The sequence below is a fragment of the Uliginosibacterium gangwonense DSM 18521 genome (assembly GCF_000373965.1).
In the GTDB taxonomy this organism is placed as follows: Bacteria; Pseudomonadota; Gammaproteobacteria; order Burkholderiales; family Rhodocyclaceae; genus Uliginosibacterium; species Uliginosibacterium gangwonense.
Genome location: NZ_KB892865.1, coordinates 57361 through 113335, shown reverse-complemented (window position 1 = coordinate 113335; position 55975 = coordinate 57361). Strand labels below are relative to the sequence as shown.

General features: G+C 54.1%; 64 protein-coding genes and 1 tRNA gene (2 of these 65 running past the window's edge). 24 read left to right on the top strand and 41 right to left on the bottom strand.

Features of this window, described 5'->3' with window-relative positions:
- Both B145_RS27755 and B145_RS0119335 read left to right on the top strand, forming a co-directional pair.
- Positions 1 to 621: the 3' portion of a nucleotidyltransferase domain-containing protein gene (locus B145_RS27755; RefSeq protein ID WP_157288528.1), read on the top strand. The gene continues 117 nt to the left of window position 1, outside the view; the window shows 621 of its 738 coding nt (coding positions 118-738); the start codon falls outside the window, past its left edge; the stop codon is at positions 619 to 621.
- Positions 618 to 1490, top strand: coding sequence for a TIGR04222 domain-containing membrane protein (locus B145_RS0119335; protein WP_018609587.1), 873 nt, complete (start codon positions 618 to 620; stop codon positions 1488 to 1490). Before B145_RS27755 ends, B145_RS0119335 begins: the two co-directional genes overlap by 4 nt.
- Before the next feature lie 20 nt (positions 1491 to 1510).
- On the opposite strand, the gene B145_RS0119330 is transcribed toward B145_RS0119335, so the two are convergent.
- The 3 genes from B145_RS0119330 to B145_RS0119320 form a co-directional block, all read right to left on the bottom strand.
- On the bottom strand, positions 1511 to 2569 hold the full coding sequence (locus B145_RS0119330; RefSeq protein WP_018609586.1) for a radical SAM/SPASM domain-containing protein: 1059 nt from the start codon (positions 2567 to 2569) through the stop codon (positions 1511 to 1513).
- Positions 2570 to 2580: 11 nt separating this feature from the next.
- On the bottom strand, positions 2581 to 2967 hold the full coding sequence (locus B145_RS0119325; RefSeq protein ID WP_026259303.1) for a thioredoxin family protein: 387 nt from the start codon (positions 2965 to 2967) through the stop codon (positions 2581 to 2583).
- A 111-nt stretch (positions 2968 to 3078) separates the two neighbouring features.
- Complete coding sequence (locus B145_RS0119320) at positions 3079 to 4281, bottom strand: AsmA family protein (protein WP_083917821.1); 1203 nt, start codon at positions 4279 to 4281, stop codon at positions 3079 to 3081.
- Positions 4282 to 4416: 135 nt separating this feature from the next.
- Here B145_RS0119320 and B145_RS0119315 point away from each other — a divergent pair.
- Positions 4417 to 4492, top strand: a tRNA-Asn gene (locus tag B145_RS0119315).
- Between the two features lie 368 nt (positions 4493 to 4860).
- Here the strand turns inward: B145_RS0119315 and B145_RS29680 are convergent.
- Complete coding sequence (locus B145_RS29680; protein WP_018609583.1) at positions 4861 to 5022, bottom strand: ATP-binding protein; 162 nt, start codon at positions 5020 to 5022, stop codon at positions 4861 to 4863.
- On the opposite strand from B145_RS29680, the gene B145_RS28830 reads away from it, so the two are divergent.
- A complete protein-coding gene (locus tag B145_RS28830; protein ID WP_157288527.1) occupies positions 4961 to 5170 on the top strand; it encodes a hypothetical protein in 210 nt (69 codons plus the stop codon). The genes B145_RS29680 and B145_RS28830 overlap by 62 nt on opposite strands.
- A gap of 394 nt (positions 5171 to 5564) precedes the next feature.
- Here B145_RS28830 and B145_RS0119300 read toward each other — a convergent pair whose 3' ends face one another.
- From B145_RS0119300 to B145_RS0119295, 4 genes are all read right to left on the bottom strand, one after another.
- Positions 5565 to 5846, bottom strand: coding sequence for a hypothetical protein (locus tag B145_RS0119300; protein WP_245541891.1), 282 nt, complete (start codon positions 5844 to 5846; stop codon positions 5565 to 5567).
- 105 nt (positions 5847 to 5951) lie between these two features.
- Entirely contained in the window at positions 5952 to 6128 is a 177-nt protein-coding gene (locus B145_RS28825) for a hypothetical protein (protein WP_157288526.1), read from the bottom strand.
- Between the two features lie 295 nt (positions 6129 to 6423).
- Positions 6424 to 6681 (bottom strand): translation initiation factor IF-1, encoded by a 258-nt coding sequence (gene infA / locus B145_RS28250; protein WP_083917820.1) that lies wholly within the window; start codon positions 6679 to 6681, stop codon positions 6424 to 6426.
- 228 nt (positions 6682 to 6909) lie between these two features.
- Positions 6910 to 7113 (bottom strand): cold-shock protein, encoded by a 204-nt coding sequence (locus B145_RS0119295; RefSeq protein WP_018609580.1) that lies wholly within the window; start codon positions 7111 to 7113, stop codon positions 6910 to 6912.
- Positions 7114 to 8327: 1214 nt separating this feature from the next.
- On the opposite strand from B145_RS0119295, the gene B145_RS0119290 reads away from it, so the two are divergent.
- From B145_RS0119290 to B145_RS0119260, 7 genes are all read left to right on the top strand, one after another.
- The gene (locus B145_RS0119290) at positions 8328 to 9875 is read left to right on the top strand and encodes a class I SAM-dependent DNA methyltransferase (protein WP_018609579.1); all 1548 of its coding nucleotides are present in this window, start codon (positions 8328 to 8330) and stop codon (positions 9873 to 9875) included.
- Positions 9865 to 10956, top strand: a complete 1092-nt coding sequence (locus B145_RS0119285) for a PDDEXK nuclease domain-containing protein (protein WP_018609578.1) — start codon at positions 9865 to 9867, stop codon at positions 10954 to 10956. Before B145_RS0119290 ends, B145_RS0119285 begins: the two co-directional genes overlap by 11 nt.
- Entirely contained in the window at positions 10953 to 12287 is a 1335-nt protein-coding gene (locus tag B145_RS0119280) for a restriction endonuclease subunit S (protein ID WP_018609577.1), read from the top strand. Before B145_RS0119285 ends, B145_RS0119280 begins: the two co-directional genes overlap by 4 nt.
- A gap of 9 nt (positions 12288 to 12296) precedes the next feature.
- The gene (locus tag B145_RS0119275; RefSeq protein ID WP_033407711.1) at positions 12297 to 13235 is read left to right on the top strand and encodes a COG2958 family protein; all 939 of its coding nucleotides are present in this window, start codon (positions 12297 to 12299) and stop codon (positions 13233 to 13235) included.
- Positions 13236 to 13247: 12 nt separating this feature from the next.
- Positions 13248 to 13475, top strand: coding sequence for a hypothetical protein (locus B145_RS0119270; RefSeq protein WP_018609571.1), 228 nt, complete (start codon positions 13248 to 13250; stop codon positions 13473 to 13475).
- Positions 13476 to 13630: 155 nt separating this feature from the next.
- Entirely contained in the window at positions 13631 to 14704 is a 1074-nt protein-coding gene (locus tag B145_RS0119265; RefSeq protein WP_018609569.1) for a Fic family protein, read from the top strand.
- Positions 14701 to 17811 (top strand): type I restriction endonuclease subunit R, encoded by a 3111-nt coding sequence (locus B145_RS0119260; RefSeq protein ID WP_018609568.1) that lies wholly within the window; start codon positions 14701 to 14703, stop codon positions 17809 to 17811. Before B145_RS0119265 ends, B145_RS0119260 begins: the two co-directional genes overlap by 4 nt.
- A 13-nt stretch (positions 17812 to 17824) precedes the next feature.
- Here B145_RS0119260 and B145_RS0119255 read toward each other — a convergent pair whose 3' ends face one another.
- The 26 genes from B145_RS0119255 to B145_RS0119125 form a co-directional block, all read right to left on the bottom strand.
- Complete coding sequence (locus B145_RS0119255; protein ID WP_157288525.1) at positions 17825 to 19273, bottom strand: hypothetical protein; 1449 nt, start codon at positions 19271 to 19273, stop codon at positions 17825 to 17827.
- A 132-nt stretch (positions 19274 to 19405) separates the two neighbouring features.
- On the bottom strand, positions 19406 to 20581 hold the full coding sequence (locus B145_RS0119250; RefSeq protein ID WP_026259302.1) for a site-specific integrase: 1176 nt from the start codon (positions 20579 to 20581) through the stop codon (positions 19406 to 19408).
- A gap of 186 nt (positions 20582 to 20767) precedes the next feature.
- The gene (locus B145_RS0119240; protein WP_018609561.1) at positions 20768 to 20977 is read right to left on the bottom strand and encodes a hypothetical protein; all 210 of its coding nucleotides are present in this window, start codon (positions 20975 to 20977) and stop codon (positions 20768 to 20770) included.
- Between the two features lies 1 nt (position 20978).
- Positions 20979 to 21848, bottom strand: coding sequence for an ATP-dependent DNA ligase (locus tag B145_RS0119235; RefSeq protein ID WP_018609559.1), 870 nt, complete (start codon positions 21846 to 21848; stop codon positions 20979 to 20981).
- Between the two features lie 41 nt (positions 21849 to 21889).
- Complete coding sequence (locus B145_RS0119230) at positions 21890 to 22801, bottom strand: DUF8033 domain-containing protein (protein ID WP_018609558.1); 912 nt, start codon at positions 22799 to 22801, stop codon at positions 21890 to 21892.
- A gap of 1 nt (position 22802) precedes the next feature.
- The gene (locus B145_RS0119225; protein ID WP_018609556.1) at positions 22803 to 23165 is read right to left on the bottom strand and encodes a hypothetical protein; all 363 of its coding nucleotides are present in this window, start codon (positions 23163 to 23165) and stop codon (positions 22803 to 22805) included.
- 2 nt (positions 23166 to 23167) lie between these two features.
- Positions 23168 to 23533, bottom strand: a complete 366-nt coding sequence (locus B145_RS0119220) for a DUF6876 family protein (RefSeq protein ID WP_018609554.1) — start codon at positions 23531 to 23533, stop codon at positions 23168 to 23170.
- A complete protein-coding gene (locus B145_RS0119215) occupies positions 23530 to 24255 on the bottom strand; it encodes a hypothetical protein (protein ID WP_018609552.1) in 726 nt (241 codons plus the stop codon). The genes B145_RS0119220 and B145_RS0119215 overlap by 4 nt, the downstream gene beginning before the upstream one ends.
- A gap of 1 nt (position 24256) precedes the next feature.
- Positions 24257 to 24454: a hypothetical protein gene (locus tag B145_RS0119210; RefSeq protein ID WP_018609550.1), complete on the bottom strand. Its 198-nt coding sequence runs from the start codon at positions 24452 to 24454 to the stop codon at positions 24257 to 24259.
- Between the two features lie 14 nt (positions 24455 to 24468).
- The gene (locus B145_RS27750) at positions 24469 to 25182 is read right to left on the bottom strand and encodes a hypothetical protein (protein WP_157288524.1); all 714 of its coding nucleotides are present in this window, start codon (positions 25180 to 25182) and stop codon (positions 24469 to 24471) included.
- 13 nt (positions 25183 to 25195) lie between these two features.
- Positions 25196 to 25858, bottom strand: coding sequence for a hypothetical protein (locus tag B145_RS0119200; protein WP_018609546.1), 663 nt, complete (start codon positions 25856 to 25858; stop codon positions 25196 to 25198).
- 130 nt (positions 25859 to 25988) lie between these two features.
- Positions 25989 to 26396: a hypothetical protein gene (locus B145_RS0119195; protein WP_018609544.1), complete on the bottom strand. Its 408-nt coding sequence runs from the start codon at positions 26394 to 26396 to the stop codon at positions 25989 to 25991.
- Between the two features lie 154 nt (positions 26397 to 26550).
- Positions 26551 to 26952, bottom strand: a complete 402-nt coding sequence (locus B145_RS26355; protein ID WP_018609542.1) for a hypothetical protein — start codon at positions 26950 to 26952, stop codon at positions 26551 to 26553.
- Positions 26933 to 27412, bottom strand: coding sequence for a 3'-5' exoribonuclease domain-containing protein (locus B145_RS0119185; RefSeq protein ID WP_018609540.1), 480 nt, complete (start codon positions 27410 to 27412; stop codon positions 26933 to 26935). Before B145_RS0119185 ends, B145_RS26355 begins: the two co-directional genes overlap by 20 nt.
- Before the next feature lie 117 nt (positions 27413 to 27529).
- Entirely contained in the window at positions 27530 to 27778 is a 249-nt protein-coding gene (locus tag B145_RS0119180; protein WP_018609539.1) for a hypothetical protein, read from the bottom strand.
- Between the two features lie 4 nt (positions 27779 to 27782).
- The gene (locus B145_RS0119175) at positions 27783 to 27992 is read right to left on the bottom strand and encodes a hypothetical protein (RefSeq protein ID WP_018609537.1); all 210 of its coding nucleotides are present in this window, start codon (positions 27990 to 27992) and stop codon (positions 27783 to 27785) included.
- Positions 27993 to 28814 (bottom strand): hypothetical protein, encoded by an 822-nt coding sequence (locus B145_RS0119170; RefSeq protein WP_018609536.1) that lies wholly within the window; start codon positions 28812 to 28814, stop codon positions 27993 to 27995.
- A gap of 38 nt (positions 28815 to 28852) precedes the next feature.
- Positions 28853 to 29236 carry a hypothetical protein gene (locus B145_RS0119165; protein ID WP_018609534.1) on the bottom strand — a complete coding sequence of 128 codons (384 nt, stop codon included), beginning with the start codon at positions 29234 to 29236 and terminating at the stop codon, positions 28853 to 28855.
- Between the two features lie 79 nt (positions 29237 to 29315).
- On the bottom strand, positions 29316 to 29525 hold the full coding sequence (locus B145_RS0119160; RefSeq protein ID WP_018609532.1) for a hypothetical protein: 210 nt from the start codon (positions 29523 to 29525) through the stop codon (positions 29316 to 29318).
- Positions 29522 to 31417, bottom strand: a complete 1896-nt coding sequence (locus B145_RS0119155) for a DNA polymerase (protein WP_018609530.1) — start codon at positions 31415 to 31417, stop codon at positions 29522 to 29524. Before B145_RS0119155 ends, B145_RS0119160 begins: the two co-directional genes overlap by 4 nt.
- A gap of 41 nt (positions 31418 to 31458) precedes the next feature.
- Complete coding sequence (locus B145_RS0119150; protein ID WP_018609529.1) at positions 31459 to 31638, bottom strand: hypothetical protein; 180 nt, start codon at positions 31636 to 31638, stop codon at positions 31459 to 31461.
- Entirely contained in the window at positions 31635 to 31808 is a 174-nt protein-coding gene (locus B145_RS28820; RefSeq protein ID WP_018609527.1) for a DUF1382 family protein, read from the bottom strand. Before B145_RS28820 ends, B145_RS0119150 begins: the two co-directional genes overlap by 4 nt.
- A gap of 20 nt (positions 31809 to 31828) precedes the next feature.
- Entirely contained in the window at positions 31829 to 33241 is a 1413-nt protein-coding gene (locus tag B145_RS0119140) for an SNF2-related protein (RefSeq protein WP_018609526.1), read from the bottom strand.
- Positions 33242 to 33298: 57 nt separating this feature from the next.
- Positions 33299 to 33427: a hypothetical protein gene (locus tag B145_RS29545; protein ID WP_018609525.1), complete on the bottom strand. Its 129-nt coding sequence runs from the start codon at positions 33425 to 33427 to the stop codon at positions 33299 to 33301.
- 1 nt (position 33428) lies between these two features.
- Positions 33429 to 34115 (bottom strand): RecB family exonuclease, encoded by a 687-nt coding sequence (locus B145_RS26350; RefSeq protein WP_018609524.1) that lies wholly within the window; start codon positions 34113 to 34115, stop codon positions 33429 to 33431.
- Positions 34116 to 34140: 25 nt separating this feature from the next.
- On the bottom strand, positions 34141 to 36543 hold the full coding sequence (locus tag B145_RS0119125; RefSeq protein ID WP_157288523.1) for a primase-helicase family protein: 2403 nt from the start codon (positions 36541 to 36543) through the stop codon (positions 34141 to 34143).
- A 349-nt stretch (positions 36544 to 36892) separates the two neighbouring features.
- Between B145_RS0119125 and B145_RS0119120 the strand changes: the two genes are divergently transcribed.
- Complete coding sequence (locus B145_RS0119120; RefSeq protein WP_157288522.1) at positions 36893 to 37900, top strand: hypothetical protein; 1008 nt, start codon at positions 36893 to 36895, stop codon at positions 37898 to 37900.
- A gap of 141 nt (positions 37901 to 38041) precedes the next feature.
- On the opposite strand, the gene B145_RS0119115 is transcribed toward B145_RS0119120, so the two are convergent.
- From B145_RS0119115 to B145_RS0119095, 5 genes are all read right to left on the bottom strand, one after another.
- On the bottom strand, positions 38042 to 39238 hold the full coding sequence (locus B145_RS0119115; RefSeq protein ID WP_018609521.1) for a hypothetical protein: 1197 nt from the start codon (positions 39236 to 39238) through the stop codon (positions 38042 to 38044).
- Between the two features lie 802 nt (positions 39239 to 40040).
- On the bottom strand, positions 40041 to 40940 hold the full coding sequence (locus B145_RS0119110) for a hypothetical protein (protein WP_018609520.1): 900 nt from the start codon (positions 40938 to 40940) through the stop codon (positions 40041 to 40043).
- 76 nt (positions 40941 to 41016) lie between these two features.
- Entirely contained in the window at positions 41017 to 41208 is a 192-nt protein-coding gene (locus B145_RS0119105; RefSeq protein ID WP_018609519.1) for a hypothetical protein, read from the bottom strand.
- Complete coding sequence (locus tag B145_RS0119100; RefSeq protein ID WP_018609518.1) at positions 41205 to 41450, bottom strand: hypothetical protein; 246 nt, start codon at positions 41448 to 41450, stop codon at positions 41205 to 41207. Before B145_RS0119100 ends, B145_RS0119105 begins: the two co-directional genes overlap by 4 nt.
- A gap of 48 nt (positions 41451 to 41498) precedes the next feature.
- Entirely contained in the window at positions 41499 to 41723 is a 225-nt protein-coding gene (locus tag B145_RS0119095) for a hypothetical protein (RefSeq protein WP_018609517.1), read from the bottom strand.
- A 297-nt stretch (positions 41724 to 42020) separates the two neighbouring features.
- Between B145_RS0119095 and B145_RS0119085 the strand changes: the two genes are divergently transcribed.
- From B145_RS0119085 to B145_RS0119040, 9 genes are all read left to right on the top strand, one after another.
- Entirely contained in the window at positions 42021 to 42503 is a 483-nt protein-coding gene (locus B145_RS0119085) for a terminase small subunit (RefSeq protein WP_018609515.1), read from the top strand.
- Positions 42504 to 42771: 268 nt separating this feature from the next.
- Complete coding sequence (gene terL / locus B145_RS0119080) at positions 42772 to 44322, top strand: phage terminase large subunit (protein WP_018609514.1); 1551 nt, start codon at positions 42772 to 42774, stop codon at positions 44320 to 44322.
- Between the two features lies 1 nt (position 44323).
- Entirely contained in the window at positions 44324 to 44524 is a 201-nt protein-coding gene (locus B145_RS0119075; protein ID WP_018609513.1) for a hypothetical protein, read from the top strand.
- The gene (locus B145_RS28815) at positions 44521 to 46755 is read left to right on the top strand and encodes a hypothetical protein (protein WP_157288521.1); all 2235 of its coding nucleotides are present in this window, start codon (positions 44521 to 44523) and stop codon (positions 46753 to 46755) included. Before B145_RS0119075 ends, B145_RS28815 begins: the two co-directional genes overlap by 4 nt.
- 715 nt (positions 46756 to 47470) lie before the next feature.
- On the top strand, positions 47471 to 49588 hold the full coding sequence (locus B145_RS26340) for a portal protein (RefSeq protein ID WP_018609509.1): 2118 nt from the start codon (positions 47471 to 47473) through the stop codon (positions 49586 to 49588).
- A gap of 3 nt (positions 49589 to 49591) precedes the next feature.
- Positions 49592 to 50539 carry a hypothetical protein gene (locus tag B145_RS0119055; RefSeq protein WP_018609507.1) on the top strand — a complete coding sequence of 316 codons (948 nt, stop codon included), beginning with the start codon at positions 49592 to 49594 and terminating at the stop codon, positions 50537 to 50539.
- 19 nt (positions 50540 to 50558) lie between these two features.
- Positions 50559 to 50846: a hypothetical protein gene (locus B145_RS0119050; protein ID WP_157288520.1), complete on the top strand. Its 288-nt coding sequence runs from the start codon at positions 50559 to 50561 to the stop codon at positions 50844 to 50846.
- Between the two features lie 2 nt (positions 50847 to 50848).
- Positions 50849 to 51361, top strand: coding sequence for a lysozyme (locus tag B145_RS0119045; protein ID WP_018609503.1), 513 nt, complete (start codon positions 50849 to 50851; stop codon positions 51359 to 51361).
- A gap of 2 nt (positions 51362 to 51363) precedes the next feature.
- Positions 51364 to 51951 carry a hypothetical protein gene (locus B145_RS0119040; protein WP_033407708.1) on the top strand — a complete coding sequence of 196 codons (588 nt, stop codon included), beginning with the start codon at positions 51364 to 51366 and terminating at the stop codon, positions 51949 to 51951.
- A 180-nt stretch (positions 51952 to 52131) separates the two neighbouring features.
- On the opposite strand, the gene B145_RS0119035 is transcribed toward B145_RS0119040, so the two are convergent.
- Positions 52132 to 52923 (bottom strand): DUF726 domain-containing protein, encoded by a 792-nt coding sequence (locus tag B145_RS0119035; RefSeq protein ID WP_018609501.1) that lies wholly within the window; start codon positions 52921 to 52923, stop codon positions 52132 to 52134.
- A 93-nt stretch (positions 52924 to 53016) separates the two neighbouring features.
- Positions 53017 to 53610, bottom strand: a complete 594-nt coding sequence (locus B145_RS0119030) for a hypothetical protein (RefSeq protein ID WP_018609499.1) — start codon at positions 53608 to 53610, stop codon at positions 53017 to 53019.
- Between the two features lie 387 nt (positions 53611 to 53997).
- Between B145_RS0119030 and B145_RS0119025 the strand changes: the two genes are divergently transcribed.
- From B145_RS0119025 to B145_RS0119015, 3 genes are all read left to right on the top strand, one after another.
- Complete coding sequence (locus tag B145_RS0119025) at positions 53998 to 55110, top strand: N4-gp56 family major capsid protein (RefSeq protein WP_018609497.1); 1113 nt, start codon at positions 53998 to 54000, stop codon at positions 55108 to 55110.
- 9 nt (positions 55111 to 55119) lie between these two features.
- Entirely contained in the window at positions 55120 to 55560 is a 441-nt protein-coding gene (locus B145_RS26335) for a hypothetical protein (protein ID WP_018609496.1), read from the top strand.
- A 63-nt stretch (positions 55561 to 55623) separates the two neighbouring features.
- Positions 55624 to 55975 carry the 5' portion of a hypothetical protein gene (locus tag B145_RS0119015; RefSeq protein WP_018609494.1) on the top strand. Its footprint extends 29 nt past the window's final position, so only the first 352 of its 381 coding nucleotides appear in the window; it begins with the start codon at positions 55624 to 55626; its stop codon lies off the right edge, out of view.

Below are 55975 nucleotides of genomic sequence, written 5' to 3'. Positions count from 1 at the left end.
GGCCGCATGCGCCAGCAGTCGGATGTTAACCTGATCGTGTATCTGGCCGATTTCGAGCAAGCCCGCGTGGATGAATTCCGTTCCGCGTTGCGGGTATGCCACTCCGCGATCCGCGCTTCAGTCATGTTCCTGTTGCGCGATGAACTGCCTGAAGCAGCGCGTCTGTTTGCGGTGAAATTCAATGACATCAAGGCTCGCCACCGTATGCTGTGGGGCAATGATCCTTTTGCTTCCCTGGTGATCGACAAGGCCGAGCTGCGCCGCCGTACCCGTGAGGTGCTGCTCAACCTGAGTATCCGGCTACGCGAGCGGTATGCCATGCTCAGCCTGCGTGAAGAGCAACTGGGGCCCGTGATTTCGGAAGCCGCCTCGCCTCTGCGCTCTGCCGCCTTGGCCTTGCTGGATCTGCAGGGTGAGACTGTGGACATGAGCCCCCGCGATGCCTTGATCAAGGTGGCTCAAGCCTCGCAAAACCCCGGGTTTGTGAGCGCAGTGGAGGTTCTTTCGCAAGTACGTGAGCAGCAATCGTTGGAAGTGGGGCAAGGCAGCCGTGTGCTGCTGCAACTTTCAGCCTTGGCTGCCTATCTGTTGGCAAGCCTGAATGCTGCGGAGGCGTTATGAGTGGGCCGGTTTTTCTCCTGCTCTACGCGGTCATTGGGTTCTTGGCCAACAAATGGGCCGCTTTCCAGATTCGCGCGGCTGAGCAAAAACCTATCCGCTCCGTGCGTTTTGCCGAAGACCCGTATCGGGTTGCTGCCTTGCGTGCGGGTGCAGAGGAAGCCATTCGCGTTGCCGTGTTTTCCCTGGTCGACCGTAGTCTGCTCAGCGAGAATGCAGGCACGGTCAAAACCAATCTCAAACTGGCTGCCAATGCCCGCCGTGCCTTGGAGCAGGCGATTTTGGCCGCATGCAGTTCGGATTGGAAAAATTTGGCGCAGCTTCAGCAGGATTCCCAGGTCATGGCGGCGGCCCATGTCTATGAGCGCGAGCTTGAAACGCTTGGCATGATTTGTAGTGACGATGTGCGTAGCGTGCGTCGGCGTATCATCCGTCCGCTGTTCTGGGGGCTGTTGATCCTGGCGGGTGCGCGGATTTACTACGCTTGGAACCACGGGCACCACAACATCTGGTTCCTGGTGATCCTGGCCGTGATCTCCGTGCTGTTTCTGTGCGGCAAAGTCTCTCCGCGCTTAACTGCGCACGGTAGCGCCACGCTCGAACAGCTCACGCGCAATCTGCGTTCGCTGCGTGACCATGCTCACCGCCTGCAATTTGGCGGCGCCAATACCGACGCCGTGCTGCTGGCGGCACTGTTCGGCCTGGAGCTGTTGCCCGGCAATGCATTCGCGTTCCGGGATCGCCTGTTTCCACGCTATGTGGGTTCTGGTAGCGATGGAGGTGGCGGCGGGGGGGATTCCGGTGGAGGTGACTCTGGCGGCGGCGGGTGCGGCGGGGGATGTGGTGGCGGTTGCGGAGGCTGTGGCGGCTGATTTCAATACGCTTGGTGGGGTTATACCGCTTTGATTGGAACCCACGCTTTGCCTGCGGTGCCCGGCTGAGCCAGCGTGCAGCCTGGGTCAGCCTGATCCAGTCGCCCCGTTGCAGCCCAGCTTAAACACCTGAGCCCACCTTGGCAACGTTGGGCAAAGCCACATTGTTCGCAGCCTTCGTATTGCCTTGGTGTACGGATGTCTTGTAGGGGAGCGCCGTAATACAGCTCGTGGAGGCGGTGCTGGTACACGTTCCCCACTGGTATGGGCAGGCGGCGGCAGGGGTAAAGGGTGCCATCAGGCATGACGGTGATGAGAGATTCGCCTGCCGTGCAGCGGTAGATGCTATCGCCCCCTTCCAGAAACTGCAGGGCACGATGCAGTGGAATCTGGGTTGTGCTTTTGGCGGGCAAGGCTGCACGCGCCTGGGCCATGAGCAGCAGATATTCTTCTGTTTGCGCCGGTGTGAGCATCAGGGCTGTGGCACCCGGGCCAGAAGGGGGGATGACCCGGTCTGACCAGACCTTGTGGACGCCTAATTCATGCCCAAGGCGCGCAACGGCAGGGAACTCCTGGTAATTGTCCGGTTGTGCAGTGAAGGAGATCAATACACGAACGCCCTCGGCGCAGAGTGCCCGGATACCAGCAACGGCCTTGGCGTGGCTGCCTTCACCACGAATCCTGTCGTGGGTGGCGGGGATGCCATCCAGGCTGATCTGCACAAAGCTGGGGTTCCAGTGGCGCAATTGCCGCGCCATGGCACGATAAATCAGGGTACCATTGCTCAGAATCCCAAAGCTCAGGGACTTGCGATGCCGGGCAAATGTGTCGAGCAGGGCAGGGAAGTCCCGCAGGGCAAAGGGTTCGCCCCCTGTAACGTTGATATGCCCAGGGATGCGTGGCGCCTGCCTATCTCCGCCAAGAAAATCCAGGTAGTCGTCCAGGAGCTGCAGCCAGTGTTCGAGACCGGGTTCCTGTGCCTCAAACGATTCCTGATAGCAATGGGTACAGCGGAGATTGCAGGCATCCGAAAGGTGCCATTGCAAGAGCAGGTTTGAAGGGCGGTAGCGTTGGTCCACACGCCTGCCTGCTATCTGGCCAGACGGCTACGCACATCCGCCACACCCTGCAAGGCACGGCGATCCGCATTGGCTTGGGCGTAGGCGGCCGCCTCCTCCGTGCTTTGTTCCGCGTAGGTGGAGATCAGGCGTTCCAGCAAGGGCAGTTGCGGCAACATCGGGCCGTAGAAAAGCACACTGGTGCCATGTTGAATGACCAGGGTGGGGAAATTTTCGACATCCAGGTCTTCAACCACCTCGGATTCATCCTCCACATCCACCCAGGCGAATTCCACTGCGGGGAAGCGTGTCTTCAGAGCCTCAAATCCCGGCCGGTATTCACGACATGTACCGCACCACTGGGCACACAGACAGGCTACGAACAGACCACGCAATGCAACTTCCCCCGCAAACTGAATATTTAATCGCTCATCTTACTGCGAAGCCTCTGTGCGGGGGAAGTACACCTCAAGATCAAGATATACGCCACCGGCCGCAAGGCAATATGCTTGGGCCGGTGACAGACGGGTTTAGCGCCGCATTACAGGAGCAGAAGCTCTTCCACTGAGCGCGAAGCGGTTGGACAGGGTTTGCCCATCAGGCAGGCTGAGTGTGCCGGCGATGATCCCCGCCAGCACCCCATCCGGGGCGACTGTGAAATTGCCCGAACCTGTCAAAGCCCCATTGTGCAGCCCACCAAAACTCACACTGGCCTTGGCTCCTGTGCCGCCGGAGAATTTACCGGTGATCGATTCAAAGCGCGACATGCCGCTGCCGACAACACCTGGAGAGGCTTGGCGGATGCCTTCAAGCAGGCCGAAGTGGTCGATGCTTCCGCGCTTAAGGGTGTAGTTGCCTTCAATCTGAATGGGGGCACTCTTGAGCGCCGCCAGTGAATTTGCCTTGGCCTGGAGCTTGACGTTGGCGTTGAGTTCGCCGTCAATCACATGCCGTGGGTATAGGCGATCCAGAATGTCCTTGGCACGCAGGCTGCTGAATGCCAAATCCCCCGAGAGAACCGCTGAATCGGCTTCCGCCAGATTGATATTCAGGCTGCCGCTGATCGAGCCCCCATCGCCATTGGCGCCCAGTTTGGTGAGGTTGATACCCAGGTCGTCAATAGTGCCCTCGGCCACTACGCTATCAAATATAAATGCGGGCAAATTGGGCAGGGTCGTGCGCTCTGTTTGAATCGCCAGATGCAGGTTGCCCTTGTCAGGCGACAGGGTAACCAGAATCTTACCTTCAAGCTCGACCCGTACCTGGGTGAGCGTACCATCACCGCCAAAATCCATTTTGCCTTCAGGCAGCTCCAGTGTGGTGGCACCTACCTTGATCTTCATGCGGGAAAAATTCACATGGGTGATCTTGCGTGTAGAAGGCCCGTCTGAGGTTCCCATGCGGGCCAGGGCAGAAGGCGTCAGCACAACTTCATCCACATCGGCGCGCAAGCGGTTGGTCTTGAATTCTGTCAGCCAGGCATTCCAGTCTGGCTTGAGCCATACATGTGGAATATCCATAGGTTGGGTCGTCTGCAATTGCACCTTACGCAATTCGAGTGCAGGCCAGGGATTGAATACATATTCCTTGGCCTGGAAGCTGACGGGCAAACCCAGCCAGGAATAGGACTCCACTGCAGCGATTGCCAGCAGTGAGGCACAACACAAGGTGCTCGCCACTCCAAAGCGCAGCCCACGCGAGCTAGACATCCGGGCAAACAAGGCTATCGACATCGATTCATTCTCCAAGGCCTAGAAATAATCAGAGGCAGTCAGCCTGCCTGACAGAAGAAATGTACCCGAGTTTAAGTTTTCAGCAAAAAGCAGTTGACAGTCGGTCGGTCCTTATCTAGAATTCTTCTTCTCGATTCCCCGATAGCTCAGTCGGTAGAGCGCCGGACTGTTAATCCGTAGGTCCCTGGTTCGAGCCCAGGTCGGGGAGCCAAATTCCGAAGGCCCTGCAAGAAATTGCAGGGCCTTTTCGTTTGTCTGAAGGACTCTCTCAGTCCAATATATTCTCCACTGCGTAGCTGCGACTCCCCGCTGATTCGCGGCATCTGAATCTTCAGCTTGGCATGCACCGGGTGCATCTGCGTGCTCAAAACCCCTTCGTCCGGTCTCCGGGCTGTGCATCCTCGGCGGAGTCATCAGAGGCTACCGCATTCCTGCCCGCATTATCTGCGCTTGGACAGCGAAGGGCCATGCCTTCTATCAGGGCGAGGTTTTCTGCGCGAAGACCTGTTTCTTTGTCTCAGAACTGTCAATCAGCGTCCAATAGTTTCTAGGTAAAGCGCCCCAATTCTTTCTAGTTTTTCAGCCGCTCTTCGAGCCTTTCTTGCGCCGTTTGAGGAGGTCGGAATTATTCCCCGTTTCGAGGATGTCACAGTGATGAGTGATCTGGTCGAGCAAAGCGGTGGCCACGGTATCTGCCTGGGCCAAGAGCTGGAACGACAACTTCTTCCGCTGGAATGGCATGGAGGCGTACAACAAAGCCACCCACGAAGTGCTGCTCAAGCGTGTGGTGCATGAAGTCAAGCATGGCAATTTCTGGGGGATAACCGCGATCAACGATCCCATCTACATTGGAGCCTGCTCTGGCTATCAGAATGCTACCGGGTGTTGAAACCCGGCGCGCCGGTTTGCCTCTTCACCGACTGGTGCCAGTTGCCGACCACGACCGACGCCCTACAAGGCGCAGGGTTCATGTGGCGGGGGGGCTGTGTGGGACAAGACCGAAGGGGTATCAGTGGCTGGGCTGTGAGCTATCCGCAGAGTATGCCCAGGTGGCGCGGCAGCGGTTGGCGGCGTAGCGGGGGAGGGATGTAGATATGACAAAGCCGTCTGTGGGCCAATGCCAGTCAGTTAAGCTGAGTTGAAATGGGTTAAAAGGGAACGTGTTCAACGCGTTCCCTTTTTCTTTTGGCGAAACTCTCTGCGAGAAACCTTGAATGAGACGCTTGCGATCTGGGGCGTCTTGATCGCCCGCCCTCCGCCCCTCATTTGACCGCAGTAACGACTTATTCGGTAGGCGCAAATCCGTAGTACGAACCATAGGCCGAGGGATATGGAGCGTAAGCAGCAACCTTGATCGCATCCGCGAGCGTGACCTGGTTGGTTAGGCCATCCACTCCGCCTTTCTCGCCCAACCATCTTTCCTCAACCTCTTTGTCACTCAGACCTGTGAGATTTAGGTTTTCGTCAAGACACACCGAACGGTACTCAAAAGCCGTGTCATGGGCGATGAACAGGGTGTGAGGACAAGCCGTAATGCGAGTCTCGTCCTCCGGATCTGCACCCATGACCCGAGTACCGCAGAAGGGACAATGCACCGGAGTGTAATAAAAGGTCCTGAGTTCGGTTCGCTGGATAGCGTTGGTCATGAAATGCTCCTTTTTACTTGAGAGTTAGCGTGGACTAGGTTGATAGCGGCGAAGGTCGCCTAGGGACAAACCAGCCAATTCGCCTACCACGCGATTGATGTTCTGACCCAGCAGCCACCAGGCATTGCCGTAGGGAAGCACGGCTATGCCTGCTTCGATGCAAAGCTGATGAGCTCTTGCTCTTTGTAGTTCTATATTCATGTGATCTTTTAAGTATGTTGCCCGCCAATCGGTAATGTCCGATTCGGGCACCTCAGGGTCGGCGATACACGCCAGCCCAGAGGAAGGACAGGAACCGCACAGATGAGACGGCCGGAGAGAACGCCGAACAATCAGGCGATCTGTGTGTTGATTGCTTTTGCAAGCCGATAGGGGCGTAGCGAAGGATAAATGCACTTCCTAGCGCTCGGTCGATGCGTTGGCACGACGGGTGAGAATTCCGGCCATCACCGCTGGAGAGCATCTCCATTACAACCGGGCGGGATGAAGCCAGTAATTACGGTCGGCGATTGCGTGGCACAAAGGGAGTTCGTCCTTCGATGTGCCGAAAATTAATCCGACCCTTGCTCAGATCGTAAGGAGAAAGTTCCAACTGCACTTTGTCACCAGCGAGGATACGAATATGGTGCTTTCGCATCTTTCCAGCTGTATAGGCTACCAAACTGTGCCCATTTTCCAGTGTTACCCGAAACCGACTATCGGGCAGCACTTCCATCACAACACCATTCATTTCAAGTAATTCTTCTTTTGCCAATTTTATAAGCTCGGTAGATAGGAGCGCAGTCTCGCTGGATGACCGAAAAGATACGCGTCACGACGCAGGGACAGCTTTGCTGCGGCTCGATAGGGACACGAATGGAGATGCTGAAACGGGGCAGACATCAGCGACCCCGCTCAATTTTGAGTGCGTTCGTTAGCCCCATGGGATCTGCTTCAGACGATCAGACTATGGAACGCAATTGATAATGCAGCGAAGAAGCAATTACACCAAGCGAATGTTGGAAGCTTGCTGCCCCTTGGGACCGCGAGTGACTTCGAACTCTACTTGAGCACCCTCAGGCAGGGTTTTGAAACCATTGCTCTGAATCGCAGAAAAATGGGCGAAAAGATCATCAGAACCATCATCGGGAGTAATGAAACCGAAGCCTTTGCTATCGTTAAACCACTTCACTTTACCTGTTGCCATATATTCAAATCCTAAAAGTAAACGAGGAACCAGTCCCTCAAAGTTGGGACGAAAATCAAGGCGGCGGGAGAATCGGGAAAGGAAGATCGCTTAAGAAAGCGGCAGCAAGACCAGAAAAAACGGCAGAGACTTGAAAATCGCCTACTTACTATGCACGCAAACGGAGGGGGTGGCAAGAACTATCGCAAACACAGACCAACCAGACACGATGTACAAAGACGATAACATGGAAGTGGATTACCGTTTGCCCTATGGTCTTCAACCCATTTTAACGCGGACTTCGAATTTGTTTCAGTACGAAGGTTGGCCTAGAGTCGATCTCTGCCTTTCAGCGCGTCATCATCAAAAAGCCACCCACAGGCCAATGCCAGTAAGTTAATCCACTGACTGGCATTTTCTTGACGGGTACTTGCTGCGGGATGATCGTTTGACCTCACGTGGGAACCATCCCATATGCGGCAGCCTGTCTGCGCATAGCGCGCTCTGCGGGACTTCCCTGAATTAACTGTGCAATCTCATCAAGGGATTTACAACCGATAGCCTTGCCGAAAACTACAGTTGAGTAGGAATGGTTCATAGCTGACAAGAAAAAAGGCCTAGCGAGGGTGTAGAAAATTGATGCTCATACCCGGAATAGCTTTGACTAGCCGCTTTCGGCTCTCCGCGTGAATGCCCGCTTCTGGCCGAACTCTGTCTTGCCATCCTGCATCAATGTTCGGCGGGGCGTCAAGGCTTACTACGGCCAGTAGAGGGCGCTGTAGCAATAGTGTTCTGAATTCCCCATGCACTATCGGCTGGCCCGAAAATTAAACGGAATTGGGTCAAAAAATGTTGACCAAAATGTTGACCAAACAGCCTCAAAAAGCCCAAAAAAATGGCCATCTTTCGATAGCTGTTTTTGTCTAACCTGTTGATTTTGCTGCATATTGGTGGGGCGGCGGGAATCGAATATGCGTAAACCCGCACCGGAGCAGGGAGGGCAGAGGCGCCTGTACTGAAGCTGCAAGCTAGGCTTCTTGCATAACAGGGGGCGAACAGGTGACACTCGGACCTTGTAGGCAGAAAAGTGTGATTTTCATCACACCGTCATTATATTTCCTTGAGGCGAGTTTCGCCACGCGTAGTTGCCAAAGCTGCAGTCGTATAATCTGGGTCAGTTCAAACAAATTGTCACCCAAGGCCCGGCCAGGGTGGCGTCAACACTGGTTTCACCCATGATTGAAGACATCCGCAAGACCCTCTGGGCCGCTGCTGACAAACTGCGCGCCAATATGGACGCCGCCGAATACAAGCACATCGTCCTTGGCCTCATCTTCCTCAAATACGTTTCAGACACTTTTCAGGCCCGGTACGACGAACTTGGCCGCCGTTTCGCCGACGAAGACGACGAATACTACCTCGGCGAGGCAGACGAAGCCCTCATCGCCGAGGAACTCGAAGACCGCGACTACTACCGCGAGGTCAACGTCTTCTGGGTGCCGGAAGCCGCCCGCTGGGAAGCCTTGCGCAACGCTGCCAAGCAGGCCAACATCGGCAAGCGCATTGACGACGCCCTGAGCCTGATTGAAGGCGAAAACCCCAAGCTCAAGGGCATTCTGGATAAACGCTACGCCCGCGCCCAGCTCCCGCAGGGCAAGCTGGGTGAGCTGGTCGACCTCGTCTCCACCATCGGCTTCGGGCAAGACCTCAGCATTGCGCGAGACATCCTCGGGCAGGTCTATGAATACTTCCTCGGCCAGTTCGCCAGCGCCGAGGGCAAAAAGGGCGGGCAGTTCTACACCCCCGCCAGCATCGTGCAAACGCTGGTCGCGGTACTCGCCCCGCACCACGGGCAGGTGTATGACCCCTGCTGCGGCTCGGGTGGCATGTTCGTCCAGTCCGAGAAGTTCATCGAATCCCACGGCGGCAAGCTCGGTGATGTCTCCATCTACGGGCAGGAATCCAACCCCACCACATGGCGGCTGGCGGCCATGAACCTTGCCATCCGGGGCATAGATTTCAACCTGGGCAAGGAACCCAACGACACCTTCACCCGCAACCAGCACCCCGACTTGCGTGCTGACTTCGTACTCGCCAATCCGCCGTTCAACATCAGCGACTGGTGGCACGGCAGCCTGGAAGGTGACCCCCGCTGGGTGTATGGCACCCCGCCCGCAGGCAATGCCAACTACGCATGGCTGCAGCACATGCTCTACCACCTCAAGCCCACGGGCCGCGCAGGCATCGTGCTTGCCAACGGCTCGATGAGTTCCAGCCAGAATAGCGAAGGCGACATCCGCCGCGCCATGGTCGAAGCGGACGTGGTCGAAGTCATGGTCGCACTGCCCGGCCAGCTCTTCTTCAACACCCAGATTCCCGCCTGCCTGTGGTTCCTCGCCAAGCAGAAAACCAAGCGCAAAGGCGAAGTGCTGTTCATCGACGCCCGCAAGCTCGGCAGCATGATCAGCCGCGTGCAATGCGAACTGACCGACGAAACTATCGAGCGCATTGCCGACACCGTCGCCAAGTGGCGCAAGGGCGGCAAAGCCTATACGGATATCCCCGGCTACTGCCGCTCGGTCAAGCTCGCCGAGATTGCTGAACACGGCCATGTGCTCACCCCCGGTCGCTACGTCGGGGCCGAAGAGGTCGAAGACGACGATGAAGCCTTTGCGGAGAAAATGCAGGCGCTCACCGAAAAGCTCGCCGAGCAGATGCGCAAGGGCGCAGAACTCGATGAACTGATCCGCCAGAAGCTGGGAGGGCTGGGGTATGAGTTCTGATTCCCTCGGCCAGCCAGCCGACTACCGAAACTGGCTCACCAGTCTCAAAAGCCGCTTCCGTCAGGTGCAGCTCAAGGCGGCCGTGACGGTGAATACGGCCTTGCTCCAGTTCTACTGGGAACTGGGGGCCGACATCGTGACGCGTCAGGCGGGCAGCCAGTGGGGCGAGGGCTTCCTCAAACAGCTCAGCGCCGATCTGATGCAGGAGTTCCCTGAGGTAAAGGGGTTCTCGCGGCGCAATCTGGAACTCATCCGCCAGTGGCACCGGTTCTACACCGAAGCGCCAGAAATTGCGAAACAGCCTGTTTCGCAAATCACACAGCAGCTTGCGGCCGGATTCTTCGGTATCCCCTGGGGCCACCACCTCGCCATCATCGCCAAGTGCAAGCAGCACGACGAGGCCCTTTACTACGTGCAGGCATCCCAGGCCCACGGCTGGAGCCGTAGCGTGCTCACGCACCAGATTGAAAGTGGCCTGTGGCAGCGCGAAGGGCGCGCCCTCACCAACTTCCGCCACACGTTGTCGGCGGCACAGTCCGATTTGGCCGTACAGACCCTCAAAGACCCCTACCTCTTCGATTTTCTTTCGCTTACCCGTGAGCACACCGAGCGCGAACTGGAGCTGGGTCTCATCCAACACATCAGCCAGTTCCTGCTGGAACTGGGCGCTGGCTTTGCCTACATCGGCCGCCAAGTGCCACTACAGGTAGGCGAGCGTGAGTTTTTCCTCGACCTGCTCTTCTACCATACCCGCCTGCACTGCCATGTAGTGGTTGAACTCAAGACCGGCGATTTCGAGCCTGAGCATGCAGGCAAGCTCAACTTCTACCTCAAAGCCGTGGACGAACAATTGCGCAGCGAAGGCGACGCCCCCAGCATCGGCCTGCTGCTGTGCAAGAGCCGCGACCGGCTGGTTGCAGAATACGCACTCTCCGACGTGCACAAACCCATGGGCATCGCCTCGTATGAACTCACCCACCAACTCCCCACCGCCCTGCAGGATAAACTGCCCAGTATCGAAGCACTGGAACGGGAACTGGGCCTGGGGGATGAAGCAGAAGACGGGAGGGCTGGGGTATGAGTTCTGAGTGGCAAGAGTTCAGCATTGATGAAATCAAGTCTCCCTATGCTAGTAGCATTGCAATTGGCCCCTTTGGTTCGCGGATGAAAAGTGATTGCTATGTTAAGTCTGGCATTAGTGTGGTTCGCGGAACGAACCTGACTTCAGGCCGAGAGCTTTCTGGAGAATTTGTTTTCATCACTCCCGAGAAAGCACAAGAGCTAGGCGGAGCCAATCTGGAAGCGAACGATCTGGTCTTCCCACATCGAGGGTCTATCGGCGAGGTTGGCATCGTGCCTGATGATGGGAAGAGCTACGTATTGTCATCAAGCTTGATGAAGCTAAAGTGCGATCCGCGCAAAGCTTTTCCGCTGTTCATCTACTACTTTTTCAAATCATCGATAGGGCGATTTGAGCTGCTCAAGAACTCGTCGCAGGTTGGAACGCCTGGGATCGGTCAGCCACTGACTTCGCTAAAATCCATCAAGCTGGCTCTTCCTGGGGTCGCAGAGCAAGAGCGGATTGCCGCGCTGCTTGGTGCCCTCGACGACCGAATTGCCCTCCTGCGCGAAACCAATGCCACCCTTGAAGCCATTGCGCAGGCGCTGTTCAAATCCTGGTTCTTGGATTTTGATCCTGTGCATGCCAAGGCCCGAGGCGAACAACCTGAAGGCATGCCCGAGCACCTCGCCGCCCTGTTTCCCGACAGCTTCGAAGAATCCCCGCTGGGCTTGGTGCCGAGGGGGTGGAGGGTGTTGCCACTCGAAGAAGCCTACGAAATAAATCCGACGCGCAAACTCAAAAAGGGAGAGACCGCCCCCTACCTCGACATGGCCAGTGTAGCTACCAGTGGGCACACTGTAGCTGGTGTCGTCGAACGCGAAATGGGTTCTGGCACCAAGTTTGTCAATGGTGATACCTTGCTTGCACGCATTACACCTTGCCTTGAGAACGGCAAGACGGCTTTCGTCGACTTTCTGTCGGATGACCAAACAGGTTGGGGGTCAACGGAGTTTGTGGTGTTGCGCCCCAAGTCGCCACTGCCGCCATATCACGGCTACTTACTATCACGACATCCAGCGTTCCGCGAACACGCGATTCAGAGTATGTCCGGCACCAGTGGCCGTCAGCGTGTGCAGAACGATGTACTGGGGAGATATCCCGTTGTAGTTCCTTGCGTTGCTTTAGCAACAGCGTTTGGAGACTTAGTTGGTTCCACACAGCAGAAGATTATTTCTAACCACCAGCAAGCCCAAACCCTGGCTACCTTGCGCGATACTCTGCTCCCCCGGCTGATTTCCGGGGCTTTGCGCTTGCCGGAGGCTGAGGCGGCGATTGCCGAACAGCGATAAAGGACGCCCATGGCATTGCAAATAAAAAAACGCACACTTGACTGCTTGATGGCGCAGGCGGGCCAATCCTTTACGGCGCGGGAGATCGCGCACTGGATATTTGCCCACTTTCCCAAGGAGTGCGCTGCCAAAAAGGCAGCCAGCAATAAGCTGCAAAGCGATGAACAATTGCTTACGCAACTGGCAGCGGAAATTGCTGCAGGGCGTCCCGCTTGGCAGGAAAAACATCCGCAGTTGAAGACGACCGAGGAGCGCCCACGGCATTATTACTGGTCGGAACTGGATGCGGCGACGGAAGTCGAGGTGGCAGAAGCGCCTGCGTCCAGTGCTGCATCCGATACGGCCAGACAGCTTGCTGAGTGTGATCTCTACCCCATGATCATGGATTATCTGCGGGCGGAGCAGGACGTTTACGCGATGCGGATCGACGAGAAGCGTTCGTCGAACAAATCCGGTAGCGGCGCCAATGAGTGGCTGCACCCGGACATGGTGGGGCTGGAGGATTTGTCCAGCGACTGGGGGCGGCCGCTGCGGGATTGCGTGAAGGTGATGGCCGAGCAATGCTTGCGTCTCTGGTCGTTTGAGGCCAAGCTCTTGCTCAATCGCTCGAATGCACGCAAGAGCTATTTCCAGGCGGTGTCGAATTCGTCCTGGGCGCACATGGGTTATCTGGTTGCGGCACGAATTGAGGGGGACGGCACCTTGAAGGAGCTGCGCATGTTGGCTGCCACACATGGCATCGGCGTGATGCTGCTGGATACCGAAACCCCGACGGAAAGCCAGATCATCATCCCCGCCCGCGAACGGCAGCAGATTGATTGGGAGATGTGCAACCGCTTGGCGGAGGAGAACCCCGATTTTGTGGAGTTTTTGGCTCGCGTGCGTCGATTCCACCAGACCAGAGAGATCAACAGGAATGATTGGGCGAAGCCGTCCTATGAGGTCTGAGGAGAAAAGTCCTTGATCACGCCCCGTAAATATCGTTGCCCCACCTGCGGCGAAAAAGCCGGGGTTGAGATCGTATATGGTATGCCCGGCGCCGATTTGGCCGAGGCGGCGCAGCGTGGTGAAGTTGTGTTGGGTGGATGCAGCATCAATCTTGAAGGCCCAGAGCGGCAATGCACGCTCTGCGGCCATGCATGGCGGATCAGGCGGCGGGGGCCGACCTTGTCTGAGGGGCTGCTTTGACGGCAGAGGCGATCAGTTCGCTCATGTTTAGAAAGTCGCGTTTTCTATACATGCCGTCAATGACATGTATAGAAAATCCGCTTTTCTATACACATCAAAAGCAAATGCATAGAAAATCAGGCTTTCTGAACAAATCATTCTAGAGGCGCGCTCTGATGCCTGGAATCTTTCCGCTTGAACAACTGGACGTGGCGCGTTTCGATACGCCTAGCATCCTGAAAAAGCTGGCTAGCGCCAGTCGGGCCTTGGCTGAGTTGAAGGGCATCGCGGCCTCCATCCCGAATCAAGGCATTCTGATCAACACGCTGGGTCTGCAGGAAGCGAAGGACAGCTCGGAAATTGAGAACATCGTGACGACTCACGACGAGTTGTTCAAGGACGATGTGCTGCCCGAGGCCTTTGCTAGCCCAGCAGCTAAGGAAGTGCTGCGCTACCGGCAGGCTCTACGCCTAGGTTTCGACTTGGTTCGTGAAAATGGGCTGATCACCGCTAACCACATCATTCAGGTGCAGGGAGAGTTGGAACGGAACAATGCGGGCTTCCGCAAGCTGCCAGGGACCGCGCTGAAGGACGGCAAAGGCAGCATGGTGTACATGCCGCCGCAGGACCCCGCCGAGATTGTTGCGTTGATGTCTGGCTTGGAGCGCTTCATCAATGACGCGGGGCTGCTTGATGTGGACCCTTTGATCAAGATGGCCCTGATCCATCACCAGTTCGAGAGCATCCACCCATTCTACGATGGCAACGGGCGCACCGGGCGAATCTTGAATGTACTGTATCTGGTGAAAGAGGGCTTGCTGGATGTGCCAGTGCTCTACCTGTCCAGCCACATCGTGCGCACCAAGGGCGATTACTACTGCTTGTTGCAGACGGTGCGCGATCAGGATGCGTGGGAGGCATGGGTGCTCTACATGCTGGAAGCTGTGGAGCAGACGGCGGGCCAGACCATCAAGACTATTCATGCGATCAAGTGGGCCTTGTTCGACTATAAGCACCGGATACGCGAGGGTTACAGATTCTATAGCCAGGACTTGATCAACAACCTGTTCACCCACCCCTACACGAAGATCGAATTCGTGCAGCGAGACCTTGAAGTCTCGCGCCTGACGGCTACCCGCTACCTTGATGCGCTGGCAGAAGGTGGGTTTGTGGAGAAGCAGAAGATCGGCCGCAGTAACTACTACATCAACATTGCGCTCAATCAGATCTTACTTGGTAATGCCGAATGACTGAAGACCAACTCGAACAGGAAGTGCTGAGCTGGCTGGTGGAGACCGGCTACCGCCACGTGTGTGGGTATGACATTGCACCGGATGCGGCGGACCCGTGGCGTGATAATTTCCGCGAGGTGCTTCTGTTGGGGTCGCTGCGGGAGGCGATTGAGCGGCTCAACCCACAGGTGCCGCTGGCGGCGCGTGAGGATGCCTTGCGGCAGGTGCGCAATCTGGATGTGCCGGTGCTGCTCTCGGCGAACCGGGCCTTTCACAGCCTGCTGGTCAATGGCGTGCGGGTGGAATACCAGAAAGATGGCGAGACACGTGGCGATTTTGTGCGCCTGATCGATTTCGAGCGCGTGGAAGCGAATGAGTGGCTGGCGATCAACCAGTTCAGCATCAAGGGGGCCAAGCATACACGTCGACCCGACATCATCCTGTTTGTGAATGGTCTGCCGCTGGTTTTGCTGGAGCTGAAGAACCCGGCAGATACGCACGCGGATATCTGGAAGGCGTATGAGCAGATCCAGACATACAAGGAGCAGATCCCGGATGTGTTCCAGTACAACGAGATTCTGGTGATCTCGGATGGCTCGGAAGCGCGCATGGGTTCGCTTTCGGCCAATGCGGAGCGCTTCATGCAGTGGCGCACGGTGGATGGGGTAGCGCTTGACCCTTTCGGCCAGTTTGGCGAGCTGGAAACCATGGTGTATGGGGTGCTGGCGCCACGTTATCTGCTGGATTACCTGCGGTTTTTTGTGCTGTTTGAGGATGACGGCGGGCTGATCAAGAAAATTGCAGGCTATCACCAGTTTCACGCGGTGCGGGCGGCGATTGAGCAGGTGGTACAGGCATCCCGGCCAGAACGGGCCAGCAGTGACAAAGGTAAAGGGGGCGTAGTCTGGCATACGCAGGGCAGCGGCAAGAGCATTACAATGACTTGCTTTGCGGCTCGCGTGATGCGCGAGGCCGCGATGGAGAATCCGACCATTGTGGTGATTACGGACCGCAACGATCTGGATGGGCAGCTTTTTGGCGTGTTCTCCTTGTCGCAGGATTTGCTGCGTGAGCAGCCCGTGCAGGCGGATTCACGCGATGAGCTGCGCAGCCTGCTGGCGAATCGGCCATCGGGCGGGATTGTATTTGCGACGATCCAGAAGTTCATGCTTTTGGAGGGGGAGACGGTTTTCCCGGCGCTGAGTGCGCGCCACAATATTGTGGTGATTGCGGATGAAGCGCATCGTACCCAATACGGGTTTGAAGCCAAGCTTAAGGGTAAGCCGGGGGCAGAGCGTTTTCAGGTAGGGTATGCCCAGCATCTGCGCGATGCGCTGCCGAATGCGACCTTTGTCGCCTTTACCGGCACACCGGTTTCGAGCACCGACCGCGATACACGCGCCGTGTTTGGCGACTACATCCATGTGTATGACATGCAGCAGGCGCAGGATGATGGCGCCACGGTGCCGATCTATTACGAATCACGCTTGGCAAAGCTGGGCCTGAATCAGGATGATCTGCCCAATATTGACGATGAAGTCGATGAGCTGGCCGAGGATGAGGAAGAGAACGAACAGGCCCGCCTGAAGAGCCGCTGGGCCGCGCTGGAAAAGCTGGTTGGGGCAGCGCCACGTATTGCACAGGTGGCAGCGGACCTCGTGGAGCACTTCGAGACGCGCAACCAGTCCAATGACGGGCTGCGCAATGGTAAGGCGATGGTAGTGGCGATGAGCCGCGAAATCTGTGTGCATCTATACGAAGCAATCATCAAGCTGCGCCCGGACTGGCACGATGCCGACCCGGAGAAGGGCGCCATCAAGATCGTGATGACAGGTTCGGCCTCCGACAAGGCGATGCTCCGCCCCCATATCTACAGCAAGCAGGTAAAGAAGCGCCTGGAAAAGCGTTTCAAAGACCCTGCCGACCCGCTCAAGCTTGTGATCGTGCGGGATATGTGGCTCACGGGTTTCGATGCGCCTTGCGTCCATACGCTCTACGTGGATAAACCCATGAAGGGCCACAATCTGATGCAGGCGATTGCCCGCGTCAATCGTGTTTTCAAGGGCAAAGAAGGCGGGCTGGTAGTCGATTACATCGGCATTGCCAGTGAGCTGAAAAGTGCGCTGAAGGAATATACCGCCAGCAATGGCCGGGGCCGACCCACTGTGGATGCCCGTGAAGCCTACGCTGTGCTGGAAGAGAAGCTGGATGTGCTGCGCGGAATGCTTCATGACTTTGATTACAGCGACTACCTGACTGGAGGACACCGACTGCTGGGGAGGGCTGCGGACTTTGTGCTGGGCATCAAGGATGGCAAGAAGCGCTTTGCGGATAACGCTCTGGCGATGAGCAAGGCCTTTACGCTGTGCTGCACGCTGGATGCAGCCAAGGCCGTGCGGGAAGAGGTTGCCTTCTTCAGCGCGATCAAGGTGCTGCTAACCAAGCGCGACATCGTGGCGAAGAAGCTAACGGACGAGCAGCGGGAGCTTGCTGTGCAGCAGGTGGTGGCAAAGTACGTCGTTGCCAACGGGGTCGTGGATATTTTCGAAGCGGTGGGCCTGGATAAGCCCAACATCGGCTTGCTGGATGATGATTTTCTGGATCAGGTGAAGGCGCTGCCGGAGCGCAATCTGGCGGTGGAGCTTCTGGAACGCCTGCTGGAAGGCGAGATCAAAAGCCGCTTTGCCAGCAACATCGTGCAGCAGAAGAAGTTCTCCGAACTACTCAGCAACGTAGTGACCCGTTACCAGAACCGCAGCATCGAAGCAGCACAGGTGATGGAAGAACTGGTCGAGATGGCCAAGAAGTTCAAAACCGCAGCAGACCGTGGTGAGAAGCTCGGGCTGAACGAGGATGAACTGGCTTTCTATGACGCACTTGCCAACAACGAAGCGTCAGTGCTGGAGCTGGGGGATGCCACACTGGCAAAGATCGCCCATGAACTCGCCGCCAGCCTGCGCGCAAACGTGTCGGTCGACTGGTCGCAACGCGAAAACGTGCGAGCCAAGCTGCGCCTGATGGTCAAGCGCATCTTGCGCAAATACAAGTACCCGCCCGACAAACAGGAAGAAGCCGTGCAACTGGTACTGCAGCAAGCGGAGACTGTGGCCGAAGGCTGGGAGTGAGCAGTCCTTCGGACTATTTGCAAAGAGCGTCCAAGTTTTTCTTTAACGTGTCGTCAAGCGTGGGGGCTGAGTCAGGTTTGCTATCTTCCTTGCCAGACTCGATCCATCCTGTCCAACCGTTATTGGTGCTGATTACTTTTGCGGTGTAGTCATCTGCGAGTAGCTGTGCTGCATGTGCAATCGATGCGCCTTGCATTTCCTCGATATTTCCTCGTAATACTGTAACTGGAGAGGTGGTGCCAGCTATACGGGTGCTTGCGTGTTGAAGAAACTCTGAGATTATGGTCCCGCAGTCGGTTACTATTGTTTTCAATTCATTTTCTTCCTTAAACGAAATGTCAAACTCACTCTCAGTTATATAAACGCGTTTGGGGTCCTTCTTTGCTTGTTTTTTTGCGTCTTCTTTACGGGCAGCAGAGTATGTTTTCAAATCATTCCTTGCCTTTTCTAGCTGTGAAACAGCTGCGGTAAATCTTGCATCGTAGTTGCCTTGCGATGCTATGTCCAACTTCGAACCTACTGTTGCCGGAGTCGCATCTGTAATCGCACTTCCTGTTTTCATGAAATTGACCGCTTCCTGGCTGTTCCCGGCCAGCATGCTGGTTGCTGCTTTGAATCGAGCCAATTGCATGATAGAGGTATTGATTCCAGGGTCTTTTACGTACTTGATTGCGTCAGAGGCTTCCTGGAAGCCTGCCAACACAGTGCACTGGCCGTGATAATAGAATGCATCCTTGATGGCAGCATCAACTGGATAGCTTGGATAACTCTTGTTTTGACCGGATGTTTGTATCTTGTCATACACCACTTCTCTGCGATGGTCGATGCCCTCGGTGATGATGTGTGCGGCAAGATTAGCCATGTAGTCTTGATTAAATTCAGCCCGCGTCCCGCTAAAGATCGCGGAACTGCCTGCCCAGTGAGTCGCTGCCGTTGGGGAGGTGGTTAAAGCCCCAAGCGTTGCGCTGATTGTCGCCAGTACCCCGAGGCCAAAGTTGTTGCGAGAAAATGTTCGCTGAAGATTGGCTTTGAACGCGTTGCAGCGCTGTTGAGATGCACCGAGCAATCGCTCTTGTACGGAATTCCGGGCAAGCATTTTTGCGCCAGGATCTGCGGTTGCTGCAATCTGGCAGTTGAAATATGCCAATGCTTTGTTGAGTTTTTCGCCTTCAGGGTTTGTAGATACAGGCGCACTAGATGAAGGTGCTGGTGGGCTGGGTTCAGTTTTGTTTATGTCTTTGCATATATCATTGATTGATCGAGGAGCATACTCCATCAATAAAGAACTCAAATCAACATTTTCGACGACATCACGGTCTGTGATCTGAAAAGCGCCGGTAGCGTCAACGGAGTTTGTCTCTCTCAGGTATTGAGCGGTGTTGCATCCTGAGAGGCTAAGGCCCAAGAATATTGTATAAACAGAAAATGCTGAACGTATTTTCAGCGATGCGATATTCAACATATCCGCCTCCGCACTTTGCGGCAATAACCATGCTCGAATAGATGGTTAGCATGAGTAAAAATTAGGCAGGATTCCTGGCGTTGATTAAAACCATGCCCTCCTGTACAGTTGGTGCGTACCAGCGTGCTGTGTTTAGTCCTGCTGCCCGCTCAATCCCCTATCAAACATTTCCGCAGCCTTGCCCCCAGCGTTGGGTATGGCATCCGTTATCCATCGTCCGTAGTTTCTGAAGATCATGGATGTGTCTGCATGCCCCATTTGCGCGGATATCCAGATAGGTGACTCACCCGCAGTGAGCATCATCGACGCGTAGGTGTGCCGGGTCTGGTAGGGACGCCGGTAGCGCACGCCTGCGAGCTTGAGCGCCGGTATCCAGACTGTCCGGCGGATTGGCTGGTCGCCTCGCCAAGGGAGCTGGGTTCTGGGGTTGATAAACACATGCTCGCCTGCTTGAAAGGTAAAAGGCTTTTGCGCCTCCAGCGCACGTCGTGCTGCGGGAAGCAGTTTCACTTCGCGGGTGCCTCTACGTGTCTTGGTTCCCTCCGCCATTTTTGACTTCTGGGTTTTGGCGCGTTGTACGCGGATCAAGCCTCGTCCGAAGTCGATGTCCCTCCATTCCAGGGCCACCAATTCGGATGTACGCAGGCCAGACCAAAAGGCAAACTGGATCAGGTTGCGATACTGAGGGTTGGCGCATGCCTTGAGGATGGCCTCCTGCTCATCTGCGGAGAACGGATCAACGTCATCCTCTAATTTAGGTGCTTCCCTCCGTGCAAATTTCCACCCATGCAGTGGGTTGGTGTCCATTAGGTCATCATCCAGTGCATCCTGTAACGCCCTGCGCAGCGTACCCTGTATGTTGGCGAGGCGTTTGTTGCCAGCTTGTTGCTTCTCGCACCACTCCCGGATGTGGCTGCGCTTGATATCGGAGAGTGCGATTTTACCGAAAGCTGGAATCAGTATATTGAACACTATCTTCCTGTAATCGTCCCACGTGGAGTCTTTCAAAAACTGCCTTTGCCGGTCAATCCAGGATTCAAGCCATACGCACAAGAGATAGCCGTCCCCTTTCTTCTCGGAAAAAAGAAAACGCTTGGGCGAATCAGGGAAGGTGGCCGCGTAGTCAAAAGTGCCACGCGCGATGGCATCCATGATTGCGCCACGGTGCTGTTCGGCTCGGGTCAGATTAGCGGCGGTGGGCTGCAGCTTGATTCGCTCGCGGCAAAGGACACCTTTGTACGTGAAGGTGATTTGGATTGATGAGCTGGAGATGGCTGTGACGCCAGTCCGTTTTCGTTCTCTACCCATTCTGAATATCCTTCTGTATCAATGAGAATGTGACCATCCGGGGCGCGGCGCCAGACACGTCGTTCCATCCAGACGCCATCGCGGATCTTTCCTCTGATTGCATGTTCGGTGTAACCGGATTCCCTGGAAAACTGCGCTATGGTTTTATATCGTGTGGACATGGTTGATATGGCTACTTTGGGTTGACTATGTTTGTGTTTTACCGTGCTCTCTCTCATCTCGCAGCACGATACCTTCTCCTGCGTCGCAGACAACCTGTACGTCATCTTTGTCAGTAACATGAAAAACAGTGGCTATCGAGTCTGGGCGTCGCATGATCTCAAGAGCCTCCGCAGCCGCTTCCTCATGGCTCTCAGCAGAGATTTGTATTTCCCAAACAACGGTGTATTCGGGCATGTCACATATCCTTTGCATCGCGGAACCCAAGGAACACAGGGTGGCGGGGCTTTTCCTTTACGCCTACGGGGAAGTATTTGAACTTCACCAGCTTGCCCATGTAGTGGTTCTGGTTGTCCCAAATCTTCTGGCGGAGTTCGTCGTCCAGGCCTGTACCGATTTCGAACTCGATTTCGCCCCAGCGGACCTGTAACGCACCCAGCGTGCCTTTGCCTGTTTTGTTGGCCTTGTGTGAGCTGCGCTTGGTGCGCCCCAGATTGTCGGTCGTGGCTTCGTTGCCGTTGTGCATCTGCTCAACCAATCCAATGACTTCGGCTTCGCTGTCCTCAAAACGCTTGAGCTTGAGCAGGATGCCTTCTCTGGCCGTGCTGCGCCCGTGCTTGTAGCAGCCCTCCGGGTCACGCAGAATCAAGCCCTCATACCCCGCATCCAGGTGCTGCCTCTCCAGCGCGAGAAGCTGATCCAGGTCCTGGACAAGATGCTGGGCAACTCGAACGATATGCTTGGCCGTGCTGCTGGCCTTCACACGCTTGATTCGCTTGGAGTAGGGTGCGTTGGATTCTGCGATGTGATCAAACACGTAGAACTTAACATCTGGTTCGCCATCGACAGACATCACGCCGCTGGTGGTGTCGCGGAAACAGCTCTTGCTGGTGGGGTCTCCCACGATCAGCTCACCATCAAAGTGCTCGTACTTGGCGAAGAGTTTTTGCACATGCAGATTGGGAATCGGTTTGAGCTTGCGTGAGAGCACAACACCGTCAATCACGATGGCGCGAATTCCATCGAGCTTGGCCGACGCCAGCAGCGGCCAGGACAGATTCTTCAGGTCTGCGGGCGAGGCGAGGATGGGTTTGAAGTTGCTATTCATTTCGTGTTTGCTCCAAAGCGTTGTAGCCCGCAATAAATACTTCAGACATGAGCGGCCTCCTTGTTGCAAAGCCCCAGTTGCTCGGCAATAGGCTCCAACTCCGAGAACGGAATGGTGTGGCAACCAATCACCAGGGAGCCGTCGTTCTCCACGCGGAGAAGCCGATAGTCACCTACACTGAAATGAACGTTCGCGGGCACATACTGTGTGCATGCTGCCCGGCATTTCTGGGCGAGCTTCCATAGCGTTTCTGCCACGGATACAGGTACTTTCGCTCCTTTGGATGTCTCTATCTCTGTCAGATCTTGTGAGAGTCTTAGAGCTGTTTGTTCGAAGTACGGGTAACGACGGACGATGTGCTTACGCCAGTCAGCCAGTGCCTCTTGTTGTTCTTCGGCGTTCTCCTGGGCGAGTTTCATCGCCAGTTCATGCCTTGCCAGGGCTTGGCGGTGAAACTCTATCTCCTGTTCGGCAAGACGTGCGTCGATCTCGCCCATTGACGGGCGTGTCCACCCCAACTCGAAGAACGTTGAGTAGGTGTCACGCTCAGTGAGAACCGTGTTCAGTTCCCGAAGAACTGAGGTCTTTCGCTTGTTTTCCAGGTAACGTGCCCGCAGCTCGTCCGCCTGCTTGAGCCACCGGCGGTCATTTTCAGCATGCACAATGCGGATGTCTTCCGGCTCACTGAGTGGGTGAGAGGGCAGGTGCGGTGCATAAATTCTCTGCGTGTGGTGCACGGCACTTGCAGCGAGGCTTTGGTGGCTGGAAGTGGTTACGCTGAAGCGTTCGGAACGGATCATCACGCGCTCATCATCAAGCAGATAGGCAATGGGCTCCGCGTAACTGAACAGCACAGGGCCATCGAAGCGCACATTCCCACACAAGCCATTGGAATGTCGACGGCTGGCCCAGGCGTGAAAGACTTCTCTCGTGGTGGCAAGTCTGCGTGCCATGTCAATCTCCTTCCCGATAGTATTCGGTGCCGTCGAACTTGACCTCGCCACGCTCCCACAGGAGCTTGAGCAGATCCTGAACAATCAGCGGCTGGCGTTTTACGCTTTTGGCAACCACGTCAAGCGTTGCAGGCAGTGCCTTCAGGATGGATGCCTTGGTCTCTGCACCGATGCGAGTCGTGGCTGTACCTTCCGGTGTGGTATTGAGACGTTCTTTCGGTGCCTGTGAGGCAGGGCTTTCTTCCGGGCGTTCAGGGAAAGGCCAGGAGGATGTGGAGGAGGAAGGAACCTTTCCGAAAAGCTCTTTCAGAAAAAACTTGGTTTCTTCAGACAGCGTTAGAGTGTGAGTGACTTTGATTTCCATGTTCAGTATTCCGAAGTAAGGAGCAGAACCTTGTCCGTAAAGAAGAATTTCCATTCGCCTGGAGGGCAGTCGGTGTATTCGATGGTCTTGCTATAGAGATCTTTGTCGTTGCCATCATCGGCAGCGATCATTGCCTTGTCGTCCTGCACATCAAGCCAGACCGAAATGAAGCCTTCTTCTGCTTGCAGTTCGTAGAGTTCTGTCGCACAGATGTCGAGAAACCAATACGCCCCGTTGCCTGCGTTATCAGCGAAATACTTGACGCCATCTGTGTAGAGCATGTTTCTGTTGAGCGGATGGCGATACCAGTGATCCGTGCCCGTAAACTGGCGCAGGGCACATGCGAGTTCGTTGGCGTTCATGTTCATGTGTTCCTTATCCAGAATGACTGGCCTGCGACTTCCAGTTCGGTGTAGTCGCTTTTCAGTTCTTCGGCCGCAGCCTCCCAGTCAATGTGATTGCAAGGCCACGTCACGTCTTTCGGAATGGCCCCTATGTCTTCCGCAAGCTCTTGACAGTACGTAGCCCAATGGTCAGCCGAGATGAGGGCGGCACCACGGCCCCATTCCATGTTGTAAGCCTCTGCCTGTTCGCGCAGATCCAGCCAGTCAGCAAGTTCTTCGAGTTCGTCAACATCGTCCGTGACTCCATCAAACCAGCGCTGATACTCCACGTCGAACTGCTCACAGAAAGCGATTCGATCTGGGTCTGTGTTCAGCCCGTCGATGATGTATTTTTGAATGATGCCCAGGGCACCACGTTGCTCAGCTTCAGAAAGCCCTTCGAACCACTCGGCGGCATCTGCGTCGTCGGGTGCTCCGGCCATGTGGAGAGCGTCGCTGAAAAAGCCTATGCTCTCGCACATGGTCTCCAGATCATCCAGATCTTTCGTACCTCGGATGTGCGTGACCGCAGCATCTCCAGCACTCTCGTCGCCGTCGCCAAATGCGATTTCGCTGTTAAGCCACTTGCGCAACTCATCTGCAGTTACGTCTTCAGGCAGAAAGTCGTTTCCAATTCTGAGGAAATCAATCCTCGCCTCAACGTCACGGCTATCGAGCACATCATCGGTAATGCTGATGTCTTTCATGTCATGCTCCTGTTGTGAGCAACGCGATTCCGCCGTACTGATGCCCGATGAAATCCTCGTACTCAGGAATGATCACTACGCTCTCAGGTGATACGCCGAGTTGTTCTGCTACGTAGGACTGGGCATCTTCTGGATCAGAACCAAAGACAAGGCCTTTCTCTGCTCCGTTCGATGTTTCGGCATTGAATGCGTACATCATGATTGTTCTCCTCTTCAGATTCCGCCGGCCATCGCGTCGGAGAAGCGCCGTGCGACCCGTGCTGCATGGGCTGCCTTGCGCCGGGACGTGCGTTCCTCGACGATCATGTGTGCTGCCCAAGAGCGAACCTGCTCGGTGATGTAGTTCATCGCGTCCGATTCAAAGCCCCAGCACGAGTCCTCGGCCAATTCGGTGTCGTCTTCGTCGAGCAGGGTGACGATCAGGCCGATGTACCACCAGTCGTCGTTGCACCAGCGACGCAGCAACTCATAGTTTGATTTCATGGCCCGCATGGCTTGTTCGCGCTTGGTGCCAGTGCGATAGGGTGGAGCGTCCCAGTCGTCGCGGATTGCTTCCGGAAGCGTGGCCTTCCAGTCGTACCACCGATACCAGCCGTGCTCAGAGTTGAGAACCCATTCTTCATATTCGTTGTGTTCTCCGGGGTGTCCGTGTCCATCGCAGACAACCCCCATGCCGTCGCAGTCGCTCCAGGGTGCGTTGTGATCTTCATCACGTTGAAACCTGACCCTGATTTTCCAGCCGTTGGTGAGTAAGTGGATTTCTTCACCGTCACTGGCTTCATGCTGATCGGGAAGAATGTGACGCTTGACTGACTTCTCGCCAAACTTTGCTTCGTAACGAGCATGAATCAGTGCCATTGATGCAGGCAGGTTCTTGCTGCGCTCTTCTCTGTAGAGGCGACGGACTCTGACGTTATATGTGTTCACAATTGAGACTCCGTTAGAGAGTTGGGTGTGACTGTGCCTGATCAAGCTGATCTATCAAACGGATGAACTGGTCGATGAGGGGGTCTTCAAGAACATCCACACTCCGTTCTGCCTCTATGCAACGATCTGCTTTGTCATCCCAGGCAGACAGCTTTAGCCCATCAAGTCGCAAGCTGTATTGTTTGCGGCTCGGGTATTTGTGCAGAATTTCTGAGATCTGTCGTCGGGCACGTTCCATTTCAAGCAAAGTGCCCGAGACATCTACTGCTTCTGCGCCTGGGCAATAGGTGAGCCCATCTACACCGGGGAGAGCCATCAACACGTGGTGCAGCAGGTTGTCCTCTGGGCGTGTGTCGAACGACCTGGAACTGTCACGTCTGACGATGCTGTATTCATATCCTGTTCCAAAGCCTTCGGGTAAATCTAGCGTCCACGTACAACGTAAGATTTTTGGGAGGCTTGGTGCTTCGGGCTTGGCAGTGGGCGTAATGTAGTAACGGCCATCCATGTCGAGTTTGGCAATCTGCCCTTGCTCTGTGTGTGGAGCACCAATGTGAATTTCACCGGCCTCAAGCTTTTGTTTGACACCCGCTTCGTCGACAAACTGCTCGCTGTAATACTTGATGGCTGCATCTTGTGAAACGAAATGTGAAGTACCGACTCGGTTGGTGTTCATGGCGACTTATGGTCTCTGATATATAATATTAGACACTGTTAGATTTGTGGGTGTGACTGTGCCGTTGTAGTGCCGGGTGTTGAATGCTTTATTCATCCCATGCCTGGGCATGGGATGGTCTTTAAGCCAGTTATTTTGCTTTTACTGTGATGGTGAACTTGTCGAATTCGATAACAACCCCGCCAGGAATCTCTTCGATCTGAACGCTTGTTTTGCGTCTTGAAGAAGCTGGCGACGGAATAGGGGAGGGGGTCGGACGAGCGTCCTCTTGCTTATCCCAGATATACGCGTACTTTGCGAGGGAGTCGCCGTCCTTCGGAGCTGGGTAGCGAGTCAGCAGACCGCGACGCCACATGAAGCCCAGCAGATCAGAGAGCTTGTTCGTCGTTATGCGCACGTCCTTACCGTACTCCTTGAGCGCTTCACGACGAATTTCCTCAATGTCCATCAAGTTCACACAGGTCATTGGATATGCTGCGGACCGCAAGTGCTTCTCAAGCAGGTCGTAAATCCCTTTGCTGGATCTGATTTGGCTCATTCTGTAATCCCCTATTCCGTCGTCACTCAGCCATTGCGCTTCGCAACACTCTTGGCAACCCCCACAAGAAGGAAACCAATCAAGATTGTCGAAGACAGCAAGCTGTAAGTAAGGCCAGCGACGCGAGTCGCTGTAACCAGGGCGCGGAGCATAGTCACCTCGTGGTTGTTTGCGCGATCCAGGCCGCTATCTGCTTGCGGTCTAACAACCGATTATTGTACTCGACGGCAGTAAAAGTCGCCGTCCATTCTTCAGGATCACGCAGGATGATGCCACCAGACGGGCAGCCAACGATGACTGCAACTGTCCGCCCTTCCTCATGACGCCGCTCAAGCCAGTCTTTCTGCAACTCTGACAGATTGGCGACCACGATGCTGCGCTGTGGCACACGCGGCAGGAATTTGTATTCCACCCACAGGTCTCCTGCGTTCCCGGAATACCAGACGTCAGGTGTTCCCCCGTGGTAGGGGTTGTTCATCTTTTCGTGGTAAGTGCTGGGTGAAAGGTGTCGGTGCACCGAATGGATGAAGGTGTTCTCAGGCTTGACGGAGGGCATGCTGTGTCCCCAGGACAGGCATCAGTGCGCGAACACTCTCTTCCGCGACGACTTCGCTGTTGCCATGAATGGTCAGTGTTTCACCAACAGCGGTATTGATGTCGCGCAGATTCCAGAACCGCCAGGGGAGCGACAACCCGGCGCGACGATAGGCTGTGTCAAGCTGTGCCGCGGTGTGCTGTGCCATATCCAGCCAGACGGTGACTTCTTCCCACGCGGTGAATTCGCGCAGATCCATCAGTGCCTGTTGTAGGCTGACAGTCATGCCATCGTGCCCACCTTCGTCAACGAGTGTGCTGATGCTGCGGCCATCGACAGTCAAACCCAGGTTGAGACAGCTATCGATGTCGATGAATCGCTGAAACCGTTCCCCATTAAAGCTGATTGCGCTGATCGAGTAAATCACCGCGTCTGTGCCAGTACCAAGTGTTTTGGCGCTGATCACTACATTATTGTTCACGCTTTGTCTCCAGATGTATCGAGCGGATCTAGTTTGTGACTTTGTGTTGCACGCCAAACCGTGAAGAAAGGGGGTTATGCCCATGCCTTTATGGGCATAACCCAAGGCGTAGAATGATTATGCTGCTGCGCCCGCAGGAGTTTGAATCGCTTCCAGCTTGGCGCGTGCGGCTTCCAGCGCCTTGGTTGCAGCGGCAACCGCCTTGTCGTGAGCCTTGATGGTGGCCTCGTGAGTTTTGACCACGGCCTTGTGGTCCTTGTCCAGTTGCTTGAGGTCTGTGGTGATCTGTTTGATCTGATCCTTGAGACCTGCCACGACTTCCTTCTTTTCGGCGGCGGACAGAACGACGGATTTTTGACGTGCCATAGTGCTATTTCTCCTTCAGAGATGTGAGGTATGTTTGCCGATTGAACTCGGCAGCTTTGCGCGTCAGGGCGTCGATGATTGATTTGCGACGCCGTGACGACTTTTCCAGCGACAGTGCAGCTAGAACTTCTTCTTCCGTCAGCTCGCCGATTACTCCGACGAGCTTCCGGTATGACTGAAGCGCGAGCTGCATGTACCACTCGCGCACCGCCATTTATGCCGCCCGCTTAACAGGTTTACGGGCCGCAGGCTTTTGCAGCGCCTTGGGCTTCGGAGCCGGGGTTTCAGCAGCGAAGGCCGACACATCCGGCTCGGTCAGCAGCCGTTGCAGCGCTTCTTCCTTGCGTGCGAAGGCCAGGGCCAACTGGTTCTTGTCGCAAGGACGTGGATTGCCGAAACGCAGCGACGCATAGGTCACATTCGGGTCGAAAGTGATCGTGGTCAGCACGCCACGTGGCGGGCGCTGGAAGGTGCGGGCGACGGATGCCACATACGAGTCATAAGCCTTGAGGCCCGTTGCCGAGACCTTGAGGATCATCAGCGGGGTTTCCATGTCGCCATCAGGCGGCAGTACGGCCAGCAGCTTGGTGTTGTTGCAAGCCTTGCCGTTGCCGGTGCCCGACTTCCAGGCATTGGCCCAGCAGGCTGTGCAGCTTTCGGCTTGGCATTCCGGGCTGTTGGCACTGGGGATCATGCCGGTCGGCTCCAGGCCGATGGCAAAGCACTTGGGCGGTGTGATGTTGTTCGGGTTGTAGGCGCCTTCGTAGTAGGCGTTGAACGACACGAAATCCACGATGATGCAGTCCAGTTCGTCCGAGGTATCTCCATTGGGCAGCTCGAAGAGCTTTTCCTGCGAGACCTTGATGCGGTCGCCACCAGGGGCGGAAAGACGGTTCTGGAATGCAGCGATTTCGCTGTCCATCTGCTCCTGCAGATTCTCAGGCAAAGCAGGCAGATTCACTTTGGCACGACTGACTGCAACGGCGGTGCCGGGCTTGGTGGTTTTGGGTGGTGCTTTGGGTTTGGCGGTAGCCATGAATACTCCTTTTTAGAGAGTGTTAGAGAATGAGGCGATCAGAGGGCGCGGAGATTCAACTTCCGCTTCTCGAACGCTTCTAGGCCAGGGATCGCTGCCTTCTTTGTTTCGAGCAGTTCACGGAAAGCCGGATCGCTGATGCGGCGCTGAAAGAGTTGGAAGTTGCCCGTGCGTTTGGTGTACTTGCAGACAGCATCCCAGTCGACAATGTTGGCAACGACCACCGTGCTGAAGCTCACTGTTGCTGTTTTGCCGGTAGCTTTTTCCATGCCTTCTGAGACCATTCGGGCGTCGATCTGGGCTTCCAGATCCTTGTAATCGTCTTCCAGCTTCTTGTCCTGCTCGGCCAGAACCCGGCGCTTCTCACGGATCTTGTTCAGATCGTCGATCAGTGTGCCGAGGGGTTTCACGGTGTCTTTCATACGAAGTGTCCTCGTTGTTTGTACAAAGTGTATTCTCTCTGATAGATAAGTCAAGAGACTGTTAGAGAGTTGAAGGATGTCAGGCCATGCGATTCAATGCTGTGTCAATCGCAGCAGGTGTGCTGAGCTTGTCGATGTAGCGGCTGTGGGTGACGCGCACACCTGCATGCGTGATGCGGATCTGGGTGCCCGGTGGGAGTCGGCCTACCACCTCCATGCACAGTTCCCCCGTACTACGTCCTTGCGCCGCCTGGGCGAGAAGCTTCTTGATTTGAGATTCAACGTTCACTTACTGTACTCCTTGGCAAAACCGCCTTCAGCATCCAGCGGCAATGTAGGTGCCCAGTCGGGGGGCACACGCATGCATTTCAGATTTAACTCCAAAGCCTTTTGTGCCAGACGCTCAGGGATGACACTGATGATTTCATCGTGCGACATGGATGCGATGCGGGCTATTTCCTCTTTTCGCAACTTCCAGGTGTTGTAGACCGCTTGCACAGCCAGCATCTGATCTGTGACGATGATTCGGGCAAGCCCTTGCACGATGTTTTCTACGAGCAGTCCTCCGTAGATGTGCTTCTTGGCTCCGTTCTTGGTGTATTCGAAACCGCTGAGTTTGTCTCCTGTGTGTTTCGCTCGCAGCCCTGGATAATGCAAACCCATGCCATTTGGGAACCATACATCTGTTTCGTCCCATTCAAGACACATGTAGCTGCCGCGACGACTGAAGCACATGTCCTTGAGAATCCCTTCTGCCAGTTTCCAGAGCGCTGGCACTTGGGGGTTGACGCGGCGGTAGGTATTGACCGCTTTCTTACAGAGGGCCATCGGAAGTTGTACCGCTGGCCCCATTGCCCCGATGGCGAGTGTTGTCTGGAATTTTGGAGCGCCCATCCCATATCCAAGCCCAAGTTCTCCCACTTTCCCAACAAAACGCTCGTTTGGGTCGGTCTTTTTGTTGATCTGACGTCCATAGATTTCACTTGCCAGCTCTGAGTAAATGTCCCGTTTATGACGAAATGCATCTAGTTTCTCGCTATTTCCAGCCAACCAATTCAGTGTTCTTGCTTCAATCTGCGAGGAGTCGCACACGACAATGACATGCCCAGGAGGCGCGATGATTGATTTTCGCAGTTCTCCTGACATTGGGACGACATTTCCTTTGTCATCGAAGTCAACGCGTGGCAAGTTCTGGAAGTTGAGCTTGTTGCCCCCCGAAAAGCGCCCGGTTGCTGCCCCGTAGTAGTTCAGCAGCACGGGCAATCGCTGGCCGTTCTCTCCTGCCTGGATCATCCGGGCCGCTCGTGTTTCGATGATGGTTGATTTGGCTGCAAGGCGCCCCTGTACAAGGCGAACAACGCTCAGATTTTCGTGGTCAAGAAGTTCAATAAACTCTAGGTCACTTTCAGACAAAGCATAAGTTATCTCGCCGTTGTATTTGCTAATCTTCGTGGGGGCTTGAACTCCGAGATCCGCCAAAGCGTTTACGAATTTTTGATTACTGATCAGCGTTTTTTCATCTACTCTGGAGTAGGCGATTGAGCGAAGGCGCTCTTGTTCTTCGTACTTGAGTGCAATCTGTGCACGATTTGTATCAAGTGCTAGTACGGGCTGGGTGAACAATCTGATATTTAGATCAATTAACTCGATTTCTTTTTCGGGAAAGACCTCAATTTGTTTTTTGAAAATTTCAAAGCACAAGTCGGTGTCTATAATGCATCCATCCATCAAGCCCCGCATAATCTCTGGCGATAGCTTCCGCAATCCTTTCGTTGGAGCAAGGTAGGTTTTGCTCTTTTTCCCTACGCCATAGAACTCTGCGATTTTGGCAAGAGCTGCCCCACTCATGTTTGAATGCAGCCCTCGTGTTTGTGCAAGGGTGCAGAAATAGCGGCGAGGAATAATGCCGTGGTGCCATGCATCAATTGCGCCGTCGAAATGGTTGTTGTGAGCAAGAAGATCGTAATTGCTCCAATCTATATCTTGTAGAGCTTTGATCGCATCGCTGCGGGTGTAGCACTTGGTCTTCTTCGTGCCGATTTTGATGGCGCAGCAATGTTCAAGAAACTGTGGGTCACGGATGTATGCTGATGTATTGTACTTCTTCGCACGAAGGCTATAGTCCGTGCTGTAGAAGGTTTCCCAATCATGGGTGACGAGATGATTCAAATCGAATTTCATGCTATCCCCAGTGCTTTGCGAATTTCTCTTTGTGCGGCCCGCTAGCCTTCTTCCCAGGCATCGTTGAGCAACTTCTCTAGGCGCTTGGCTTCTTCGTGGCTGTTGGCGCGTGTATAGGGGAACAGGTATCCACCGTGGTATCCGTGCCCTGTGCCCGGTCCGTCCAGATAGTAGAAACCATTCCCATCGGTAATGGTGCTTACTTTGTATGGCCCACTCATCCTTCTACCTCTGCGAGGATGGTGTTCAATCTTTCCTGTACCTGAGCGGCCAGGGCTTGGTGGTCCTGTTCGTTGAGTACAGGCATGGGGACAAAGCGCAATCCAGCTCGTTTCATGATTTCAACGGCTTCGAGCGCCTTACGCATTTCAATAGGTGTAGCGCGGTTCATTGGGTACTTTCCGTAGGTAATCAGCGCACGTGTGCCATGCGCTTGAGTTCATCCATCAATCTGTCATTTCTCGCGTTCTTCATCAGGCATTTGTCTTCCCAGACGACGTTGTCCCATGTGTCGTCTGCGCAAACCACGATGGTTTCTGTCCGTTCTGTTTGGCCGATGCGATAGATCCGCTTGAGCCCTTGCAGAAAGTGCTCCAGATTGTGGGTCGGGGAGGCCCAGATCGTGGCGGTGCCTTTGGTGAGTGTCAGGCCGTGGCCTGCTGACTGCGGATGCGCAAAGAGCACCCGCAAGGCTCCAGCCTGAAAGTCCTTGACCGTCTGCGTGCGTGCGGTGGAAGAAACGCTTCCGTCGTACACCGCGAACGTCAGGCCACGTTTTTTAGCGTGTTCAACCAGCGCATCGCGTTGATGTTGCCAAAGGAAGAACACCATGCTGTGTGGGCGCTCTTCGACCAGATCCAGCACCAGTTCATAGCGGTCCGTGTCGATGAGCTGGGCGATGTGTTCCTGGTCATACACTGCGCCCGACGCGATTTGCAGGAGCTTGGTATAGACCGCTGCCCCATTGACGGCTGTGATGCGTTTGTCCTTGAGTTCCAGGAGCTGGAAGTTTTCCATCTCCTTGTAGAGCCGCATATGTCGGGCGCTGAGTTTGAATCCCACTCGCCGTATGGTGTTGGGCGGGATGTCCACGCAGTCTTCGAAACGGTGCCGGATCGTGATGTCCTTGAGCAACGCGGCAATGGTCTGCTCAATGCCTTCGCGGTCCATCCAGCGGATCATGTTGGGCATCGGCCCAGCTTGCTCAGGAACGCATGCAGCATTTCGAAACTTGTAGTAGGAATTCCCCAGACGCTTGCCTCCGTCGAGGATGAGCATCTGGTGCCAGAGGTCGAGAATGCCGTTCGGAGCAGGTGTGCCACTCATCAAGCGGGCATACTCGAAGTGTTTCCGTATCTTCGCGGCAGCTTTGCCGCGCTGGCTGGTGTGGTGTTTGAATGCGGTGCTCTCATCAATGATGTAGGTGCCGCCTTCAAAGCGTTTCCAGAACTTGGCGTTCTGTTTCGCCAGCCATTTGGCGCCATCGTGGTTGGTGATATAGGCGTCTGCCTCTACCACAAAGGCCTCTTCGCGGTTTTCTGCCCAGGCAACCGATACGCGCATGTCTGGGGCGAAGAGATTGAAGTCTTCCTGCCATGCTGAAGTCAGCAAGGACTTCGTTGCCAGAATGATGGCGGGTGGCGCCCCCTTGCGGCGCCGAGGTGCAAAGTCTTCAATCTCGCAGCCGGTTTTTCCCGTCCCTGGATCGCTCATATCGAAAACTTCGAGCCGAGGCTTCATGAACTTTACCGACTGTTTCTGGTGCGCGTACAAAGTGGGGGTTATGGAAGTGGGCTTCACAGACCGGGCATCCTTGGCGTTCATGGGTAGCATTCCTGGAACAACGCGTTTTGCGTTTTGTTTGTGCGTGACAGCGGGCCGTCATTCCTTGATCCATCCCTCACGGATGCAGCGTTCGTAGGCCCGACGAATGCGCCAGATTTCGTAGAAAAACTTGATCGCACCTACAACGACGCAAAAACCTCCAACAGCCAAAAACGTGTTCAGCATGTCAAACTCCTGATTTGCAGTGGCCGGTGCCGCGAGGACCGTAGGGACAGAAACGGCAGGTGATGGCATTGGGGTTGGGCCTGAACTCGGTGGCGTCGGTCATCCTGCGGCCACGGGAATCGAAGCCTCTGAGGAATCTGAGTCCTTGCTCACGAGATACCGTTAGAGAGCTGATCTCATCAAGGTCGAGATACCAGAGTTCGGTTGTGACCTTTTCGATTTGCGGCATGCGCAGCAACATGGCAAGGGTGTAGAGCTGAACCTGTTCGCCATGTTTGATTTCGTTGCCGAAGCGCTTGCCCGTTTTATGGTCGACGACTAGTGCGTGCTTGGGGCTGAGCATTACGGTGGCATCTGCTTTGAGCCGGAGCCAGCCAGTTCTCCAGTCGCACATATTCCAGTCTTGGTCGAAAGCCCATTCGCCTTCAAGCGTGACGGTCTTTTGTTTGTACTTGGCCTTGAGGCTCAGGAACTCATCCTTGAATTTCACCAACTCGTTAGGAAGTGTCTTGATCTTCCCCATGACAAACTGCTCTGCCAGCGCATGAATGGCTGTGCCACGATCTGCAGCAGGGGAGGGACTCGGATCTGGAATGCGTGCGCCGTACTTCAACCATGCCTTGAAGCGGCAGGATTCGAAGTCGATAAGCCTGGAGTACGACCAGCTTCTGATGCGTTGTTCGCCCATATAAAATGTCCTGTGTGGTTTCTGCCTACTTGATGCTTCTGAGTTTCTTGAGCGGTGGCTTGGGTGGAAAGAGTTCTGCCTTCAGCTCCGGTGTCAGTTGCCACTCGACAACGATGCCGCGTAAAACCCGGTTGCCTTGCCGAATGGCTTTGATGACAATGTCGTGATGTCTCAGGTAGCTTGTAAACTTGTTTGCACTTTCTGGTATGTTGCCCACGCAGTGCTGGAAAACCACTTGCAGCTCATCACGACTGATGTACGACACAGACTCTTTGCCCCAGCGCTTGATCAGCGTTGCGTAGGACGAGGCGATGAAGTTCACCATCCCGGTTTCTTCAAGCAGGGCTTCATCTGGCATGAAACCGAATAGCCTTTCCATGTCTCCTGTGAGGACGGCCCTGGCGGTCTCCTCCACGCTGGTAATGGAAAGTTCCTGAATCCGCTTTCTGTTTTCCGTTTCGATGATGGTGCGTGCGAGCTGTCTGTCTGCCTTTCGGGTCATCAGGTAATGTGTGAACGCAGCAAGCTCGTTCTCGATGTGTTTCAGAAACTGTGCGGTAGTCAGCTTGTGCTCGCTCAGTAGCATCACCTCCAGCTTGACGGCCTGATAGTCACCAACGTTGTAACGACGGTCTCCTTGCGGGATGCGCACAGGCTGCGGTTTGTTCGCACTGAAGATGAGCATCGTGTAGTTCGGTACTTCGACCGACGAGCTGTGCATACGACGTACCGAGAAGGTTGGCTCGGTAATCATGTTGCGCAGATCGCCATCAATACTCTTGCTGACCAATGCATCGACTTCGATTTCATCGACGAAGCCGATGAGTGCGGTGGCAATCCAGTCGTTGAAGCGGTCTTCAAGTTGCCCCACAGGTTTGATGGCTACGTACTGACCCAAGATGCCGCGCAGTACGTTGTTGACCAACATCCCTTTGCCTGTGCCGTAGATGCCATGCAGCACCCAGGCTGTCCCCGGCTTCTGGCGGGTCTGGAAGACGACGGCAAGGTGATTGAGGAAGTGCTCAACGCAATCCTCGTTGTTACCCAGTACATGCGTCACCAGTATCTTGATGTGCTTCCATGTCTTGCTCTTTGTCTCATCATGGTTGCGCAGCAGTGGTGGCAAGACGAATGTGTTGATGGTTTTCTCATCCAGATTGACTACGGTATTCGTGGTCGGATCAAAGTGGATACGCCACGTCGGTATGAATGGCCCAGGCTGGCGCCCGTGGCTGAGCACCCAATCGTTGAGCGCGTCCTTTGATTTCACGCGTTTGAGCCACAGCGTGTGTTCTGCTTCGTTCCACAGGCAACTGTAGTATTCGCTGTCTTCGCTATTGCGGAAGGCCAGCATTACATCGCCATCTTCGCTGACCGATTGCAACTCACCTTTGAGTTCACGTGTCAGCTCCGCATAGCGCTCTGGCATGACCTCCTTCATCAGCATGCTGTCTTCGCCCTTGAACGAATGCAGAAGCTCGAAGTTCGTGCGCGGATGCCAGTACGCAGCGCTGTCGCCCATGCTGCCATCGGCATGGGCGAGGTTGTAGCGGATATACTCTCCGCCGTCGTCTATGATTTCATAACCCGAGATCTGCCCCAGGCCGTTCTGGACGGTATATTCCCCTTGCTGTTTGATCTTGACGGTGCAGGCGGGTAGTCCCGCGTTTTCGCGGAGCTTGTTCCAGATCGAACGTCGTTCCCGGTTCAAGGCATCCAGCGGTTTTAGGGCGATGCGCTCAACGGGGATGTGCGGCAAGTCCTTGGCTGCGAGCTTGACGCGTTCTGTTGCCTTGATCGGACTGGTCATTCCCACGAAAGTGGGTTCAGCGATATAGAGTAGCTTGTCGTTCTGGCAGGCCGTGATGTCCAGCGGATAGTGGATGTTACTGCCTGCGCTGTTGGTCAGGGACAATGCGTTGCGCAGTACCTTGACCGTGAAGTTCAAATGCATTAACCATGCCTTGAGTTGTCCAGGCTGCATTGCGGAGGACAACAGGCAGAAGATGTGGGCGCTGAGCGTCCTGTCTTTCGCATTGAGTTTGTAGCTCGCGCTGTATTGAACGATGTAACTGACATCCTTCAACCCGATAGCCGCCATGAATTCTTCAGGGCTGGAAAACGGGGCACGGTCCAGGTCGAAACAGACCCATGCCGTGCTGGTATTGCTGGACGTGGATTTGGCACGTGACTCGTTGGACAGATCCTTCTGGATCGTGCCTTTCAACAAGCATGGCTTGTTAGATTTCTTTAGAGACTCAGATAGCGCGACGTGAAAATCCCTCAGCGTGCTGACTGGCACAGTCCTGCTTGTGAAGTTCGCCACATGCGGGTATCCGTGCTTAGTGATTGAACCGTCAAGGTTCTTCACGATCCGCTTGGTGAGGGGCGTGTTCCCAGAGAGAAAGGTCAGCTTGATTGCAGGCATGATGATTCCGGTAGAACGGGTTGTTACTCTGGCAGAGAGTTTTAGAGACTGCAAGGAGAAAAAATAGGGACAGAGTGGAAGTGGCTCGTGGCAGGTATTTGTTTTGCCAAAATATATGTGATTTTAAATCGTTGGTGTGTCATCGAATGGTGTTAATACTTTCTAACTACAGGGGAATCCCCAATTCGATATAAATATTTACTTAAGTTAGTCTGGTAACATGACAAATAGCATCATGAATATTTCATTTGTATGACAATTTTTTAGTGTTTCGTTTGCTAGTGATGCTGGATTTCTCCGTATTTTAATGGCATGAAAAGTTTATTAACTGCAACGTTAGGAAGAAAAAGTGTTTATAAATAGATATTTATCTCTGGCGACCTGCGCGGTGTTGTGTACATTTAGTTTTCAAGCAAAGGCCGCAATCTCGTCGGGATGTTTGGGAATATACAACCATATCGCATCATCAAATGGTGTTAATTATTATTCAGGGGACTCTTTGATAGATTTACAATCTCCGTGTATCCCGACGACGGTTGAGTTTAAGTCTATAAAATCGTCAGGGATCGTGGAGAGAAATGAGTATTACTCTGATTTTGGGTGGGTGAAGTTTGGAAAGAATGCCGTTGGCAATAGGTGGTTTAACACGTACAACGACGCGATAAGTAATGAAGGAGGACCTATTTTTGCCAGAAATGGGAATGCAGTAGGAAATGTTCAATGGGTACACTTCAAACTTAAAGCCAGTAACTTCTTCTCGGCAATGGTGCCGGGCGCTCATATTGCAGTGCTCACCCGTTCCAATATGATTCTCTCTCCTAAAGCATCGGGAGTTGAGTATGTTGGCAGAGGAATGATCTTCAAGGTTAATGATCCGGTAAGCCCTGATTCTGCCAATGATCTACTTTTCGAGAGATATTGCCTGAATAAGTCCTACTGCAACATGGCGTCAAGTTGGATAGTTCCTCCTGCTGTTTCGCCTTCGCATTATGGATACGATTTTGACATAGGGTCTAATAACAATACTATCACTACAGAAAATACGCACTGGCTGTCAGATAATGTAACGTACGACGTTACGATGCAAGTTACCAAAGGGGCTGAAACGTATTGGATAACCTATACTGATAGTTATGGGAGAGTCCAGCATATTAATAGAACTTTCACGGATAAAACGGAACTCGATCCAAGCCTTACAACCCGCAACAATTACAATGCGTATGTTAATGATATAGCAAATTTTGGGGGGCTTGGTTTCGCTCTTATCTGTGATAATGCTGATGGTAGCAAGTACTGTGAGACACCTACACAAGATTTCTCAATCGAAATCACAGAACTTGCTACTGGTGTTTTTTGATTTTGTCCAATAAGGTACGGATACGGGAGGCCTGAGATTCTCATCTTTGGAGCAAGTTTATCGGCGCCTCCTGTTTCACAGAATCACAAACAAAAAGCCCTCAAATCTGAGGGCTTTTTACTCTATTACAAGGTCAAGTTATCAAGCAGCAAGGTATTGAACGATGTTTACCGACTTGCTCGCATCAAGTGCTTGTTTGACTTGTGTATCGTTCATACCAATTTCGAGCTTGGCATTCGGGTACATCTTGCCGTCGATGGTGATTTCCTTCATCGTAGCAGTGACCACGTCCCAACCTGTTCTGATCAGTTCGAGTTGCCCTTTCACTGCGACCCAGTCGTCGCTGGTAGATTCTTCCATTCCTTTTATAGTAGCTATGGATGCCTGGAGATACTTGGAGGTTTCCGACCACGGCTGAATGATTGTGCTGAGTGCCGTCTTCATTTCGGCAACTTGATTGGCGAAGCCGGAAAGAGTTTCCGACATCTTCTGCAACAGCACTACATCAGCTTCCAATTCGGTGATATGAGCGCTGTCGATAGCGATCTTGGCCTTGTCTTCTTCTATCTGTATCGCGTTGGTGGCAATGATGTACGCACCACCTGCAGTGATGAGTAGAGCAGGGATCAAGAGGAACAGACTTACCCCGCCTGTGGCCACAGCCAGTCCAATGCCCACGACACCAATGGCAATACCCAGAATAGCGGCGACACTGCCCCCGGCGATTGCTATAGCACGTGCAGTGATGTCGGCCTGAAGCTGGTCGATTTCCTGGTTGAGTTTCTTGATCTTGTTTTGATCGACACCCTTGGTCTTCATTGCGTTATCCGCAATTGTCCTCATTTGTGCTGCCTGGGTATCAAAGACATTGCGCTGATCTTCAAGTGTCTTGATCAGTGTGTCGATGCGCCCGTTATAACCCTTGAATTTTTCGTCAAGGATGTTGAGATTGTCCAGCAAGTCTTGCTTGAAGCGCTGGTCTTTCGGGTTTTTGATCAAGCGATCCACGTCCGAGATACATACATCCAAGGTCGGTATGATGATCAATACGCTGCCGCGAAGCAGGTATTCGGGCATAAAGGTCAGATCTTCGAGGACATTCACTGCCCAGGCACGCAGACTACCGGTAGTTTTGGCCCAATCCTCTTGGGTTTTTGCGTAAACATCTTTTCCGCCCGGCCAGTTTTCAGCATGACTCAGGCCTGGGAGTACATAGCCCTTGACCTGCGCGGAATAGGTCATGATTTTGAGAATTGCATCTTTGTATTTCGGATAGGTATCGTTTGATGCAGAAAGCGCAGCAGACAATACATTCAGCTTCAGATCGTTTGGTTTCATTCTGTTTCCTCTCTAGGGTTGATAACCTGCAACTGGTTTTTATGTTGCAGTTTGATGACGTTTGTTTTGAGCCTTGTCTGCTCCGACTACGCTCATATTTATATGAAACAAAAGCAAAATTCTTTGTGAGTGGAAATGCGTGCAAATTGGAAGCTTCAACAGAAAGTGAACCGCGAAGCTGGAGGGCGTATGTTCATGAGCATACATGGACAGAATATAGTGTATCGCTTAGCTTGATTGTTTTCCGCTGTCCGTTAGGGTGTATCAAAATGCATATGAGGTGTCGGGCAGGAGAACATTGTCGACATGTAAAAGTGGTTATTCAGTGTAAATATGCGTTATGCGTCAACACGGGCGCAAAATGCGTTCCGACCCACCCCTTAATCCCTGTTACAATCTTTGCCGAAAATCGTTACATTTTGGCTTTGTTGTTCTTTCGAACCAAATACCCGCATTTTCGCTGTTGACCGGGGTTGCTCCGAACAGGGCTGAAATTTCGTTACAAACGCGATTTTGTAACAACTTTGCTACACGGAAACCGTTGTGGCACAAGACTTGTAACGATGTTACGATTTGTTATGAAATTTTAGAGTTAGTACATAGAACTGAGAATTGAGCTGTAAAATGGCTTAAAAATTATATTTACCAGTAGAGGTTTGAAATTTCGTAACAAACCGTAACATTGTTACTGCATATTTTTAGCACTATGCCCAAAGCATTTTGAATGGACGAATTAGAATTTAGTCCCGTAGTCGTTTGTCCTGAGAACAAACCACCCCGCACAAGGCGGAGTGGTTGTCTGTCATGCAGGAACGGTTGCGGTCTCGCCGGTCTTGCACCTTGTAAGCTTGCGTGTTGCGGCGGCTTTCTTCGCTGCGGCTGAACGACGCACTGCTTTTTTGTGCTCCGCCACCTGCTGTTCAGCGATCTGTTGCGCGGTGGTGTTGTCCAGCCCACTGTCGGCGTTGCGGAGGGCGACGTCCACCTCGCCCATTGCCGCATTGATCAACGGGATGTCCCCGATGTTGGCTGATGAGCGACGTTGCAGCATCCCGACCACGACGTTGTTGCGTGCCTTGTTCAGTGCATCGAGCGCCTTGTTGGTAATTGCCAGTTGGGTGAGATGAGGCAGGCGGCAGAAGTAGTCGGTTTCTTCGTCGTAGTCCTCCGGGTAAGGCAGTGCGGTGAGCACGTCCATGATGCTGTGTGACTTGGCTGCCATCTCGGCGCGTTGGCGGGCCACCTCCGCCTTGTAGACGGTGGTGACGACCTCGGCGGTCAGCCCGGGTGTGGCAAGGGCTGCAACCAGTGCATCGAGTTGCTCCTTGTTGGGCACACGTGCCTCGCCCGAGGTCATGAAGGCGAGGGTGCCGGAGTAGGGCAATACTTCATCGTCATTGACGACCGAAGCGAGCAGTGCGTGCAGGTTGTCACGCAGTGCAACGGTGTCAAGCAGTTCCAGCCACGTGTCGTGTCCGGTGCCTAGGTCGGCTCGCAGACGTGCGTCTTCCGCAGTCTTGGCGAAGCCGTTGACGATCTCGGTGCTCACATCACTGCCTTCGCGCTCCACATATTGCACGATGCGGGCGCACGAGCCAATGACGCGGGCATTGAGTGAGCCGACAAGGCCGTAGAGCACGGTACGTTGGGCTTGTTCAGGCAGGGCCATGATGAGGGTGGTCAGGTCGAGATTGATAGACATGGTATTTCCTTTCGAATGTGCGGGAGATGAGTGACGGGTACAGCGTCCGTCGTCGCTTGGGCTGGATAGCGACTGATTAGTGGAAGGTGGCGGTGCGATGAACGCGGCGCTCGCGCAGCAGTTCTTCCAACGCGGCGAAGAACGCTTCGTCCGGGTCGTCTTCGCGTGCCAGCAGAATGTGCAGCGGATCAGCCGTTTCGTCTGCCTGATCCAGCACGAACTGGGCTGCCTCGCCCAGATCGTCTTCACTGATGAAGATTTTGCTCATACATTTTTCCTCGGTCTGAATATGCGGCCAGCAAGTAGCGCTGCTACGGTTGCGGCAAAGCCGCCTGCCATCGTGCCGCCGTGTAGGCTGAACACCAGCCAGAAAACACCGGCTTCAACACAGAATGAAACCAGTCGCAGGGTTCTGAGCTTGTGCCACATCGACCACAGACCTAAGAATATGATGATGCCGTAAAGTAGCGGCATGAGATCCAGATGTGACAGGAACGTGAGCATGTTCATGTGAGTCCCCTGTGTGGTGGGTTGCCCGGATTGCTCCGGGAGATGTGCTTAGCGCCGTGTACGACGTGGTGCGGACTTCACTTCTTCCTCGACGTAGGCGTTGCCACGCAGTCCTTGCCAGAAGCCTTGACCGACAGCCTTGCTGGTAGTGACGGTGGCTACCACGGTATTGCGGATGAGTAGGCCCGCAGCATTGGCAACGGCTTCCTTGTTCAAAGGATGCTTTTCTTCTTGCTCGACTGCGGCGTGGGTGCGGGTGGATACGTAGGCCATGATGAACTCCTGGATAGATGAGTTGAGAGAAACTACACACCAGAAATTCAAAGCGTTCGAATGCTTTTTTCGAACGCGCAAGGGCACGCGAAAAACGAAATCCGAAGTGGGGTGGGGACTTTGTACTGGGGTGGGAGGGATGTAGCGCGAATAACTTCGTACCAAATTCACAGAATCAAATCCGAAGTACCCCACCCCTTGTTTTGAATTCGAAACCCAAAAATTTTTCTAAAAATTGTGTACCGAATTTGTCCGTGCTACTCTCTGTAAGATGAGTGTGAAAATCTGATAGAGAGTATGGCGGCATCCAAGTCCAGACAATCGAAGCGATCCGTACTGACCGAGAAGCAGGAGGCTTTCACGGAAGCCGTTCTCGACGGCCAAACGCTATCTCAAGCAGCTCTTGCAGCCGGGTATTCAGCTTCGACTCACGGGCATGCCGTCGCGCGCGCCCCGGATGTAGCGAAAGCTCTGGCTGAGGCCCGTACTGAGCTGTCATCAGCGGCGCAGATCCGTCGCCTGGACGTGTTGGAAGGGTTCATGGACGCCATCAACCTCGCCCGGCTTGCAGGAGATCCAGGCGCGATGATTAAAGGCTGGTCGGAAGTCGGAAAGATGCTCGGTTTCTACGCGCCAGAGGTCAAGAAGGTGGAACTGACGACCAGCCAGGGCAGGCTGCGTTCGAAGTTCGAGGTCATGAGCGACGCAGAGCTGTTGGCGATAGCCTGTGGCGAGGGGGATGGCATGATTATCGACGTGGAGCCACCCATTGAGCACTGATCTGGCAACGTGCGCAGTGTGTCAGTCGCCTCGGGAGGCCGGCACTTTGGTCAACGGGGTGTGTCCGTTCTGCTCGGATGCAGGGTTTGCCCCACCCTCGGAACCGCTCAAAAAGACCCGGAGACCCGCCCGGAAGGTAAGGCTCAGCCCTGAAACCCCTCCGGAAAGCCCCGAAATCGCCCCTCAGAGCGGTTTTCTCCCCCTTGGAGAGGCCACCGCAGCTTATGAGCCGCCAAAATTCGATATGGAGGCTGCCAGGGCGAACCCTATGGCCGAGCTGGCAGCCAGGGAACTGGCTCGCCGCCGCCTTCTACCCTTTATCCGGCGCTTCCGCCCCAAGTATCTGGCTGGATGGGTCCACGAGGACATCTGTAGGCGCCTGGAGCGCTTCCTGAAGGCTGTGGAGCGAGGGGAAAGCCCCCGGCTGCTGCTGATGACCCCTCCACGCCTCGGGAAAAGCGAGATTGGCTCCCGGAACTTCCCGCCCTGGGTGCTGGGCCAGCACCCGGATTGGGAAATCATCGCTGCCAGCCACACGGCCAGCCTGACCTTGAGCTTCAGCCGGTATATTCGGGATCTGCTGCGTGATCCGGCGTTCCAGGTGGTTTTTCCTGAGTGCGTACTGGACCCCGCGAGCCAGTCCACGGAGAACTGGAACCTGCTGAGTGGTGGTGGCTATCTGGCTGCCGGGGTCGGCACAGGGATTACGGGCAGAGGTGCTCACATCCTGCTGCTGGATGACTTGGTGAAAGACAAGGAAGCGGCTGCTTCGCAAACGATTACGGATAATACCTGGGAATGGTATAGCTCAACAGCATATACGCGCCTCGCCCCTGGGGGCGGCGTGCTGGGGATTATGACGTGGTGGTCAGAAGCGGATTGGGCCGGACGCATCCAGGCGGTGATGGAGTCGGGGGAGGGGGACAAGTTCGAGGTGGTACGCTACCCGGCCATCAACGAACAGGGCGATGAGTTCCTGCTGACAGACGACAGCATCATTGAGATTCTGCCGGGAGAGCTGCCCCCAGCGGGGGCCAGGATGACTCGGCCAAAGGGCACTGCACTGCACCCTGCACGATACGATACCGAGGCGATGCTGCGCATCAAGCGCAACCTGATTGCTGCCGGTCAGCAGTGGGTCTGGAACGCGCTGTACCAGCAGAACCCCATGCCGGAGGACGGCATGTTCTTCACCAAGGACATGTTCCGCTATTACGGCATGCCACCGGCAAAGAGCGAACTGCACGTCTATCAAGCATGGGACTTTGCAATCAGCACGGGCAAGGAATCGGATTACACCGTGGGCGTGACACTGGGCCAGGATCACCGCGACAACCTCTACGTGCTGGACGTTCGGCGTTTTCGTTTCAGCGACTCGCTGATCATTGTCGACCAGTTGATTGAGTACGCACGCGAATGGGATGCCACCCTATTAGGGTTTGAGGACGGGCAGATCTGGAAGACGATGGAGGCCCAGTTCCTCAAGCGTTGCGACGAGTTGCGGTTCTACCCCAGTTACGAGGTGCTGAAACCGCTCACTGACAAGATGGTACGGGCCAGTCCGCTACGGGGCCGCATGCAGCTTGGTAAGGTGTATTTCGACGAGAAAGCCCCTTGGTTCCGTGACCTGTTTGCGGAATTCACCCGGTTCCCTGCTGGCAAGCATGACGACATTATTGACGGCGCTGCCTGGGCTGTGCGCTTGACACTGACGCGTGCCGCGCCCAGGCCCAAGGATACGACTCCCAGGATCAAGAGCTGGAAAGATCGCCTTTCCGATTTTACCGGTGAAGCCGGGGTTACTCACATGAGTGCATGACATGACACCTATCACGATGCAGTTTGAGAATCAGAGCGGTGTGCCTCGGCACGTGTTCAACGCAGTGGCTCAGTATGCACATACGCATTACGGTCGTGGCGAAGTGCTTTCTGTGTGGTTCGAAGATGGTTTTGTCGAGTACGAACTGCTTACGGGTGAAAGCGAAGTGGTCAAGTATGACGATCTGGGGGTGAGGGTGTGAGTACGCCTAAAATCGTACTGCCAGACTCTTCGGCGGGGGCTGTTGAAGCCGGTGTTGTGGGGCTGGAGCTTTGGAAAAGACTTCAGGCTGGATTGGGTAATAAATGCACAATTGTGAGTAAAACGATTGTGCATAAAGGGTTTATGGTCGTTGTGCGAGCGGTACGGCAGGGGGTGATGCAAGGTGGTGAGGTCGTTGTTGCACAAAAGAATGAATTGACGTTTATATATGCTTCAACGGTTATTCCGTATGTATTTTTGGGGAACCGTGTATTAAATGTTAAAGTTGAAAACAGGGTGTTTAAAGTTAAAGTTGCTGGCGAAAAAAGTGTAAAGACGTCACTAGTCTCGCTTAACTTGATAAGAAAATCCGCAAGGCTTTCTAGACATTCATGGGCAAGTCGGCTACCAAAGGTGAGTACGCTTGTGCCTAATTGGGAAAACGCAATTTCTCCTGTTTTGAGCTACAGTTCAAGAGTGTTGTGTGAGTATCCCGGAGGGGTGCGGATCGTCGCCTGCAGTGATCCTGTAACTAGCGCTGATTACCCTTCAGAAAAAACAATTGAAGTGGCTAAATTTGATATCCCGCACGAAGCAGAACTTACGCCTATGAAAGTAGGTGTCGTTGCTATTGATAATGAAGGAAGGGCGTCTTTTGTATTCTCATTTCTTGGGATTAATTGGAAATGTGAACTACACCCATTTGTGGTAAATAGAGACGAGTCTGGTTTTTTAATAAATGCCCATTACAAAATTTGTGAGTCTAAAATAGCGAAAATTGGTACATATTTTGTGTCGGTTACGGGGGCGTCGATAACTATAAAAATTACACGTAGTCTTGGTGTTGCAAAAGTCTCTTTTTTGGAGGATACGGCAAGTGTTCTGAATAGCTTTATTCTGCATGATGGAGAACGTCCGGTGACGTCTTTCTTTGAATTGGCGTTAGGCGTTTTTTATACCGGAAGCGAAGTTGTTTCGGCAAAGGATGGAAACTCAATGGAGTACTCTGGTATAGGTACAGATTTATATACAGAGGTTACGAATTTGGTATGGGCGATGCCGTTGGCAGGGTGCGCTGTAATGTTGTCATATGTTGGGAGGGTGGTGTGGAATAAGAGTGGCGAACGTTCCAATACGCGTATGGAGGCATTGCTGAAGCTCGTTAGGATTAACTCAGTTGGTGACTTGGTGGTTGATTTGTTTCCTCTTGAGCCTGTAAGTACCAAAACGATGCATTGGGAGCATACGCATAACCGAGGTTATATGTACAAAAGCATAGCGTTCTCTGGAGGCACCACGCACTTCTTAAGGCAGATTGACGTGTTTGATAATGTTTCAATGCTTGTTGAGGTTGAAGACGAAGCAGTAAGTGGTTCAGCGATTAGCTCCTACCCGCTCTATCCTGATCCTGGGGTTGTACGAAATATAAAATTTAGACCTATAAGTGGGCGTATCAGGCATTCATATATATTTCCAGAGCTACGTTTGTACTATGACGAAAACGTGCTCTACGTTGACGGGGTGACATATATCGGGAGGGAGTTGCCATCTGTTTTTGGGGTTTTAGAAAGTAAGGATATCGAAGACTATTCTGGACTTCAGATATTTGAAGTCGTGAGTGACGATAGCGACAGATTCGAGAACGCTAACCCAATAGTGGAAGATGAAGCTACCACGTTTGGATGCTACAGAGGGCTTGGAGGGATTAGTGTTGGTGATACGTGGGGGGCAAATGCGTATATTTCTGCAGAAAATAATTCTATGTACTCTCCTGCTATGATTCCATCCATGCCTAGCAATATGCCTGTTGCCCTATTCGTGTACCCAGGATCTAGTGCGACCTATGCCGCCGCCTTTTATGTAAATCCTGTGCTGCCAGTCCTGAGAGCCCTGGAGGCCGTGACTACGATAAATGAAGCCAGTGCGGTATTGGCGGCAGGCACAAGCACTATACTCGCTGAAATAAAATCGCTAGAAACATTGGGTAGTAACTATGTTGAACGGCAGACAGCACTTTGGGTTGGGTACGATGATCTTGCAAATGCTAACTTAGTGTTAGGTATGCTTGAGACTTTATTGGTTGGAAATAATTGGAAGTCTAGCCTAGCAAAAGTTCTTGTCGAGGCTATCCCAAGGCAATACAAACTGCTGTGGAGTAATTGTGATGCAAGCGAGTTGGCAAAAGTCGTGAGCACCCCTGGTACTTTTGTTGTTGGGGCATATGAGATGTAGGCTATGGTAGATGGATTTGATTGGCCCGTGATATGATGAAATCCTCAATTATTTTTGGGGATGATTCATGGGGCTTTTCTGCTAGCTACTCAGGCTGATGCAAACAAACTTTGCTCATGCATATCAAGTCTAACTAAAATGCAGCCTATTGTTAAAAACGATGGGGGAGCATGGAGTGTTGAGTATGAAGGGGAGCTTTCTCGTGATGAGTTTCAGGAATGTGCGGCGCTTAGCAGCCGCTTGCGGGCTGAGCGGAAAGATTATTTGAAAGGGCGCGAGACGTATTATCGGGGGCTAGATCATGATGCACTGAAGGCACTGATGCCGAGTTGTGTGAAGTTGGAGGCAGATGAAGGGGCTATGTTGAGAGCGGTTGTGCGGGAGGTGTTGTGTGTCTCAATTCCTGATTTGCCACAAGTGTGCCCTGGGTGCCACATGGTTGAAGGGAATTGCACTTGTACACGGTCGTGGTTTTAAAAAACAGTCCGCCAAATTTTTGTTCTTGTTTCGCTAAACCATCTATTTTTAATAGATGCGACCAGAGCATGAGGTTTCTTGCTGGTGGACCGCTATTCTATCTGCTAGACTCTGATGAAGTCTAATAGATATCGGCGGATTTTGCTCGTCTGCGGTGCGCTAAGTTGTTGAAATATAGATGTTTTGTATCTCTCGGCGCGCAGAGCCCCCCCCCAGTAACGTTCTTCAAGGGTTATTGATGCCAGTTGATGCAGACCTCGCACAGAAGCAGTGGCTACGGTTCAGTTGGTGCCGTGATCGCGGTCATTTGGACTTCGTTGCCAAGGCGGATAAGTGCGATAAGTTCTTTGCCGGGGATCAGTGGCAGCAAGAGGACTTGAATGCCCTGAAACTTCAACGTCGTCCTGCCATCACGATCAACAAGATCCTTGCAACGATCAGCACCATTCTGGGCGAGCAGATATACAACCGCACGGAGTGCTTGTTCAGGCCTGCCAACGGCTCACCTGCTGAGACAGCAGATGCACTGAGCAAGGTCTGGATGCAGATCAGCCAGAATAACCAGCTTCCCTGGGTTCGTTCCGATGTGTTTTGCGACGGCGTCATCCGCTCCCGTGGTTTCTACGACGTGCGCATGGACTTTGATGACGCCATGCAGGGTGAGGTACGGATCTCTCAGCTCAATTCGAAGAATGTGGTTGTCGATCCTGATGCGGAAGAATACGACCCGGATACCTGGGCGGATGTGTTTGTCACCAAGTGGGTGACTTACCAGGACATCGCCGTTCTTTATGACGAGGAAGATGCCGAATATCTGCGCAATAAGGAAGGTTCCAGCTATCCATACGGTTACGACTCCATCGAGCGTGTGCGTGACCGATTTGCCGGGCAGATTCCGCTCGGTGGGTACTATGGTGTTTCTGATGAGGCAGGCGTGCGTCGGAACATCCGCTTGCTGGAGCGCCAGTACCGGCAGCTCGACAAACAGCTCCATTTCGTTGATGTCGAAACCGGAGATATGCGGCCAGTTCCAGTGGACTGGGATCGTAACCGGATTGCTGCATTGCTCGAAAAAGCGGGCGGCAAGCTCTCGACAATCAAAAAGCTGGTCAAGCGCATTCGCTGGACCGTTACGGCTGACAACGTGGTTTTGCGGGATGAATGGTCTCCCTACAAACACTTCACAGTAGTGCCCTATTTCCCGCACTTCCGTTACGGAAGAACGGTCGGCATTGTTGAGAATATGCTCGGCCCGCAGGAGATCCTGAACAAGACCTCCAGCCAGGAGCTGCACATCATCAACACCACGGCCAACAGCGGCTGGGTCGTGGAAGAGAACAGCCTCACCAACATGACAACGGGTGAGCTGGAAGTTTCCGGCGCCCAGACAGGCTTGGTAGTTGAGTTCAGGAAGAACTCCACGCCGCCTCAAAAAATCCAGCCTAACCAGACGCCAACCGGCTTGGACCGTGTCAGCTACAAGGCAGAAGAGCACCTGAAAGGTATTTCAGGCGTGTCGGACTCCATGCAGGGTTTCGACCGTGAAGATGTTGCCGCCAAAGCCATCGCCTACAAGCAGCAACGTGGTTCGGTGAATCTGACCAAGGTGATGGACAACCTGGAGCGCACGGACTGGATACTGGCCCGGAACGTACTGGACCTCATCCAGCAGTATTATACCGAAGAACGCCTCATCACGATTACGCATGCAGATGCCACACGTGAGCCTGAATCCATCGCAGTGAACAAGGTCAACCCGGAGACAGGTGAGATCGTCAATGATCTCACGCTTGGGGAATACTCTATCGTCATTACCTCCACACCTGCCCGCGCCAGTATGGAAGACAGCCAGTTTGAGCAGGCATTGGCTCTTCGCAAGGAAGGTGTTCCAGTGCCCGACTCGGTGCTTGTTGAGAACAGCCGCTTGCAGCGGCGTGCAGACATCATCAAGCAGATGGAGGCTCAGACCAATTCTCCCGAAGCACAAGCGCAGGCCCAGCTTCAACAGCGCATCCAGACGGCAGAGGCAGCCAAGCTCGAAGCGGATGTCGTGCATACCAAGGCGCAGGCCGAACTCAAGCAGGCACAAGCCCAGCGGGAGCTACAAGGCAACGCGCCAGATACATCGCTGGAAATCCAGCGCATGCAGGCAGAGCTTGCCCTGGAAGAGCGTCGGCTGGCTGCGGAAATCCAGGCCAAGCAGGAAGAGCTTGGGCTGAAGCGACAAGAGATGGAAGCGAAGCTCGCGCTGGAGCGTGAGCGCCATCAACACGAAGTTGCGCAGCAAGCGGCTGCCCAGCACGCAGAAATTCTGCGCAAAAACGCGCAGCCCGCCACCACAAACGAAAAGGAGTGATTGATGGAAACGACCGAAAACCTGGATCGCGGTGACAACTACGTTGAGGAAGCTACCTCCGCCACTACCACTGCAGCGCAGCCAGCCACTGAGGGCCAAGTGGCTGAAGACGATGCCCAGACTACCCAGAACACGGATGGCGACGTCACGGAGCAGACGGATGAAGACCTGCCGCGTGATGAGAAGGGGCAGTTTGCCCCCCGCATTCCGAAGGCACGCTTCGACGAAGCCGTAGGTAAGGAGCGTGAAGCACGTGTTGCGGCAGAGCGCCGTGCAGCGGAGGCCGAGAAGCGTCTTGCTGCGCGGGAGCAGGCTGTGGCCCAGGTTGCCGAGACCAGCGAGCTTGAGTCCAGGGTTGACAGCATGGAAACCCAGTATGCCAAGCTCCTACTGGATGGGAAGGATGAGGACGCTGCAAAGCTGCGCCGTGAAATCCGCACGCTGGAACGCCAGATCGCTACGACGGAAGCCACACAACGCGCCAACCAGCAAATTTCGCAGACGCTGGAAGTCGAGCGGGTTCAAGCTGCAGTTGCCAAGCTGGAAGCCGAGTACCCCACGTTGAACCCCAGTTCTGAGCAATATGACAATGATCTGTGCGACATGATTCTGTCGTACCAGAACCTGCTTGTCACACGGGACGGCCTGCCTCCTTCCGCCGCACTTGTGACGGCAGCAGAAAAATTCCTGAAGCAAAAAGCGGCCCCTGCGAAAGAGGAACCGCAGAAAGGCTTGTCCGCCGCACAGGTCACTGATGATCGTAAAAAGGCTCAGGTCAAGAAGAACATCGACACGGCTGCCAAGCAGCCACCAAGCACACATGAAGTCGGACTGGATTCTGACAAGGCAGGCGCCACCAGCGCCACACCTGATGCCACGAAGATGAGCGCCGAAGAGTTTGCCGCATTGCCGGAGGCCACGAAGGCACGCATGCGCGGGGATTACATTTAACAGTCGCAAAGGCCAGGGTATGAGCGAGAGGTTCACAAAAATGCATGTGTTCGTAGTCCTGGCGATTGCTGCCTTGATTGCAGCGGTAAGCGTAGTGTGGCGCGAGCGGCACAACTGGGTTCATTCAGCATCCATGACATCCTTGTCGTTGGCCGCTGTGCTTGGCTGGGTGAACAGCAACGCAGCGGCCCTGTCCTTGCTGATTGGGGTTGTGTTTGGGGTGATCAACTCCTGGCTCAAGCATCGCATTGCAGTAGCAGCGGAAGCGGGGAAGCTGAAAGCCAGTGACGCGGCGAAGGAGGATTAACGATGGCGCGTGAGATTGCACCCTGGATCAGTATCGGTGTGGGGGCCACCGGTATCGTGTCGGCCTTCCTGATTGCATTCACAGCTCATTTCGAAGGCACACGGTATGTAGCGTACCAAGACCCCGCTGTGCCTGGGTTGCTGACCGTGTGCCGAGGCATCACCAACCGGGCTGCGCCGGGTTGGGTGCAGCCAGGGCGTCGCTATACAGAGGCCGAGTGCGCCGACAAAGAGGCCCAGATCATTCAGGCCACTATTGCTCCCGTGATCGACAAGTGCCGTACTGTGCCGATCAGCCAGCGCCAGTGGGAAATGCTGATTGATTTCGCCTGGAACGTTGGCCCGCAGACAGCTTGTCACTCCACCTTGATGAAGAAACTCAACGCGGGTGACTGCCTTGGCGCTGCGAGCCAGTTTGAGCAGTGGGATAGGGCAGGCGGTCGACGGTGGGCCGGATTGACAGCTCGGCGCAAGGCCGAGGCCAGTGAATTTCGTGTTTGGTGTGGGAAGGCTTAGCCGTGAATATCTCCATCCAGCCTTATGGTCGCGTGCTACGTATCTCAGTGTGTGTGGCCCTGGTTGTAGGGGTCGCGGTTGGCTCTTACCTGTTCGGTGTACATACGTCAGCCCCCAAGCCGGAAGTGATCACCGCCGCACCCCAGGAGCGCCAGTCTGATCAGTCAGTGATTGCCGAGCGCAAGCCGGAATCCACCCCGACCAAGCCACCGCACAAGATCCCGATGGGGGTGACTGAAGAGCGCCGAGTGAGCATCAAGCTCAAGCCTCCAGCCTTTACCAGCCCGGCAGGCTGCCAGTGCGACCCCGCGCCTCTGGATGTGAATTTATCCCTGGTGCAGGAGGAGGGCGGGCGCAGGGTGATAGCCAGCAGCCCGGAAGGGCGGATTATCTCTGCACTGGACGTACCTATTGAAGCGGCACTGATCCCTGAATCCCATCCCTGGGCCGCAGGGATCAGCGTAGGGTACGCCAAGACCCCAGGCGTGTGGATTGAGCGCGACCTAGGGCGCCTGCGCATAGGGGGTGAAGCGCTCAGGGAATCGGGCGGGGGCGTGCAGGGGCGTGTGCGCTTGGGGTGGGTGTGGTGATGCCTGCTTACCCATATTGAAAGGTGACTTGCTGCCCATTTATCTTGGAAGTCTGAGACACATCATCGGCATAGTCTCACGCTTTGAAAAGCTGGCGAATGAATCCGCCAGCTTTGCTTGTGGCTATACTTTTGTCCCCAGATCAATGCAACTTCCTCCAGAGCTTGCAAGTTCTTGTTTCTAGAGCGTGACATATTTATTAGGCGATGTTGTGTGAGTGCCGCCAATGTATCTAAATATGGCTTCACTTCGCTTATAGGCTCCGTGACTTGAGATTACCGCTTTGCAGTTCGCGACATATATGTTTTTTGACGATTCGACAGAATTTTTGTCCTCGGGGCCGAATAGACCGATGGCATTGTCTAACTCTGCTGCTCGGTATGCGGCTGCAAGCACCTCGTCTCGTGCTGAATGCATAACAAATATCCTTCCGGCAGAGTTTAGTGCCGGAAAGAACTCCTCGTTGTATTCTAAGCATTCATTGTCAACAGCTCCTGCCATGCAGTAGTAGTTTCGAACTAATGTCGTAGAGGCTTCTTTTAACGCTTTAAGTGAAACTCTAGCCCCTAGACTATGGGAAATAATATCGATAGTGGAGTTGTTTTGTAATGTCTCTAGAAGTTGTCGGAACCGTCGGGCAACAGCATTGGCTCTCGATTTAGCATCCCACCATTCCAATTTGTGGTCGCCACCAGGCCATGTGTATCCGATTACCTCGTCGTAGGTGTTTGGTAGGTTTGTGTGGATTTCGGTTTCCATGATCTGGTATGCATCACAGACCTCAAAGAACTCGTTGTTGTAACCATGCACTAATATGCAAATATTTTTACCAGTTATCGCGTTTGCAAGTTCTTTTGTGGAGTATGTGTTTAGTGTCTTGTCATCTTTTAGATCTACTTCACGAATTATATGTTCTTCTTGGCATAAATTGTCGGAGTTTGTAAAATCACGCCGTGAGCTTACAATGATCATTTTGGTTCTCCTCTTTGCTAAAAGTTAGTGCGCAATTATGACTAACAACAATAGTGTGACTTTTGGTGAGCTATGCGTTGCTAATGACATGTGTTAGTTTGTGGTAGAAGGGTTTGCTGTGATATCGGTATATACAAAAGACAAATCAGAGGTACTCCAGCCGTTATCGCTGAAAAATCGCACTCTAAGCAAGTAAAGTTTTCCTGGTTTTGCAGGAATGGCGACACTTTCTTTGTATTTTGAACCTGGATTAAGATTGTAGTTGCCACTTTTGTAAGATTGATACTGACCTATCATGTTGTATTTGACCACCGGCCAGTCTTTAGGTGGAGGCGCGTCGCCACCTAGATCCCAGTCGATGACTTGTTGATTGGGGCCGATTCCTTGTGCAGGGTTTCTGTATTCGATTACCGTAAGCTCAAGGCCCTCGTGCTCTTCATCGTATCTTCCTGAGCGAACTGGGACATTTCCGACATTGTCTATCGTGACATTTGCCAGTATGAGTGGGGTTTTTGTATTTTTTGCAATCAATTTTGGTTCAATAGCAATATTGATGTTTTCGGCGTTATCTCTGTGAATGGTAAACTGGGAGTATGACCACCATGCACCTATAATAAGCGCGACTGGCCCAGATGCTTTGGAAATAAAATCCAAAGCTCTTCCTAGGGTTTCTTGGCTAAATTTCATATGATCTTTTTCGGCCGCCCGTTTGGATTATTTCAAAAGGCCTATGCTGAGGATGCTTCTGCGATCTTACTTGGTTGATCAGTGTTGGCTTTGCCCTTGACAAAACAGTAGGCTACCCCAGCCCGAATGTGTATTTGCTATGATCGTTAGGGCAGCTCTTGTGCCTGCAGGTAATTGCGCAAGGGGTCATCCTCCCTCCCTTGACAATCTGTAAGAGTTGTATAGACTTCTTAAAGAGCGTTAACGCATAGCTACCTGCGATACAGGCAGCCGGTTCGTCCCCGTCAAAAGTCGTTTGAAGTTTTCTCGCAAGTTGCCAGCGACACAGGCACCGAGCGGCCCGCGATGAGGCCAAGAGAACCCTGAACGACTTTTGGAGGTTGCCGCATGGCACAAACGAACTTTGCCCTGCTCACCAATGAGCAGAAGACGGTCTGGAGCCTGGATTTCTGGCGTCAGGCCCGTAACCTTTCCTATGTGAACAAATTCCTCGGCAAAGATGCCAACAGCCTGATTCAGCACATTACGGAGCTGAAGAAGACTGAAAAAGGTGCGCGTGCCGTCATCACCCTGCTGGCTGACCTTGAAGGCGATGGGGTGGTGGGCGACCGCACGCTGGAAGGCAATGAGGAAGTGCTGAAGTCCTACGATCAGGTGATCCAGATCGACCAGCTTCGCAATGCCAACCGGCATGAAGGCCGGATGGCTGACCAGCGTTCGGTGGTGAATTTCCGCGAGAACTCCCGCGACAAGCTGGCCTACTGGCTGTCAGACCGTATCGATCAGCTTGCCTTTCTGACTCTGGCAGGCAAAGCCTACTCCTATGCCACCAATGGCAAGACCCGGATCGGTTCCGATCTGAAGAACCTGGAGTTCGCCAAGGACGTGACTCCCCCCAGTGCTAAGCGCATATTCCGCTGGAACAATGCCAGCAAGCTCATTGAGCAGGGCGGTGGGAGCAATACGGTTGCGGCAGCCGATACACCGTCCTGGGAGCTGTTTGTGCAGCTCAAGGCATATGCCAAGGAAAACTACATGCGGGGCATCATGGCCGATGGGGGTGAAGAGACCTTCCATGCCTTCCTGTCCCCGATGGCGATGTCCAGGCTCAAGCTGGACCCGACCTATATTGCCAACCTGCGTTACGCACAGCAGCGCGGTGCACAGAACGAGCTGTTCACCGGGTCGAGCGTGAAGATCGACGGCATCTACCTGCATGAATTCCGGCATGTGCCGAACACGCGTCTGGCGCCAGCCGGGTCGAAGTTTGGCTCCACCGGTACGGTCGATGGTTGCCAAGTGCTGTTCTGCGGTGCCCAGGCACTCGGCATGGCCGACATCGGCAACCCGGAATGGGTTGAAAAGGAATTCGACTACGACAACCAGCCCGGCATCAGCGTTGGCAAGATTCTGGGCTTCCTGAAGCCGCAATTCACTACGCAGTACAGCGACGGCACCAAGGAAGATCATGGTGTCATTTCCGCCTTTGTGGCGCAGTAAGGGGTGACTATGAGCCAGCTCAAGAAAGCTCGGGCCGCGCAATGGCCCTTGGTGTCCGAATTCACATTCAGCTTCGATGACACGATCTCCGATGTTTCCGGCGTGATGCGCTCATTTGGGGCGAATTTTGCGGATCAAGCGATTGCTGAAATCATCAATCTGCCCGAGGCAGCCGTGGTGATCGGTGGTGAGATCGTGGTGGAAACAGCGGGGGCAGGGCCGACGGCATACACCGTATCGCTGGGCGATTCCGCTATGCCCAATCGCTATGCCGCCGCAGTCGATCTCAAAACTGCCGGGCGCACCCCACTGACCCTGACGGGATACCGCAGCAGCGAAAACCTGCGCCTGACTATCGGGTCGACGGTTGCCAATGCCACGGCTGGCAAGGCCACGGTTCGTGTGATGTACACGATCCCTGGCCGTGCCAACGAAACGGTTCCGAACTAATTCACGCCTCCTTGTGGTGGATTCGGGCGGGCGAAAGCCCGCCCACCTTTAGAAAGGTGAATCATGCCCAAATACACGCTTAACCGTACCCACACCCATCGTTCAACGCACGGTGTCATTTCGTTCCTGAAGGATGAGCCGACCTGGGTGCCTCCGAACATGGAACGTGAGATCGTCGCCATTGGTGGGCAAGTCGCGGAAGGCGAAACTGCGCCGGAGATGATTGCTCCGCCGCCAAAGGAATCCGTGCAGCTCACGGAAGCCGAGCGGAAGGAATATCTGTTCCTGGCCTTTGAGGAGATTGTAGCCACCAACGATGCCAAGGACTTTACCGGCCAGGGCGTGCCGACGGTCAAGTCGGTAGAGAAGCTGGTTGAATTCAGCACGGATCGGGCCGAGATTGTTTCGGCATGGG

Coding starts and splice junctions, on each gene's coding strand:
- B145_RS0119335 (WP_018609587.1), top strand. CDS start 618: ATGAGTGGGCCGGTTTTTCTCCTGCTCTACGCGGTCATTGGGTTCTTG.
- B145_RS0119320 (WP_083917821.1), bottom strand. CDS start 4,281: ATGTCGATAGCCTTGTTTGCCCGGATGTCTAGCTCGCGTGGGCTGCGC.
- B145_RS29680 (WP_018609583.1), bottom strand. CDS start 5,022: ATGCCATTCCAGCGGAAGAAGTTGTCGTTCCAGCTCTTGGCCCAGGCA.
- B145_RS0119300 (WP_245541891.1), bottom strand. CDS start 5,846: ATGGGTGCAGATCCGGAGGACGAGACTCGCATTACGGCTTGTCCTCAC.
- B145_RS28825 (WP_157288526.1), bottom strand. CDS start 6,128: ATGAATATAGAACTACAAAGAGCAAGAGCTCATCAGCTTTGCATCGAA.
- B145_RS0119295 (WP_018609580.1), bottom strand. CDS start 7,113: ATGGCAACAGGTAAAGTGAAGTGGTTTAACGATAGCAAAGGCTTCGGT.
- B145_RS0119290 (WP_018609579.1), top strand. CDS start 8,328: ATGATTGAAGACATCCGCAAGACCCTCTGGGCCGCTGCTGACAAACTG.
- B145_RS0119285 (WP_018609578.1), top strand. CDS start 9,865: ATGAGTTCTGATTCCCTCGGCCAGCCAGCCGACTACCGAAACTGGCTC.
- B145_RS0119280 (WP_018609577.1), top strand. CDS start 10,953: ATGAGTTCTGAGTGGCAAGAGTTCAGCATTGATGAAATCAAGTCTCCC.
- B145_RS0119275 (WP_033407711.1), top strand. CDS start 12,297: ATGGCATTGCAAATAAAAAAACGCACACTTGACTGCTTGATGGCGCAG.
- B145_RS0119265 (WP_018609569.1), top strand. CDS start 13,631: ATGCCTGGAATCTTTCCGCTTGAACAACTGGACGTGGCGCGTTTCGAT.
- B145_RS0119260 (WP_018609568.1), top strand. CDS start 14,701: ATGACTGAAGACCAACTCGAACAGGAAGTGCTGAGCTGGCTGGTGGAG.
- B145_RS0119255 (WP_157288525.1), bottom strand. CDS start 19,273: ATGTTGAATATCGCATCGCTGAAAATACGTTCAGCATTTTCTGTTTAT.
- B145_RS0119250 (WP_026259302.1), bottom strand. CDS start 20,581: ATGGGTAGAGAACGAAAACGGACTGGCGTCACAGCCATCTCCAGCTCA.
- B145_RS0119240 (WP_018609561.1), bottom strand. CDS start 20,977: ATGCCCGAATACACCGTTGTTTGGGAAATACAAATCTCTGCTGAGAGC.
- B145_RS0119235 (WP_018609559.1), bottom strand. CDS start 21,848: ATGAATAGCAACTTCAAACCCATCCTCGCCTCGCCCGCAGACCTGAAG.
- B145_RS0119230 (WP_018609558.1), bottom strand. CDS start 22,801: ATGGCACGCAGACTTGCCACCACGAGAGAAGTCTTTCACGCCTGGGCC.
- B145_RS0119225 (WP_018609556.1), bottom strand. CDS start 23,165: ATGGAAATCAAAGTCACTCACACTCTAACGCTGTCTGAAGAAACCAAG.
- B145_RS0119220 (WP_018609554.1), bottom strand. CDS start 23,533: ATGAACATGAACGCCAACGAACTCGCATGTGCCCTGCGCCAGTTTACG.
- B145_RS0119215 (WP_018609552.1), bottom strand. CDS start 24,255: ATGAAAGACATCAGCATTACCGATGATGTGCTCGATAGCCGTGACGTT.
- B145_RS0119210 (WP_018609550.1), bottom strand. CDS start 24,454: ATGATGTACGCATTCAATGCCGAAACATCGAACGGAGCAGAGAAAGGC.
- B145_RS0119200 (WP_018609546.1), bottom strand. CDS start 25,858: ATGAACACCAACCGAGTCGGTACTTCACATTTCGTTTCACAAGATGCA.
- B145_RS0119195 (WP_018609544.1), bottom strand. CDS start 26,396: ATGAGCCAAATCAGATCCAGCAAAGGGATTTACGACCTGCTTGAGAAG.
- B145_RS26355 (WP_018609542.1), bottom strand. CDS start 26,952: ATGCCCTCCGTCAAGCCTGAGAACACCTTCATCCATTCGGTGCACCGA.
- B145_RS0119180 (WP_018609539.1), bottom strand. CDS start 27,778: ATGGCACGTCAAAAATCCGTCGTTCTGTCCGCCGCCGAAAAGAAGGAA.
- B145_RS0119175 (WP_018609537.1), bottom strand. CDS start 27,992: ATGGCGGTGCGCGAGTGGTACATGCAGCTCGCGCTTCAGTCATACCGG.
- B145_RS0119170 (WP_018609536.1), bottom strand. CDS start 28,814: ATGGCTACCGCCAAACCCAAAGCACCACCCAAAACCACCAAGCCCGGC.
- B145_RS0119165 (WP_018609534.1), bottom strand. CDS start 29,236: ATGAAAGACACCGTGAAACCCCTCGGCACACTGATCGACGATCTGAAC.
- B145_RS0119155 (WP_018609530.1), bottom strand. CDS start 31,417: ATGAAATTCGATTTGAATCATCTCGTCACCCATGATTGGGAAACCTTC.
- B145_RS0119150 (WP_018609529.1), bottom strand. CDS start 31,638: ATGAGTGGGCCATACAAAGTAAGCACCATTACCGATGGGAATGGTTTC.
- B145_RS28820 (WP_018609527.1), bottom strand. CDS start 31,808: ATGAACCGCGCTACACCTATTGAAATGCGTAAGGCGCTCGAAGCCGTT.
- B145_RS0119140 (WP_018609526.1), bottom strand. CDS start 33,241: ATGAACGCCAAGGATGCCCGGTCTGTGAAGCCCACTTCCATAACCCCC.
- B145_RS29545 (WP_018609525.1), bottom strand. CDS start 33,427: ATGCTGAACACGTTTTTGGCTGTTGGAGGTTTTTGCGTCGTTGTAGGT.
- B145_RS26350 (WP_018609524.1), bottom strand. CDS start 34,115: ATGGGCGAACAACGCATCAGAAGCTGGTCGTACTCCAGGCTTATCGAC.
- B145_RS0119125 (WP_157288523.1), bottom strand. CDS start 36,543: ATGCCTGCAATCAAGCTGACCTTTCTCTCTGGGAACACGCCCCTCACC.
- B145_RS0119115 (WP_018609521.1), bottom strand. CDS start 39,238: ATGAAACCAAACGATCTGAAGCTGAATGTATTGTCTGCTGCGCTTTCT.
- B145_RS0119110 (WP_018609520.1), bottom strand. CDS start 40,940: ATGTCTATCAATCTCGACCTGACCACCCTCATCATGGCCCTGCCTGAA.
- B145_RS0119105 (WP_018609519.1), bottom strand. CDS start 41,208: ATGAGCAAAATCTTCATCAGTGAAGACGATCTGGGCGAGGCAGCCCAG.
- B145_RS0119100 (WP_018609518.1), bottom strand. CDS start 41,450: ATGAACATGCTCACGTTCCTGTCACATCTGGATCTCATGCCGCTACTT.
- B145_RS0119095 (WP_018609517.1), bottom strand. CDS start 41,723: ATGGCCTACGTATCCACCCGCACCCACGCCGCAGTCGAGCAAGAAGAA.
- B145_RS0119085 (WP_018609515.1), top strand. CDS start 42,021: ATGGCGGCATCCAAGTCCAGACAATCGAAGCGATCCGTACTGACCGAG.
- terL (WP_018609514.1), top strand. CDS start 42,772: ATGGCCGAGCTGGCAGCCAGGGAACTGGCTCGCCGCCGCCTTCTACCC.
- B145_RS0119075 (WP_018609513.1), top strand. CDS start 44,324: ATGACACCTATCACGATGCAGTTTGAGAATCAGAGCGGTGTGCCTCGG.
- B145_RS26340 (WP_018609509.1), top strand. CDS start 47,471: ATGCCAGTTGATGCAGACCTCGCACAGAAGCAGTGGCTACGGTTCAGT.
- B145_RS0119055 (WP_018609507.1), top strand. CDS start 49,592: ATGGAAACGACCGAAAACCTGGATCGCGGTGACAACTACGTTGAGGAA.
- B145_RS0119050 (WP_157288520.1), top strand. CDS start 50,559: ATGAGCGAGAGGTTCACAAAAATGCATGTGTTCGTAGTCCTGGCGATT.
- B145_RS0119045 (WP_018609503.1), top strand. CDS start 50,849: ATGGCGCGTGAGATTGCACCCTGGATCAGTATCGGTGTGGGGGCCACC.
- B145_RS0119035 (WP_018609501.1), bottom strand. CDS start 52,923: ATGATCATTGTAAGCTCACGGCGTGATTTTACAAACTCCGACAATTTA.
- B145_RS0119030 (WP_018609499.1), bottom strand. CDS start 53,610: ATGAAATTTAGCCAAGAAACCCTAGGAAGAGCTTTGGATTTTATTTCC.
- B145_RS0119025 (WP_018609497.1), top strand. CDS start 53,998: ATGGCACAAACGAACTTTGCCCTGCTCACCAATGAGCAGAAGACGGTC.
- B145_RS26335 (WP_018609496.1), top strand. CDS start 55,120: ATGAGCCAGCTCAAGAAAGCTCGGGCCGCGCAATGGCCCTTGGTGTCC.